General features: G+C 45.9%; 52 protein-coding genes (2 of these 52 cut by a window edge). 8 read left to right on the top strand and 44 right to left on the bottom strand.

All coding sequences use genetic code 11. From position 1 onward, the window contains the following. Together ACED41_RS04515 and pfaD are read left to right on the top strand one after the other, a co-directional pair. Nucleotides 1-3,296, top strand: partial view of a beta-ketoacyl synthase N-terminal-like domain-containing protein gene (locus ACED41_RS04515; RefSeq protein WP_371724546.1) — the 3' portion only. It extends 2,623 nt beyond the left edge of the window; the window shows 3,296 of its 5,919 coding nt (coding positions 2,624-5,919); its start codon lies off the left edge, out of view; it ends in the stop codon at nt 3,294-3,296. 30 nt (nt 3,297-3,326) lie between these two features. Then, the gene (gene pfaD / locus ACED41_RS04510) at nt 3,327-4,964 is read left to right on the top strand and encodes an eicosapentaenoate synthase subunit PfaD (protein WP_136974228.1); all 1,638 of its coding nucleotides are present in this window, start codon (nt 3,327-3,329) and stop codon (nt 4,962-4,964) included. 113 nt (nt 4,965-5,077) lie between these two features. Here pfaD and hflX read toward each other — a convergent pair whose 3' ends face one another. The 10 genes from hflX to prmB form a co-directional block, all read right to left on the bottom strand. Continuing rightward, on the bottom strand, nt 5,078-6,445 hold the full coding sequence (gene hflX / locus ACED41_RS04505; protein ID WP_017071725.1) for a GTPase HflX: 1,368 nt from the start codon (nt 6,443-6,445) through the stop codon (nt 5,078-5,080). Nucleotides 6,446-6,715: 270 nt separating this feature from the next. Continuing rightward, on the bottom strand, nt 6,716-7,828 hold the full coding sequence (locus ACED41_RS04500) for an ABC transporter ATP-binding protein (RefSeq protein ID WP_017066148.1): 1,113 nt from the start codon (nt 7,826-7,828) through the stop codon (nt 6,716-6,718). Nucleotides 7,829-7,834: 6 nt separating this feature from the next. Beyond that, complete coding sequence (locus tag ACED41_RS04495; protein ID WP_009848502.1) at nt 7,835-8,692, bottom strand: carbohydrate ABC transporter permease; 858 nt, start codon at nt 8,690-8,692, stop codon at nt 7,835-7,837. After that, nucleotides 8,689-9,627: a carbohydrate ABC transporter permease gene (locus ACED41_RS04490; protein ID WP_017071726.1), complete on the bottom strand. Its 939-nt coding sequence runs from the start codon at nt 9,625-9,627 to the stop codon at nt 8,689-8,691. The genes ACED41_RS04495 and ACED41_RS04490 overlap by 4 nt, the downstream gene beginning before the upstream one ends. A gap of 181 nt (nt 9,628-9,808) precedes the next feature. Further along, a complete protein-coding gene (locus ACED41_RS04485; protein WP_017066147.1) occupies nt 9,809-11,056 on the bottom strand; it encodes an ABC transporter substrate-binding protein in 1,248 nt (415 codons plus the stop codon). A gap of 111 nt (nt 11,057-11,167) precedes the next feature. Then, entirely contained in the window at nt 11,168-12,613 is a 1,446-nt protein-coding gene (locus ACED41_RS04480; RefSeq protein ID WP_371724545.1) for an ATP-binding protein, read from the bottom strand. 45 nt (nt 12,614-12,658) lie between these two features. Continuing rightward, nucleotides 12,659-13,387: a response regulator gene (locus ACED41_RS04475; RefSeq protein ID WP_017060637.1), complete on the bottom strand. Its 729-nt coding sequence runs from the start codon at nt 13,385-13,387 to the stop codon at nt 12,659-12,661. A gap of 159 nt (nt 13,388-13,546) precedes the next feature. Next, nucleotides 13,547-15,004 (bottom strand): protein adenylyltransferase SelO, encoded by a 1,458-nt coding sequence (locus tag ACED41_RS04470; protein WP_371724544.1) that lies wholly within the window; start codon nt 15,002-15,004, stop codon nt 13,547-13,549. 535 nt (nt 15,005-15,539) lie between these two features. Continuing rightward, on the bottom strand, nt 15,540-16,181 hold the full coding sequence (locus ACED41_RS04465) for a LysE family translocator (RefSeq protein WP_371724543.1): 642 nt from the start codon (nt 16,179-16,181) through the stop codon (nt 15,540-15,542). Nucleotides 16,182-16,434: 253 nt separating this feature from the next. Beyond that, a complete protein-coding gene (prmB, locus tag ACED41_RS04460) occupies nt 16,435-17,367 on the bottom strand; it encodes a 50S ribosomal protein L3 N(5)-glutamine methyltransferase (protein ID WP_017060640.1) in 933 nt (310 codons plus the stop codon). A gap of 62 nt (nt 17,368-17,429) precedes the next feature. On the opposite strand from prmB, the gene smrB reads away from it, so the two are divergent. Further along, nucleotides 17,430-17,960, top strand: coding sequence for an endonuclease SmrB (smrB, locus tag ACED41_RS04455; protein ID WP_017064096.1), 531 nt, complete (start codon nt 17,430-17,432; stop codon nt 17,958-17,960). A 111-nt stretch (nt 17,961-18,071) separates the two neighbouring features. On the opposite strand, the gene sixA is transcribed toward smrB, so the two are convergent. Continuing rightward, entirely contained in the window at nt 18,072-18,536 is a 465-nt protein-coding gene (gene sixA, locus ACED41_RS04450; protein WP_017064097.1) for a phosphohistidine phosphatase SixA, read from the bottom strand. A gap of 305 nt (nt 18,537-18,841) precedes the next feature. Here sixA and ACED41_RS04445 point away from each other — a divergent pair, with 305 nt between their 5' ends. Further along, nucleotides 18,842-21,619, top strand: a complete 2,778-nt coding sequence (locus ACED41_RS04445; protein ID WP_371724542.1) for an insulinase family protein — start codon at nt 18,842-18,844, stop codon at nt 21,617-21,619. A 303-nt stretch (nt 21,620-21,922) separates the two neighbouring features. Here the strand turns inward: ACED41_RS04445 and fadJ are convergent, their stop codons facing one another. Together fadJ and fadI are read right to left on the bottom strand one after the other, a co-directional pair. Beyond that, entirely contained in the window at nt 21,923-24,139 is a 2,217-nt protein-coding gene (gene fadJ / locus ACED41_RS04440) for a fatty acid oxidation complex subunit alpha FadJ (protein ID WP_102332825.1), read from the bottom strand. After that, on the bottom strand, nt 24,139-25,446 hold the full coding sequence (fadI, locus tag ACED41_RS04435; protein ID WP_017060645.1) for an acetyl-CoA C-acyltransferase FadI: 1,308 nt from the start codon (nt 25,444-25,446) through the stop codon (nt 24,139-24,141). Before fadI ends, fadJ begins: the two co-directional genes overlap by 1 nt. A 552-nt stretch (nt 25,447-25,998) precedes the next feature. On the opposite strand from fadI, the gene ACED41_RS04430 reads away from it, so the two are divergent. The 4 genes from ACED41_RS04430 to ACED41_RS04415 all read left to right on the top strand — a co-directional run bounded on the left by ACED41_RS04430 (nt 25,999) and on the right by ACED41_RS04415 (nt 30,429). Continuing rightward, nucleotides 25,999-26,547, top strand: coding sequence for a sigma-70 family RNA polymerase sigma factor (locus ACED41_RS04430; RefSeq protein WP_017060646.1), 549 nt, complete (start codon nt 25,999-26,001; stop codon nt 26,545-26,547). After that, nucleotides 26,540-27,268, top strand: a complete 729-nt coding sequence (locus ACED41_RS04425) for a DUF3379 domain-containing protein (RefSeq protein WP_017060647.1) — start codon at nt 26,540-26,542, stop codon at nt 27,266-27,268. The genes ACED41_RS04430 and ACED41_RS04425 overlap by 8 nt, the downstream gene beginning before the upstream one ends. Nucleotides 27,269-27,565: 297 nt before the next feature. Further along, the gene (locus ACED41_RS04420) at nt 27,566-28,828 is read left to right on the top strand and encodes an outer membrane protein transport protein (protein WP_102320197.1); all 1,263 of its coding nucleotides are present in this window, start codon (nt 27,566-27,568) and stop codon (nt 28,826-28,828) included. A 296-nt stretch (nt 28,829-29,124) separates the two neighbouring features. After that, complete coding sequence (locus ACED41_RS04415; RefSeq protein WP_371724541.1) at nt 29,125-30,429, top strand: outer membrane protein transport protein; 1,305 nt, start codon at nt 29,125-29,127, stop codon at nt 30,427-30,429. Nucleotides 30,430-30,518: 89 nt separating this feature from the next. Here ACED41_RS04415 and ACED41_RS04410 read toward each other — a convergent pair whose 3' ends face one another. From ACED41_RS04410 to ACED41_RS04260, 31 genes are all read right to left on the bottom strand, one after another. Continuing rightward, nucleotides 30,519-31,304: a VacJ family lipoprotein gene (locus ACED41_RS04410; protein WP_017071951.1), complete on the bottom strand. Its 786-nt coding sequence runs from the start codon at nt 31,302-31,304 to the stop codon at nt 30,519-30,521. 124 nt (nt 31,305-31,428) lie between these two features. Next, nucleotides 31,429-32,649: a c-type cytochrome biogenesis protein CcmI gene (gene ccmI / locus ACED41_RS04405; protein ID WP_017071950.1), complete on the bottom strand. Its 1,221-nt coding sequence runs from the start codon at nt 32,647-32,649 to the stop codon at nt 31,429-31,431. Then, a complete protein-coding gene (locus ACED41_RS04400; RefSeq protein WP_017066364.1) occupies nt 32,649-33,140 on the bottom strand; it encodes a cytochrome c-type biogenesis protein in 492 nt (163 codons plus the stop codon). The genes ccmI and ACED41_RS04400 overlap by 1 nt, the downstream gene beginning before the upstream one ends. Then, nucleotides 33,137-33,688, bottom strand: coding sequence for a DsbE family thiol:disulfide interchange protein (locus tag ACED41_RS04395; RefSeq protein WP_017060653.1), 552 nt, complete (start codon nt 33,686-33,688; stop codon nt 33,137-33,139). Before ACED41_RS04395 ends, ACED41_RS04400 begins: the two co-directional genes overlap by 4 nt. Nucleotides 33,689-33,693: 5 nt before the next feature. Further along, nucleotides 33,694-35,664, bottom strand: coding sequence for a heme lyase CcmF/NrfE family subunit (locus ACED41_RS04390; RefSeq protein ID WP_371724540.1), 1,971 nt, complete (start codon nt 35,662-35,664; stop codon nt 33,694-33,696). Beyond that, the gene (ccmE, locus tag ACED41_RS04385) at nt 35,661-36,143 is read right to left on the bottom strand and encodes a cytochrome c maturation protein CcmE (protein WP_017064106.1); all 483 of its coding nucleotides are present in this window, start codon (nt 36,141-36,143) and stop codon (nt 35,661-35,663) included. The genes ACED41_RS04390 and ccmE overlap by 4 nt, the downstream gene beginning before the upstream one ends. Further along, the gene (gene ccmD, locus ACED41_RS04380; protein WP_009848525.1) at nt 36,140-36,346 is read right to left on the bottom strand and encodes a heme exporter protein CcmD; all 207 of its coding nucleotides are present in this window, start codon (nt 36,344-36,346) and stop codon (nt 36,140-36,142) included. Before ccmD ends, ccmE begins: the two co-directional genes overlap by 4 nt. Before the next feature lie 14 nt (nt 36,347-36,360). Next, entirely contained in the window at nt 36,361-37,101 is a 741-nt protein-coding gene (locus ACED41_RS04375) for a heme ABC transporter permease (protein WP_017064107.1), read from the bottom strand. A gap of 148 nt (nt 37,102-37,249) precedes the next feature. Further along, nucleotides 37,250-37,918: a heme exporter protein CcmB gene (gene ccmB / locus ACED41_RS04370; RefSeq protein WP_017060658.1), complete on the bottom strand. Its 669-nt coding sequence runs from the start codon at nt 37,916-37,918 to the stop codon at nt 37,250-37,252. A 1-nt stretch (nt 37,919) separates the two neighbouring features. Then, a complete protein-coding gene (ccmA, locus tag ACED41_RS04365) occupies nt 37,920-38,537 on the bottom strand; it encodes a cytochrome c biogenesis heme-transporting ATPase CcmA (protein ID WP_017060659.1) in 618 nt (205 codons plus the stop codon). 278 nt (nt 38,538-38,815) lie between these two features. Beyond that, nucleotides 38,816-39,328 (bottom strand): DUF2802 domain-containing protein, encoded by a 513-nt coding sequence (locus tag ACED41_RS04360; RefSeq protein ID WP_017071208.1) that lies wholly within the window; start codon nt 39,326-39,328, stop codon nt 38,816-38,818. After that, entirely contained in the window at nt 39,328-39,822 is a 495-nt protein-coding gene (locus ACED41_RS04355) for a chemotaxis protein CheW (RefSeq protein WP_017064109.1), read from the bottom strand. The genes ACED41_RS04360 and ACED41_RS04355 overlap by 1 nt, the downstream gene beginning before the upstream one ends. A 72-nt stretch (nt 39,823-39,894) precedes the next feature. Further along, nucleotides 39,895-41,037, bottom strand: a complete 1,143-nt coding sequence (locus tag ACED41_RS04350) for a chemotaxis protein CheW (RefSeq protein ID WP_371724538.1) — start codon at nt 41,035-41,037, stop codon at nt 39,895-39,897. After that, the gene (locus ACED41_RS04345) at nt 41,024-41,806 is read right to left on the bottom strand and encodes a ParA family protein (RefSeq protein WP_017071206.1); all 783 of its coding nucleotides are present in this window, start codon (nt 41,804-41,806) and stop codon (nt 41,024-41,026) included. The genes ACED41_RS04350 and ACED41_RS04345 overlap by 14 nt, the downstream gene beginning before the upstream one ends. A gap of 10 nt (nt 41,807-41,816) precedes the next feature. Then, on the bottom strand, nt 41,817-42,941 hold the full coding sequence (locus tag ACED41_RS04340; protein WP_371724537.1) for a chemotaxis response regulator protein-glutamate methylesterase: 1,125 nt from the start codon (nt 42,939-42,941) through the stop codon (nt 41,817-41,819). Nucleotides 42,942-42,954: 13 nt separating this feature from the next. Next, the gene (locus ACED41_RS04335; protein ID WP_371724536.1) at nt 42,955-45,147 is read right to left on the bottom strand and encodes a chemotaxis protein CheA; all 2,193 of its coding nucleotides are present in this window, start codon (nt 45,145-45,147) and stop codon (nt 42,955-42,957) included. A gap of 9 nt (nt 45,148-45,156) precedes the next feature. Then, nucleotides 45,157-45,888: a protein phosphatase CheZ gene (locus tag ACED41_RS04330; RefSeq protein ID WP_017064113.1), complete on the bottom strand. Its 732-nt coding sequence runs from the start codon at nt 45,886-45,888 to the stop codon at nt 45,157-45,159. 105 nt (nt 45,889-45,993) lie between these two features. Next, nucleotides 45,994-46,362, bottom strand: a complete 369-nt coding sequence (cheY, locus tag ACED41_RS04325; RefSeq protein WP_016767062.1) for a chemotaxis response regulator CheY — start codon at nt 46,360-46,362, stop codon at nt 45,994-45,996. Between the two features lie 42 nt (nt 46,363-46,404). Further along, nucleotides 46,405-47,139 carry an RNA polymerase sigma factor FliA gene (locus ACED41_RS04320; protein WP_017060667.1) on the bottom strand — a complete coding sequence of 245 codons (735 nt, stop codon included), beginning with the start codon at nt 47,137-47,139 and terminating at the stop codon, nt 46,405-46,407. After that, entirely contained in the window at nt 47,132-48,019 is an 888-nt protein-coding gene (locus ACED41_RS04315; RefSeq protein ID WP_017060668.1) for a MinD/ParA family protein, read from the bottom strand. The genes ACED41_RS04320 and ACED41_RS04315 overlap by 8 nt, the downstream gene beginning before the upstream one ends. Before the next feature lie 13 nt (nt 48,020-48,032). Continuing rightward, on the bottom strand, nt 48,033-49,595 hold the full coding sequence (flhF, locus tag ACED41_RS04310) for a flagellar biosynthesis protein FlhF (RefSeq protein WP_029235190.1): 1,563 nt from the start codon (nt 49,593-49,595) through the stop codon (nt 48,033-48,035). A gap of 27 nt (nt 49,596-49,622) precedes the next feature. Further along, entirely contained in the window at nt 49,623-51,722 is a 2,100-nt protein-coding gene (gene flhA / locus ACED41_RS04305) for a flagellar biosynthesis protein FlhA (protein WP_371724535.1), read from the bottom strand. 210 nt (nt 51,723-51,932) lie between these two features. After that, a complete protein-coding gene (flhB, locus tag ACED41_RS04300; protein WP_017064116.1) occupies nt 51,933-53,063 on the bottom strand; it encodes a flagellar biosynthesis protein FlhB in 1,131 nt (376 codons plus the stop codon). Between the two features lie 9 nt (nt 53,064-53,072). After that, on the bottom strand, nt 53,073-53,855 hold the full coding sequence (gene fliR / locus ACED41_RS04295) for a flagellar biosynthetic protein FliR (protein WP_017060672.1): 783 nt from the start codon (nt 53,853-53,855) through the stop codon (nt 53,073-53,075). A gap of 6 nt (nt 53,856-53,861) precedes the next feature. Continuing rightward, complete coding sequence (fliQ, locus tag ACED41_RS04290) at nt 53,862-54,131, bottom strand: flagellar biosynthesis protein FliQ (protein ID WP_029235191.1); 270 nt, start codon at nt 54,129-54,131, stop codon at nt 53,862-53,864. Nucleotides 54,132-54,142: 11 nt separating this feature from the next. Further along, nucleotides 54,143-55,072, bottom strand: coding sequence for a flagellar type III secretion system pore protein FliP (gene fliP, locus ACED41_RS04285; protein ID WP_371724534.1), 930 nt, complete (start codon nt 55,070-55,072; stop codon nt 54,143-54,145). Next, nucleotides 55,059-55,499, bottom strand: a complete 441-nt coding sequence (gene fliO, locus ACED41_RS04280; protein ID WP_017060675.1) for a flagellar biosynthetic protein FliO — start codon at nt 55,497-55,499, stop codon at nt 55,059-55,061. The genes fliP and fliO overlap by 14 nt, the downstream gene beginning before the upstream one ends. Further along, nucleotides 55,499-55,909, bottom strand: coding sequence for a flagellar motor switch protein FliN (gene fliN, locus ACED41_RS04275; protein WP_004739851.1), 411 nt, complete (start codon nt 55,907-55,909; stop codon nt 55,499-55,501). Before fliN ends, fliO begins: the two co-directional genes overlap by 1 nt. Before the next feature lie 29 nt (nt 55,910-55,938). After that, on the bottom strand, nt 55,939-56,985 hold the full coding sequence (gene fliM / locus ACED41_RS04270) for a flagellar motor switch protein FliM (RefSeq protein WP_017060676.1): 1,047 nt from the start codon (nt 56,983-56,985) through the stop codon (nt 55,939-55,941). Between the two features lie 7 nt (nt 56,986-56,992). Further along, entirely contained in the window at nt 56,993-57,481 is a 489-nt protein-coding gene (fliL, locus tag ACED41_RS04265) for a flagellar basal body-associated protein FliL (protein WP_017060677.1), read from the bottom strand. A gap of 90 nt (nt 57,482-57,571) precedes the next feature. Continuing rightward, nucleotides 57,572-57,671: the final stretch of a flagellar hook-length control protein FliK gene (locus tag ACED41_RS04260; protein ID WP_371724533.1), read on the bottom strand. The gene runs 2,018 nt beyond the window's last position; the window shows 100 of its 2,118 coding nt (coding positions 2,019-2,118); its start codon lies beyond the right edge, outside the window; the stop codon is at nt 57,572-57,574.

Genomic DNA, 57,671 nt, shown 5'->3' with positions numbered 1-57,671 from the left:
CGATTGTTGCCAACATCAGCGAAGGACAATGTTCACAGCTGCTACTAAGCCAGTCGAGTGTTGAATCTCAGTCACTTTCCGTTCGTTTAAGCAATGAACTGGCGAGCGATGCTAAACGTCAATTGGTTAAGCAAGTGACTCTTGGTGGTCGCGATATCTATCAACATATTGCCCAAACCCCAGTGACTAACTTGGCAACGATTCAGCAGAAAGCTTCTGGCAAACAAGCAGCAAAAGTGGCGTCGATTCCAACGACAGCAAACATCAAAGCAGCCCTTGCGCAAAAAGAGTTAGAGAAGAAGGCATTAGCGCAGAACGCGGTAGAGCCAGTCATCGAAACTCCTACATCAGTATCCCCTACTCTGGCGCCAACTCGCCACAGTCAGCTAACAGGTAACCACAGCAATATGACTCATGTCCTATCCGCTAAAAATGGCGTATCAAATGTCGACGCTAATACGGATGCAGCATCACAGCCGTCTGTAACACCACACAACCAAGCTTTTGCTCAAAATCAGCAAGCAGCTCAACAGGTACACAAAGCATTCCTGCACACTCGAGCCCAAGGCATGCAGATGGCTGATGCGCTATTAAAAGCACAGTTAAACGCAATTACGTCTGGTTTAGATAGCTCAGCCGAAACATCAACTCAGCCTGTGCAAGCTCAACCAGCTCAGGTTCAGTCAGCGCCAGTAAACGCACTTGCGACACCAGCACCAGTAAAACCTATCCGTAAACCATGTATCTGGGATTACGATGACCTGGTTGAATACGCTGAAGGCGACATCGCCAATGTATTTGGCCCTGACTACGCGATCATCGATAGCTACTCGCGCCGCGTTCGCCTACCAACCACAGACTACCTATTGGTATCTCGTGTAACCAAGCTCAACGCGACAGTGAACGAATACAAGCCAAGCACCATGACCACAGAGTACGACATCCCAGTTGATGCACCGTATCTTGTTGATGGTCAAATCCCTTGGGCTGTTGCAGTTGAATCAGGTCAGTGCGACCTAATGCTGATCAGCTACTTAGGTATCGATTTTGAAAACAAAGGCGAGCGTGTTTATCGCTTACTTGACTGTACGCTGACCTTCCTTGGCGACTTGCCTCGTGGTGGCGATACGCTGCGTTACGACATCTCAATCAACAGCTTTGCTCGCAATGGCGACACGCTACTGTTCTTCTTCTCGTACGAATGTTTCGTTGGCGACAAGATGATCCTGAAAATGGATAACGGTTGTGCAGGCTTCTTCACTGACGAAGAGCTAGCAGACGGCAAAGGTGTTATTCACACTGAAGATGAAATCAAGGCTCGTAAGCTGGCAACTAAGCAACGCTTCGACCCTATGTTGCACTGCCCTAAAACCCAGTTTAACCACCAAGAACTGCGCCACCTGCTGACTGCCAACATCGCAGAGTGTTTTGGCCCGACTCACCAATCTGATCGCCACCAGCCTTCTTTGTGCTTCAGCTCAGAGAAGTTCATGATGATCGAAAAGGTTAGCCGTGTTGAACCGCAAGGCGGCACATGGGGACTTGGTCTGATTGAAGGTCACAAACAGCTAGAGCCTGAGCACTGGTACTTCCCTTGTCACTTCAAAGATGACTCAGTAATGGCTGGCTCTTTGATGGCAGAAGGTTGTGGTCAACTGCTGCAATTCTTCATGATGCACCTTGGCATGCACACGCTTGTTCAAAATGGTCGTTTCCAACCGCTTGAAAATGCCCCTCAACAAGTACGCTGTCGTGGTCAAGTTCTACCACAATCGGCAGAACTGACTTACCGCATGGAAGTGACCGAGATTGGTCTAAGCCCTCGCCCATACGCGAAAGCTAACATCGATATTTTGCTGAATGGCAAAGTGATTGTTGATTTCCAAAACTTGGGTGTGATGATCAAAGAAGACGATGAATGTACTCGTTACCTACCTTCTTTAGAAACAGCTGTCGCGACTCCTGTTATCGAAAGCTTGGACCATAAAAGCTTGGGCCATACACCAGCAGTGAATCAACAAGCTTCAGCAAATGCGCCACTTATGGCTCAAATTGAAGACCTAGAAACGGCGCCAAACAAGGGTGTCGTTCCTCTTCAACACGTTGAAGCGCCGGTGACTCCAGCTTACCCAAATCGCACACCCGATACGGTTCCGTTCACGCCTTACCACATGTTCGAATTCGCAACCGGCGACATCGAAAAATGTTTCGGCCCTGATTTCTCTATCTACCGTGGGATGATTCCACCACGTACTCCGTGTGGCGACTTGCAGTTAACCACTCGTGTCGTTGAGATCGACGGCAAGCGTGGCGACTTCAAGAAACCTTCATCGTGTATCGCTGAATACGAAGTGCCAGAAAATGCATGGTACTTTGATGAAAACAGCCACCATACCTTGATGCCTTACTCGGTGTTGATGGAGATTTCACTGCAGCCAAACGGCTTCATCTCTGGCTACATGGGCACCACACTAGGCTTCCCAGGTGAAGAACTGTTTTTCCGTAACCTAGACGGCAGCGGCAAAATGCTGCGTAACGTCGACTTGCGTGGCAAAACGATCACCAACGATTCTCGCCTGCTTTCAACCGTAATGATGGGTACAAACATCGTACAGAGCTTTAGCTTCGAACTGAGCACTGACGGCGTGCCATTCTACGAAGGTACAGCGGTATTTGGTTACTTCAAAGGCGCAGCACTGAAAGACCAACTGGGTTTGGACAACGGTAAGGTGACTCATCCTTGGCACGTTGATAACAACCGCACGCCGGATGTAAACATCAACCTGCTAGACAAAACGACGCGTTACTTCAATGCACCTGTCTCGTCTACTGGTGAAGTACAAGAGCACTACAAATTGGCCGGCGGTCGTTTGAACTTTATCGATACCGTGCAGATCACTAGCGATGGTGGTAAAGACGGTCTTGGTTACCTATACGCTGAGCGTACGATTGACCCAAGTGATTGGTTCTTCCAATTCCACTTCCATCAAGATCCTGTAATGCCAGGTTCTCTAGGTGTCGAAGCGATCATCGAGCTGATGCAAACCTATGCGCTAAACAAAGATCTTGGCGCTGACTTCCGCAATCCAAAGTTCGGTCAAATCCAATCTGAAGTGAAATGGAAATACCGTGGTCAGATTAACCCTCTGAACAAACAGATGTCTCTCGATGTACATATCACAGCGGTTAAAGACGAAGACGGCAAACGCACCATCGTTGGTGACGCAAACCTGAGCAAAGATGGTCTGCGTATTTACGAAGTGAAAGACATCGCCATTTGTATCGAAGAAGCATAAGCCTGACACGGAACTAGGAAAGAAATAATTATGACAACTCAAACTACTATCAATAACGAAAAGCTATCTCCGTGGCCTTGGCAGATTGAAGAGAACACAACTCATTTTGATAGCGCGGCAATGTCGACCATCTTAAAAGACTTAAGCCTTGCTTGTTACGTAGTGAGCCACCCAGAAAAAGGCTTAGGCGTCAGCCAACAAGCTGAAATTACATCGGGTGATTCAGCAAGTGCAGCGAACAGCCAACCTGTTAGCGCATTTGCTCCTGCACTCGGTACACAAAGCTTGGGCGACGAAGAGTTTCGTCGCTGTCATGGCGTAAAATACGCGTACTACGCAGGCGCAATGGCCAACGGCATCTCATCTGAAGAGCTTGTAATTGCGCTTGGTCAGGCAGGCATTCTTTGTTCATTTGGCGCGGCAGGCTTAATCCCGTCTCGCGTTGAGCAAGCGATCAACCGTATTCAAGCAGCGCTACCAAACGGCCCTTACGCGTTTAACCTGATTCACAGCCCAAGTGAACCTGCACTAGAGCGCGGCAGTGTAGAGCTGTTTTTGAAGCACAAAGTGAAAACGGTTGAGGCTTCAGCCTTCTTAGGTTTAACACCGCAAATTGTTCACTATCGTGCTGCTGGTCTAAGCCGTGATGCAAAAGGCGAAATCCAGATTGGCAACAAAGTCATCGCAAAAGTGAGCCGTACTGAAGTCGCAAGCAAGTTCATGCAGCCTGCTCCTGTGAAAATGCTGCAAGCTTTGGTTGATGAAGGTCGAATCACAGCAGAACAGATGGAGCTAGCACAGTTGGTTCCAATGGCGGATGACATTACTGCAGAAGCGGATTCTGGTGGTCACACCGATAACCGCCCTCTAGTTACCCTGTTACCAACGATTCTTGCGTTGAAAGAACAGATCCAAGCTCAGTACCAATTCAAAACACCGCTGCGTGTTGGTTGTGGTGGTGGCGTCGGCACGCCTGACGCAGCTCTAGCAACGTTTAACATGGGCGCGGCATACATTGTTACTGGTTCTATTAACCAAGCCTGTGTTGAAGCTGGCGCGAGCGAACACACACGTAAGCTGCTTTCGACAACTGAAATGGCTGACGTGACTATGGCTCCGGCAGCAGACATGTTCGAAATGGGCGTGAAGCTGCAAGTGGTTAAGCGCGGTACCTTGTTCCCAATGCGTGCAAACAAGCTTTACGAGATCTACACACGCTACGACTCCATTGAAGCGATTCCAGTTGAAGAACGTCAAAAGCTAGAGAAGCAGGTATTCCGTTCAACATTGGATGACATCTGGGCAGGTACTGTTGCTCACTTTAACGAGCGCGACCCTAAACAGATCGAACGCGCTGAAGGCAACCCGAAGCGTAAAATGGCGTTGATTTTCCGCTGGTACTTGGGGCTTTCTAGCCGCTGGTCAAACACGGGCGAACAAGGTCGTGAAATGGATTATCAAGTATGGGCTGGCCCTGCACTTGGCGCATTCAACGCGTGGGCAAAAGACAGCTACCTAGATGATTACCAGCAGCGTAATGCGGTCGACCTTGCTAAGCACCTGATGCACGGTGCGGCTTACTTAGCACGTGTTAACCTGCTGACTTCGCAAGGCATCAAGCTTGATCCAGAACTAGCACGATGGAAGCCAACTCAAAGAATGGCGTAAATGACCTAAATGGACTGGTTGACGAGTAACTAATTACTCAGCGACAGGAAACAAAAAAGCGACCTTATCGGGTCGCTTTTCTTTTGGTTGTTCTTGCCAGGCTCGCTACAAAATTAAGACTTCTGCATACGCTTTTTCAAGCGCGCTAAATCAATTGCACTTGAGCGTACAGTAAGCTTGATGCATTCGTAGTCGTATTCTTCCTTCACCACACTCATGTTTGAGCGAATCTCACCGATAATGCCTTGTCCAGAATAAGGAATCGTGATCTCTTCTTCGATCATGCCTTGTTCAGCCACACCCACAATGTACTTGTGTAGTTTGGTGATATCGAGCGGGTCACGAGTCGAGGTCAGCATTGCATCTGGGAATTCTTCAATCAGCTCTAACTGTTCTTCTTCGCTCAATCTATCGCACTTGTTCAGTACCAATAGTTTTTCGCTGCCTTCAACGCCCACTTGCGCTAATACTTCGTGTACCACATCAAGCTGTGCGCGGAATGAAACATCAGAAGCATCAACCACATAAAGCAGCAATGAAGCATCATGCGCTTCTGCTAGTGTTGAGTGGAATGAAGCAACCAGATCGTGTGGCAGTTTCTTGATGAAACCCACCGTATCTGACACTAAGATACGCGGCTGAGTGATCGGCTGAAGTGCACGAACCGTGGTATCTAAGGTCGCGAATAGCTTGTCTTCACCACTCACTTCTGTTGCGGTCATTGCACGCATCATCGAAGATTTACCCGCGTTGGTGTAACCAACTAGAGCAACAGTGAAAAGCTCCGAACGCTGAGTGCGTCGGTTCTTCATTTCGTCTTGTACGCTAACCAGCTCACGCTTAAGTGCAGCAATTTGGTCACGTACTTTACGGCGGTCTAGCTCTAGTGAAGTTTCACCTGCACCCTGACCCATTTGACGCTCTTTATCACCGTCGGCCGTCTCACGCAGTCGAGGCACTAGGTAGTTTAGTCGAGCGATTTCAACTTGCAGACGTGCGGTACGAGTACGAGCATGACGGCTGAAGATCTCAATGATGATACCAGTACGGTCAAACACCTCGACACCCAAGTGAGCTTCTACATTACGCAGTTGAGATGGGCTCAAATCACAGTCGAATACCACTACGTCAGCAGTACCAAACTCCACGTCTTCAGATGGAAGATCATCAAAATCTAACTCATCGATACCAGCACGAAAATCAAAAGACTCATCGATAAAATCTTCATCTTCGGCTTCTTCAATCGAACCTTGGTAACCGGTTAAGTGTGCAATTTCTGCAAGCTTACCTGCGCCCAACACGTTTTGTCGTTGTGTTGAACTGTGGTGCTGTGATTGTGTACCGACCACTTTAAACCCTAGGGTTGTTACTAAGCGAGCAAGTTCGGCAAGAGACTCTTTTGCTTCGTCACCTTTGAAGTCCGGTGTCGTAATAGAAATAAGTAAAGCGTTACTAGCTGAGGGTTTTGCTGTTAGTTTCATGTATTCTTCTGTTTATGCACTAATGTGCAACCTAGTATTTGGTCTAAAGTAGCGCGATCCTACGCTGTTCTCGGTCAGCTTTATAGAGCTAACGGAGGCTATTTGGCGATATTATTGCAGTTAATCCATTTATCTCGTTTATCCCTCTGTTTTCGTGAGGAAATAAAACAGGCTAAAACAACAAAAAAGACAGCATCACGTTACTTATTAGTAATTAGTGATACTGCCTTTGCTTAAGCTTAGACTCTCATTGAGCTACTGTCTCAAAAACTAAAAATCAATTCTCGCTTCAGTCTGAGCATCAAAGAATACCGCCTTTGATAAGTCAAAATGCAGCGGCGCCATTTGCCCAACTGACACTTCAAATTCTGGCGACAAGCGACATGCCACTTCTTGGTCGTTCACTTTCACCATCGCAATCGTATCTGGCCCTGTTGGTTCTAGCACTTCTAACTGCAAGTCTAGCTTGGTCGTTGCCGACACATCTTCACTTTCCTGCTCGGTAATATGTTCAGGGCGCAGGCCAATCACCACTTCTTTGCCATCTTGCTCACGCATGCTTTGTGGTAATCGAATGTGGTGCTCTTGCTCAGCTGTACCCGTTACTTTGATGATCGGATTCTGCTCATCATCCAAATCCACCATGGTCTTAATGAAGTTCATAGATGGTGAACCCATAAAGCCCGCGACAAACATATTGTTTGGCTTGGTGTAGATCTCTTGCGGCGTACCGAGTTGCTGCAGTTCACCATCTTTCATCACCGCAATACGATCCGCCAAGGTCATCGCCTCTATTTGGTCATGGGTGACGTAAACAATGGTGGTGTTAAGCTTTTGGTGAAGGCGTTTAATCTGATGACGCATTTCAACACGCAGCTTGGCATCCAAGTTAGAAAGCGGTTCATCGAACAGGTACAACTTAGGACGACGCGCTAGTGCACGTCCCATCGCGACACGTTGACGCTGACCACCAGATAGCTGCGATGGTTTACGATCAAGCAGTTGTTCGATTTGTAGCATTTCAGCGACGCGATTCACTTCTGCGTCGATTTCGTCTTGTGGCATCTTGCGGATCTTCAAGCCGAAGGCGATATTGCCGCGTACCGTCATGTTTGGGTAAAGTGCGTACGACTGGAATACCATCGCGATGTCGCGGTCTTTAGGTTCAACCTGGGCCACGTCAACACCATCAATCACGATTTCACCCGAGCTAATATTTTCTAGCCCAGCAATGGTGTTCATTAGGGTGGATTTTCCACACCCCGAAGGGCCGACAAGTATCAAGAACTCCCCCGAATCGATACTGATGTCGATGCCCTTTAACGTTTCGTTGTCCGCGTTGCGATAGGTTTTACGGATCTGTTTTAAATCTAATGTTGCCATGGGTAATTATCCTTTTACTGATCCTGCCGTTAGGCCACGAACAAAATATTTTCCTGCGAAGACATACACCAACAGCGTTGGCAGCGCGGCGATGATCGCGGCAGCCATATCAACGTTGTATTCTTTAACGCCCGTGCTGGTGTTGACTAAGTTATTTAATGCTACGGTGATTGGCTGAGTCTCTGAGCCGGAATACACCACCCCGAACAAGAAATCGTTCCAGATTGCGGTGAACTGCCAGATCACCGTCACCATGATGATAGGCGTAGAGATCGGTAATAAGATCTTGAAGAAAATCGTAAAGAAGCCTGCACCATCCAGTTTTGCTGCTTTGATCAATTCATCCGGAATCGAGATGTAGAAGTTACGGAAAAACAGAGTTGTAAACGCCATGCCGTAGATAACGTGCACAATCACCAAGCCGATGGTTGTGTTCGCTAGCCCCATCTTGCCGAGCATGGTTGCCATTGGTAGTAGCACCACTTGGAACGGAATGAAGCAACCAAACAACAGTAAGCTGAAGAACAGATTCGAGCCTCGGAATTGCCATTTCGTCACTACATAACCATTGAATGCACCGAGCAATGTTGAAATCGCAACCGCAGGAATCACCATTTGGAACGAGTTCCAGAAGTAGCCTTTGATGCCTTCACATTTCACGCCCGTACAGGCGGTGTCCCACGCTTTATACCAAGCATCAAACACCCACTCTTTCGGTAAGCTCATCAAGTTACCTGCCTTGATGTCTGGCAGAGTTTTGAATGAGGTCAGCGCCATGACAAACAATGGCATTAGATACACCAAGCAGAAGAAAAGCAGTGCTGAATAAATAAAGATTCGAGCAAAATTGATGTTATTCATCATGACTTTTTCTCCCTAAGTTCAGAGTAAAGATAAGGCACGAGAATCGCTAAGATACCAGCAAGCATCATCATGGCACTGGCAGCACCAAGGCCAATTTGTCCGCGAGTAAAGGAGTGTGCGTACATAAATAGCGCAGGAAGATCCGATGAATAACCTGGGCCACCTGCCGTCATTGCCGTCACAAGGTCGAAACTCTTAATCGCAATGTGTGACGTGATGATCACCGCACTGAAAACCACAGGACGCAAGCAAGGTAAAATGATTTTGAGATAGATAGTGGGTAAGCTTGCCCCATCGATTTGAGCCGCTTTGATGATTGAAGAATCGATGCCACGCAGACCGGCTAAGAACATCGCCATCACAAACCCTGAAGACTGCCAAAGTGCCGCGATAACCAAGGTATACACCGACATTTCAGAGTCGACTAGCCAATCAAATTTGAAGTCACTGAATCCCCAATCTTGCATCAGCTTTTCAATACCAAGACCTGGATTAAGAATCCATTTCCAAGCGGTACCCGTCACGATGAATGACAACGCCATTGGGTAGAGATAGATAGTACGAATCGCTCCTTCTTGACGGATGTTCTGGTCAAGCAATACCGCTAAACCAACACCAAGCAAGATAGCTATCGCCATGAATAGAAAGCCAAACACACCGAGGTTAGTGATTGAGGTGATCCAACGATCGTTATCCATCAGCTTTTCATATTGGGTTAAACCAACGAAATTAAAGCTCGGCAGAAATCGAGAGTTGGTGAACGACAGCGCTGCCGTCCAAAAAATGTAGCCGTAGATACACACCACGGTCACTAACGCGGTCGGCGCCAGTACAATTTTAGGTAACCAATGTTGTAACCTGTCAGCAAAACTCGGTTTCGGTGCAGGCTGGCTCCTTGTGGGTTTTGGAGTCGACTCAGTCAAAACATGCTCCATAACTTATCCTTGTTGCACAATCGAGCCAATGGCTTACCTTTCGGCACCACATCAGCATCACGCATATCAGAATTGGGAGTGAAGAGTAGATAGGCTCCCTACGAGCCTACCCACCCTGGGGGTTTGGTAAAGCAACACAACCCGTCACTCACGTGCGTTGTGTGTCGCTTATCAAGTTATATTAGATAGCCGCTTTCACAGCTTTCGCTAACTTAGCCGCCGCTTGTTTTGGATCGGCATCTTTTTCGTTGAAGAAGTTGGTTACCACGTCGTAAATCGCGCCTTGAGCGTAGCTTGTTGTCGCTAGGCCGTGAGCCATACTCGGAACAAGATCGCCAGATTTCGCACTCGCTTTGAAGGTTGCCATTGAATCCAACGCACATTGGTCGAACTTAGACATGTCCATATCTAGACGTACAGGGATAGAACCCTTGTTAAGGTTGAAGACTTCTTGGAAATCTTTGGTAAGAATGGTTTTCGCTAGGTCTTGCTGCGCTTTTTGGTTCTCTTTGTCACTCAGCTCAAAGAACGCAAAGCTATCGATGTTGAAAGTGAATTGGCCATCAGTGCCCGGTGCTGGTGCACAGATGTAATCTTTACCCGGTACTTTGCCTGCCGCAGTAAATTCACCTTTCGCCCAGTCACCCATGATCTGCATTGCCGCTTCGCCATTGATAACCATCGAAGTTGCTACGTTCCAATCACGACCCGGAGAGTTGCTGTCGATGTAATCACGCATCTTTTTGAACTTGGTGAACACTTCCACCATTTTGTCGCCAGATAACACGTCCATATCCAGATCAACGAACGCTTTGTTGTAATCTTCACTGCCTAGTACATCAAGTGCTACAGCTTCGAATACCGTAGCGTCTTGCCAAGGTTGACCACCGTGAGCCAGTGGAATGAAGCCAGCCGCTTTAATCTTGTCTGCGGCAACAAAGAACTCATCTAACGTAGTTGGAACCGTCACGCCTGATTTTTCTAAAACAACAGGGTTAGCCCAAAGCCAGTTAACACGGTGAACGTTGACAGGAACTGCGACATATTCGCCATCCCACTTCATCACTTTAGTGACCACTTCTGGCAGTAGCTCATCCCATTTTTCTTGTTTCGCCGTTGCATCGAGAGACGTTAGAAAACCTAAACCACCCCACTCTTGAATATCATGACCTTTAATCTGCGCCGCAGATGGAGGATTGCCCGACACTGCTCGAGTTTTCAAAACAGTCATCGCACTTTCACCGCCGCCACCAGCAACAGCGAAATCTTTCCAAGTATGGCCTTGTTCTTCAATCATCTCTTTCAGTACAGCTGCGGATTTCGCTTCGCCACCGGCAGTCCACCAGTGAAGCACTTCCACTTCACCAGCTTGAGAAAATGTTGAGGCAGCAAGAAGAGATAGAGTAAGTAGGGTTTTATTGATTTTCATTATTATCTTCCATGTTTTAGCGGACTCGACGTCCGGTTCAATACAGAGTCTACTTATTCTGATTTGTAAGATTGAAACAAAAGGTAAGCTCAATGTAACACAATTGTTACATTAAACTTCTAGGCCGCGTGGAATATAGACTTTAGCTTCTAAGCCGCCTTGAGGGGAGTTGCGAATAATGAGATCTCCGCCGTGTCCATGCAGGATATTTCGGCAGATCCCGAGGCCAAGACCGTGTCCTTGATCATCAGTTGCTAACCTAAAGTAAGGTTCAAAAACTAACTCTAGCTTGTCTTCTGGAATACCGAGACCACGGTCTTGAATGGTCACGACCACCCAAAGATCATCACCGCTGATTTCAACAACTGCTGAGGAACCATACTTAACCGCGTTGTCGATTAAGTTGGTGAGTACACGCTTTATCGCCAGTGGTTTAGCGACCAATGGCTCAATGACGACCGGCTCGAACTCAACCTTTGTCTGATACTGGTTATGAGATTCAATCACTGAAAGTACCATTTCGTTGAGGTCAATAATGGCATTATTCTCGTGTAGATCGGTGTCTCTTACCGCTTGCAAAGCACCTTTAACCATCATCTCAAGCTCATCGAGATCTTTGTTGAATTTGTCTTTCTTTACTTCACTCTCCAACAACTCTGCACGCAATCTAAGCCGTGTTATTGGTGTCTTTAAATCATGTGAGATTGCAGAGAAAAGGTGCTCACGGTCGGCAACATAGCGACGAATCCGTTGTTGCATTCGATTAAACGCTCGGGTCGCCGTCACCAGCTCAGTAGCCCCCTCTTCGTTAAGTGGCGGCTGCTGAATATCCATACTCATCTCATTGGCCGCTCTTGCTAATTTTTTAAGAGGGCGTACTTGCCGACGAATCATCAAGTAAGTCAAAACCAAAAGAATGAGGGTCGAGGAAACTAAGAAGATCACCTGTTCTCTGCCGAGAATCGTATCGTCGAGTTTGACGTAAGGCGCAGGCAACAACGCGGCGATATACACCCATTCATGACTGGCTAATTCTATCTGAACAACCAGAATAGGAGGGTTAAGAGGTTCTAAGGTTAAAGTATGATGTGCCCACGATCGTGGGAGATCGCTCAAGTAGATGTCATTTTTAAGCAAACGAAGATGTTCAGGGCGAGAGAAATCAACCCGCACTGATTCGACTTTATTGAGCTTGCTACTCAAAACACTTTCTATCGCTTCAATCGAGGCGGTTTTTAAACGGGTATCAGGGATCGGTTCGACAATCAACGCCTCTTTATTGAAAGAAACGAAGAAGCGCGTACCGCCCATATTGCGGATTTGATCCAACACGATATGGCGATATTTAACGGGCAGAGACTGGAAGAAAGTCACCGTCGAGGCAAACATATTGGCCATGCTTGAAGAGGCAGAACGAATCCCCTCCAGTTCTTTGTGTTTGGATTCGCTATACCAAATAGACGTTGCGATACCTTGAGCTATCACCACAGCTAACAAGGTCAGTAACAATGTTCTGGCAACCAAAGAGTTTGGCTTTAACCGACTCAACCCGTTCATAGGAAATACTTCATTGCCGAGGTGCTCATTAACATCACTTGATTATCAGTGTTCATACTGAACAGGCACAGCGAGGATATAGCCATTACCGCGCATGGTTTTGATGTAGTGAGGATACTTGCCACTGTCGCCCAATCGGCTTCTCAGACGACTAAGCTGCACATCAATGCCTCGCTCAAAAGGCAACGCTTCACGGCCTCTGGTCGCGAATGAGATAGTGTCACGGTCGAGAACTTCGTTAGGGCGAGTTAAGAACAACATCAACAGAGAAAAATCACTGCCCGACAAATCCATCTCTTCCGAGTTTTCATTGTGGGAAATTCGATGCGCTAACGTATCAAGCGTCCAATCACCAAAAACAATCTGTTTTGGCAATGCATCACTTGTCTTGTCATCCACCACTTGAACGCGGCGCAACAACGCTTTGATACGCGCCATTAACTGACGAGGGCTAAACGGCTTGGCAATGTAATCATCAGCACCAATTTCTAAGCCGATAATTTGGTCGGTTTCATCCGATACGGCAGTCAGCATGATGATAGGCACATTCGATTGCTTACGGACGCGTTGACACAAGGTAAAACCATCGTCACCGGGTAGCATCACATCAAGCAGAATCAGATCTGGATAACCTTGGTTTTGCAGATGAGCTTCTAGTTCAACACCATCTCCCACAGAAGAAACATCGAAACCAGATTTTGTGAGGTACTCTTCCAGCAGCTCGCGGATTTCTTGATCATCATCCACCACGAGAATTCGAGTATTTGTTGGCATCGCCCAAACCTATTAAATTTACAACTTATTCACATAGTGTATAGGCTGGCCGATTGTTTGATTATTGACATGTTTGTAAAGTTAGAAGAACAAACAGATAAAGATCACAACTTAGTGACCTCTATCTGAATCTTTAGGGCTTAATCCGCTATTGGTTGGTTATGAAGAGCAGCTGATCTGCATGGCTTTACCCCACTCAGGAGGTAGAGCCGCAAGGTATTCATAATCCGGGTGTTCCGCATAAGGGTCTGCCAGTACCACCATCAAAGCGTCAATATCGCTGCTATCACCGCGCTCTGCTTTGTCTATCGCTAGCTGAGCTAGGTAGTTTCTGAGGATGTATTTCGGGTTTACCTGTCTCATATTTTCGCAGCGCTCGACCACTGAGCTATCTTCCAATTCGCAGCGTTGTAAGTAGTTATCTACCCACAGTTTTGCTGCCTCTCGATCAATTATCAGATCAATCACTTCTTGTGGCGACAAGGTGTCTAGGTTCGATAGCGTTCTAAAGAACCTTGGGTAGTCGACTTTGTTTTGCGACATCAGCTCGAACATAGATTCAAACAAACGACTGTCGCCTTCTTGTTTCGAAAGTAGCCCCAACTTACGACGCATCATCTGACTAAAGTAACCGTTCATTTGCGGTTCGTACTGCTCTAAAGCCGCCTCTAAGTCGGCCTTATCCACCAGCGGAGAAAGTGAGTGAGCCAGTGCCGACAGGTTCCAAAGCCCTATTCTTGGCTGCTGGTTAAAAGCATAACGACCTTGGTAATCCGAGTGATTACAGATCAATCTTGGGTCATATTCATCAAGAAACGCGAACGGGCCATAATCGAAAGTTTGCCCGATGATCGACATGTTATCGGTGTTCATCACGCCATGAGCAAAACCATTCGCTTGCCACAACGCAATCATCTCCGCGGTACGGTCAACAATCTGATTAAACATAGCAGCGTAGGGTTTCTCTTCATCGAGACACTCAGGGAAGTGCCATTCAATGACTTTATCGGCCAGCAACTTATGCTCAGCCAACTGATTGGTATAAAACAGATGTTCAAAGTGACCGAAACGGATGTGTGATTCGGCAGCACGCACCAACAATGCGCCCCACTCTTGCTTCTCTCGATATACCGGTGTGTCGCTGGTCATCATAGCCAACGCGCGAGTGGTTGGGATATTGAGCCCTGCCATCGCTTCGCTACATAAGTACTCACGAACGGTTGATCGAATAACAGCGCGTCCATCGCCCATACGTGAATAGGGCGTTTTACCGGCACCTTTAAGGTGTAAATCGAACGTTTCGCCACTTTTCGCGACAATTTGAGCTAATAACAGCCCTCTTCCATCACCTAAATCCGGGTTATAAGAACCAAACTGGTGGCCTGCGTATTTCATTGCTACAGGCGAAAACTGCTCAGGTTCAACATTGCCAGATAACGTTTCAAGCAATTCCTCGGAAGCATCATCAAATGACAAAAAACCGAGTTCATCCGCAAGCTTATGATTCCATGCGAGCCATTGGACATTGCTGAGCGGTGTAGGTTGAATTGGGGTATAGAACAGTCGAGGTAATGCAGTAAATCGATTGTTAAATGAAATAGAATCCCAGACAGACATGAGAGATACACTGTAGATAAAAGATAACTTAAGATTATCACAGTTTCGTAACAACTTCAGAAGTGCGATGGCGCTTGTTTATAGAGGTAAGGTGATAAACCATTCCACAAGAAGAAAGTGGTGACTAGGAGTAAATTACTGGGGGATGCTTGCTAGAAGAAGATGACTAAGAAAAAGTTAAGTGGCTAGCCTGATGAGAAAAGCCACATTTATAAGAGAAAGAGTTCTGACTTTGAAGACTTTTTAACAAGTGATTTCATAATAAAAACTAAAACTATAGAGCCATGAAGCTGACTACATTAGAGCAAGAATACCCACTAGAGAAAGGGTAGAGAAAATCCAAGTACGACTGATTACGCCAAAGTTACTGTGTTGAATCATTTCTTGATGCTGCATATGTCTCTCCTTGAGAACGTGATGGTGTAACTACAATATATCGGCTTTTCGCCAAAAGCAGCAAGCACATTAATATTAACCTTTTATGACAGCATCAAGAATATTCTGTAATCATTCACCTCTCTGATAAAACAGAAAGTTATGCTCGACTGGTCGTCGAAAGCAGTGCGCCAGCCCCAATAAAGACACCTCCAGTGACACGATTAAAGACCTTGGCTCGACCTTTCGCAAACAACCAATTTGACGACTTCGCCCCCAAGTAGGCATACACCAATAACCAAGACAATTCCATCACTGCGAAGGTAAAAGCAAACACGGTAAACTGTGGTAATAGCGCAATTGAGGGATCAATAAACTGTGGGAAAAGTGCAGTAAAAAACAAGATAGCTTTGGGGTTACTCCCGCCAACAATAAAGCCACTTAAGTAATGCTGCGCAGCGCTTTCTTTGACAGATTGAGCACCGCCTTGTTGATCCGATAACTTGTCATAATCTTGTTGGCTAGAGCGCAGAGACTTCCAACCGAGGAAGATCAGATAAGCTGCACCAGTCCATTTTATGACATTAAATACCACTTCAGACGAAGCAATAATTACCCCTAGCCCGGTAAACGATAAAGTTAAAATACCAGTAATCGCAGTTAAGCTCCCCAAGGCAGTAAATATCGATAATTTAAAGCCAGATTGCACACCTTTGGTCATGCACAATAAAGAACTTGGGCCTGGTGATGCCGTTAAAATTAGCACCGCTAATAAATAATAAATCCATGTATCAAAGCTCATCGTGAATCCTCCTTAACTCACTAAAACGACTAAATATTAAACACCAATATGTAATAAGCCCTCATATTAATCAACTAAATATTGCGCTTAACGTCTTCGATATAAATGCAAACATCTTTAATCTAGGCAATAAAAAACGCCATGCATTGCTGCATGGCGTTTAAATAAAAACGTTTCAAATCGAACGTCTTACTAGATGTCAGGTTCTAAGCTTACAGCCCTAAGATAGGGGCACTAACCTAATAATTGAAACCTAGTCTTTGTAGATAGAGAACTCATCAGCGCAAGCAACAAGCTGCTCACGAGTGATCATGAATACGCCATGACCACCGTTAGAGAATTCAATCCAAGTGAATGGAATCTCTGGGTACTGATCCATCATATGAACCATTGAGTTACCAACTTCACAGATAAGAATACCGTCGTCAGTTAGGTAGTCTGGTGCATTAGCTAAGATGCGACGAACCAATTTCAGACCGTCTGTACCCGCTGCTAGGCCAAGTTCTGGCTCGTGAGTAAACTCATCTGGCAGGCTGTTCATATCTTCTTCGTCCACGTAAGGTGGGTTAGATACGATCAGGTTGTATTTCTCTTTTGGCAAATCACGGAAAAGATCTGAACGGATTGGGAACACTTGCTGCTCCATGCCGTGATCTTGAACGTTCTGCTCTGCAACTTGCAATGCGTCAGTAGAGATATCAATCGCATCTACTTCAGCGTCTGGGAATGCGTGAGCACAAGCAATAGCGATACAACCACTACCCGTACACATATCCATGATGCGAGTTGGCTCTTCAGTTAACCAAGGTTGGAATTGAGCTTCGATCAGCTCACCAATTGGAGAACGAGGCACAAGAACGCGCTCATCAACGAAGAACTCAAGACCACAGAACCAAGCTTTGTTGGTTAGGTAAGCCGTTGGTGTACGATCATTAATACGCTTGATTACGCGCTCAACAATACGTAGACGTTCGCTGCTCGTTAGACGAGAGTTCATCACATGCGAAGGAACATCAATCGGCAGATAAAGAGTAGGTAAGATAAGTTGTACTGCCTCATCCCACGCGTTATCAGTGCCGTGACCATAAAATAGGCCCGCTGCGTTAAAGCGGCTAACAGTCCAACGAATCACATCTTGAAGCGTGTGTAGTTCTGATACCGCTTCTTCTACAAAAATCTTATCCAAAATTGTCTCCGAAAAGCGCTACAATACTGCTAATTACGTTTCTAATTAGAATTCATAACCTGATGAGCAAAAAAGACACCGACTTCGATGACGATTTCGCCCTGTTCAACGATGCAGTAAAGGGCGTTAAAAAGTTGCAACAGGATACCATAGTCCAGCAGCCAAAAAGAAATGCCAAGCAAAAAGAAATTACTCGAACGGCAAGACAAGCCAGTGATAGCGAGTTTTATTTCTCGGATGAGTTCATTCCGCATCTTAGCGAAGACGGTCCGACGCGTTATGCGCGTGATGATGTCTCTAAATATGAGGTCAAGCGCCTCCGTCGTGGTGTCTACGTGCCTGACGTGTATCTCGATATGCATGGTATGACTCAACAAGAAGCCAAACGTGAGCTTGGCGCGATGATTGCGCACTGCGTGAAAGAGAGCGTGGCGTGTGCCTGTGTTCAACACGGTATCGGTAAACACATCCTTAAACAGAAGGTGCCTTTGTGGTTAGCACAGCACCCAGACGTGATGGCTTTCCACCAAGCACCGTTAGAGTTTGGCGGCAATGGCGCGCTGTTAGTCTTGCTTTCGGTTCCTGAGAAGTAATTCTGGTTAACAAACTCTCTCTCACCAAAAAACAACAAAGGGCATCCCAATCATATTGAGATGCCCTTTCTAATTGTCTGCAACTTTGTCATCAAACAGAGCTCAACGAGCTTATGGATTGATGTTCCAAAGCAACTCACCTTTTTGTGTCTCAAGGTTGAAGTCGATACACGCTAGGCCCGAAGTGGGAAACATAGGCGGCGCCATGCCTGTTGCAAACTCTGCAGTTAGGTAGCCAACTAGAGGTAAATGAGAAACAAATAAAATGGTCTCTAGTTTTTCTACTTCAGCCATTGCTAAGGTCAAATCAAACACATCGTCGGACATTCCATAAGGCGTAATATCATCACAGGTTTCTACTTTCTTTCCAGAAAACGCCTGAGAGATCTCTAACCACGTTTCTTGTGCCCTTAAATATGGGCTCACCAGCACTTTATCGAATTGACTAATCCCCTGCTCATTTGCAGCTTGTGCCACGGCAAGAGAAGCCATTTTCCCGCGCTTGGTCAACGCTCTTTCTGCATCCGAGTTGGCAAAATGTTCTGCTTCACCGTGGCGCATAATGAATATTTTCATGTTCAATCCTGTCTTCGTAACATGTCGAAAGTCGATATATCCCATATATCAGCGAAACGCTACTTAGGTTTGGCTCTCAATCCAGAGAAACCGCAGTCAATATAAATAATTATATCAAGTCACTTGCCAAAGAGTTCGACTTTCTTAACAATCTTGTTAAAAGAAAATAAATTACTGATAAAAATCGATAAAAGTGATTTAGAAATCGCCAAAAAGCACTTCATATCCCAAAATATGATCACAAGGTTTGCACGCCGAATCATCGGGTACATAATTTAAAAACCACCTTCTCTGGAGATGCTCCTGTGCACTTAAGCCCAAATGATGAACATCAATACCGCTACATAACCTTAAATAACGGGTTACGTGTACTGTTAGTTCAGGATCAAAATGCTCAAAAAGCAGCAGCCGCATTAGCCGTCAATGTGGGGCATTTTGATGACCCTACAGACCGAGAGGGTTTAGCTCACTACTTAGAGCATATGCTATTTTTGGGAACTGAAAAGTATCCAAAGGTCGGAGAGTTCCAAAGTTTTATCAGCCAGCATGGCGGTAGCAACAACGCTTGGACAGGAACAGAGCACACCTGCTTCTTTTTTGATGTTGAATTGAATGCCTTTGAAACCGCACTCGATCGCTTCAGCCAATTTTTTACCGCTCCCCTTTTCAACGAAGAAGCGTTAGACAAAGAACGCCAAGCCGTTGACTCCGAATACAAGATGAAACTCAACGACGACTCACGACGCTTGTACCAAGTTACCAAAGAACTGGTGAATCACAATCACCCATTCTCGAAGTTTTCTGTCGGTAATATCGATACGTTGGGTGACAGAAACGGCGAGACGATTCGACAAGAGATCTTGGCTTTCCACCAGCAACAATACTCTGCTGACTTGATGACACTGACACTGTCTGGCAATCAGTCGTTAGATGAGATGCAAAGCTGGGTTGAGGATCGCTTTAGCTCAATCACCAATCACAACCTACAAGGCAAAAAGGTTGAAGTTCCGATTGTCGGCGAGTTAAGTACGGGTGTACAAGTCCGCGTTGAGCCGATTAAAGAAGTGCGCAAACTGATCTTAACCTTCCCGATGCCAAGCATGGACGAACACTACGGCGTTAAGCCTTTGTCGTTCTTTGCCCACCTTTTAGGTTACGAAGGTGAAGGCAGTTTGATGATGCAACTCAAAGAGAAAGGCTGGATAACATCTCTCTCTGCAGGTGGTGGCGCGAGTGGCAGTAACTACCGTGATTTCACAGTCAGTTGCTCATTGACCATAGAAGGTTTAACCAAAACCGATAACATCATCCAAGCGATATTTCAGTACATCAAGTTAGTCGAACAACAAGGCATAGAAGAGTGGCGCTACCTAGAAAAACGCGCCGTTTTAGAGTCTGCTTTCCGCTTTCAAGAGCCAGCAAGACCGCTTGATGTCGTCAGCCACCTCGTCATCAACATGCAGCACTACCAAGAGCAAGATGTGGTGTATGGCGATTACAAAATGTCGCATTTCGATGACGAATTACAGCGTGCTTTGCTGCCTTACTTAACCGTCGACAACATGCGGGCAACCATTGTTGCTCAGGGATTCGAGTATGACAGGGAAGCGAAGTGGTACTTTACGCCCTACTCGGTCACACCTTTTAGCGCTGAACAAGTTCAATGCTTTACGTGCATTAACCCCGGTTGGCAGTTTGAACTCCCAAGCAAAAACCCGTTTATTTGCTACGATCTAGACCCGACTGAACTCGAAGGTGACGCTAAGTTCCCACAACTGTTAGAAGAGCTCGATGGCTTTAAGCTATGGCATCTGCAAGACCATCAATTCCGGGTGCCAAAAGGTGTGGTGTATGTTGCTATCGATAGCCCGCACTCAGTTGCTAGCCCAAGAAATATCGTTAAAACACGCTTGTGCGTAGAGATGTTCTTAGACTCACTCGAAAAAGATACGTATCAGGCTGAAATCGCCGGAATGGGCTACAACATGTACACCCATCAGGGCGGTGTAACGCTCACTCTGTCCGGGTTTAGCGAGAAACAGCCACAACTGCTCAATATGATTCTTGAACGTTTCCAAGCACGCGACTTTAGTCCAACACGCTTCGAAACCATCAAGCATCAATTGCTCAGAAACTGGAACAACGCGTCGCAAGATCGCCCTATTTCGCAGTTGTTTAATGCAATGACTGGGATACTTCAACCAAATAACCCGCCTTATTCCGTGTTAATTGAAGCCCTAGAAACGATAGAGGTCGATGAGCTCTCCTCTTTTGTTCAAGCAATCTTGGCGGAACTTCATGTTGAGATGTTTGTGTATGGCGACTGGAAAAAAGCCGATGCACACAAGATGGCTGAAACGCTAAAAGATGCACTGCGTGTTCAAGATCAGGCTTACGAAGAATCACTGCGTCCGCTCATCATGCTCGGTGAAAACGGCAGCTTCCAACGTGAAGTGGTGTGTAACCAAGATGATTCAGCAATTGTGGTTTATTACCAATGCCCTGATATTTCACCTAAAAATATCGCGCTGTATTCATTGGCAAACCATTTGATGTCGGCCACTTTCTTCCATGAGATACGAACCAAGCAGCAGCTAGGTTACATGGTCGGTACTGGCAATATGCCGCTCAACCGACACCCTGGTATTGTGTTGTATGTGCAATCACCGAATGCCGCCCCTGCTGACTTGTTAGCTTCAATAGATGAGTTCCTCAATGCCTTTTACATGGTGCTGTTGGAGCTTAACGACTATCAATGGCACAGCAGTAAGCGCGGTCTCTGGAATCAGATTTCGGCACCAGATACGACTTTGCGAGGGCGAGCTCAGCGCTTATGGGTTGCGATAGGCAATAAGGATGTTAAGTTCAACCAGAGAGAGCGCGTATTAGAAGACCTTAAGGGGTTAACTCGCTCAGACATGATGCGTTTTGTGGTTAGCCAGCTAAAACCACGCACGGCAAATCGCCTGATTATGCATGCTCACGGTAATGCTCATAATGAGGAAGAGAAGCTGTCAGCAGGTGTTGAAATTGGCTCTATTGATGAGTTTCAGTTACGCCCGAAAGATACTGAGCTAGGCTGATAAAGCTGGAATGAAAATCATAAGGTTGATGTGAAAGCATCAACCTTTTTTATTGGATGCAGTCCAAAAGCAGATCTCCTATTACGCTCCTTCGTCGCTTTAGGAGATGACGGTAGTTTTGATTGACGTGTGTTTGACCACCTTTCTAATCAACGCAATAACTTACTTTTTATCTCTCAATCATCATTCCCGAGAAGGAGGAACGACTGAGTCGGGAATCTCATTCCTTTCACACTCGTTCATAAAACAGAAAAGCCCGCATCAATTGCTTGATACGGGCTTCTTAATCAATGAGTTAGAGAGTTACTTGTAGAAAGACTCACCCAATCCAGCACGTGTCAGTAGGCCATCACATGGCGCGAAACGATCACCGTACTTCTTAGCGAAATCGTTCATCATCTCAACCAGTGACTTAATGCCGATTTGATCCATATAACGGAACGGACCACCTAGGAATGGCGGGAAACCGATACCGAAAATCGCACCGATATCACCATCACGAGGGCTGCGGATAATGCCGTCGTCTAGACAACGAACCGCTTCGTTTAGCATAGGTAACACACAGCGCATCGCGATATCGTTATCGCTCAACTTAGGATCTGGTTGCAGCTTAAGCAGCTTGTAAACTGACTTATCCACTTCCTTCTTCTTGCCTTTGTAAGTGTAGAAACCTTTACCACTCTTGCGGCCTTTACGATTGTCATTCAAAAGAATATCGAACACATCAGGACCTTGGAAACGATCGCCAAGCTCATTCACTAAAATCGGAATGATCTTCGCACCGATATCAACACCCACCTCATCTAATAAAGTGATAGGACCAACCGGAAAACCGAAGTCCAATAACGTGCTGTCGAGCTTTTCAATCGGCTCGTTCGCTAGCAGTAAATGCGCTGCTTCGTTCATGTACGGAGCAAGAATACGGTTCACATAAAAACCAGCCGTGTCTTTCACAACAATCGGCGTTTTACCTTGCTTCTTCGCTAATGCAACAACCGTAGAAATCGTCTCTTCTGACGTAGTTTCATGAGGGATAACTTCTACTAGCGGCATTTTTTCGGCTGGGCTGAAGTAGTGAAGACCGACCACGTTTTCTGGTCGCTGCGCCTTCTCCGCAATCTTATGGATCGGCAATGAAGACGTATTCGTCGCGAAAATAGTCTCTGGCTTGGCATTGGCTTCGATGTCCGCAACCATTGACTGCTTAAGGTCGAGGTCTTCAAATACCGCTTCAATCACCACATCGGTGTGATTAAAGCTCGTAAAGTCGATACCACCAGACAGTTGAAGCATCTTACTTTCAAGGCCCGCTCGGCTCAGAATGCGACGCTTACGCTGCTTATCGAACAACTTGAAGTTGTAGTTAAGCGCGTTCAGTACACCTTCATTTGATACGTCTTTAATGCGTACAGGCACTTTCGCCTTAGCAACACTGACATGGCTGATGCCTGCGCCCATAAGACCACCGCCTAGCACACCAACACGCTTAACCGCTTTGGGTTCTGCGTCTGCGCCGTGTTCTTTTTTCATTTCCGTTGTTGCAAAGAAAATCGAACGAAGGGCTTTAGACTCTGAAGTCATAACCAGTTCTGAGAAACGCTTCGCTTCATACTGAAGACCTTTATCAAAGCCGTTCTCAAGGCCATAACGAATCACGTCTAAAATCGCATCCGCTGCTGGGTAATTGCCGCGTGTTTTCTGATTGGTCTTCTTAGAAGCTTGTTCAAAAATCACTTTACGACCAAGGCCGTTACGTGAAATCAGCTTTTCTTTGGTCGACGCTTGGCTTTTCGACGCAAGGCGCTTACCTTTTTTACTGCCCGTATTCTTTTCAACAAAGCTTTTAGCGACTTCAAGCAGGATAGTTTCAGGCACACAAGCATCGACAACACCGAGCGATTTCGCTTTCTTAGCGCGCAGTTGCTTACCCGTAAGGATTAGGTCAAGAGATGGCAACAAACCAATAAGGCGAGGTAGACGCTGTGTACCGCCAGAGCCTGGTAACAGACCTAACTGTACTTCTGGCAGACCAACGCGAGTCTTATCTGAATCGGTACATACACGGTAATCACACGCCAGTGCAAGCTCTAAACCACCACCTAAACATGGGCCGTGAATCGCTGCGACTACTGGGTACGGTAGTTCAGAAAGCGTTTGGAACATCTCCTGCCCTTGGCGAGCCAGAGACTGTGCTTCGTCAGCCGTTTTACACGCATCAAGCATTCTTACATCAGCACCAGCGATAAAGTTATCTGGCTTAAGAGAATGAACGATTAGGCCCTTAACTCGGCTTTGCTTTTCTTTGAGTTGCTCGAAGATGGCTTTCATTTCTTCAGCAAAAGCCGCTTGCAGCGTGTTCATTTTCTCGTTTGGTACATCAATCGCTAACCAAGCAATATCTTGCTCATCGATATTGAGAGTAAATGCTGTCGCTTTCTTTTTGGTTGATTCAGTCGCAGAGGTTGAATCTGGTTGAGCGACTGTTTCTTTTTCTGTTGTTGCATCAAGAGTCGTAGACATTATTCTACCTCCAAGATCATTGCTGCACCTAAACCACCAGCCGCACACGCTGTGTTCAGTGCCAAGCCGCCACCGCGACGTTTCAGTTCACGTAATGTTTGAGTCATCATGCGTGCGCCAGTCGCTGCAAACGGATGTCCGTAAGCAATCGAGCTACCCAGCACGTTGAACTTCTCCATATCAATCTCACCGATCGCTTTATCGCGGCCAAGATTCTTCTGTGCAAACTCATCGCTTGCGAACATTTTCACGTTAGCCAAAACTTGGGCAGCGAATGCTTCGTGCATTTCGATCAGTGTTAGGTCTGACAACTCTAAACCGGTGTTCTTTAATACTTGTGAGGTCGCGTAAGTCGGGCCCATCAGCATATCTGTTTCAACACCAATCGCTGAGAACGCATAACCACGAATATAACCAAGCACTTCTAAGCCTAGTTCTTTCGCTTTACCTTCGCGCATCAACATCACTGCTGCACCGCCATCGGTAAGAGGCGTAGCATTGGCTGCCGTTACACTGCCGTACTTTCTATCAAAAGCAGGACGTAGCTTGGCGTATCCTTCAACCGTTGAGTCGTGGCGAATGTTGTTGTCTTCCGCTAGATACTTTTTGTAAGGTGCCGGGAATGCCGTCATCACTTCGTCTTTAATCTTGCCTTCTTTCCATGCCTGAGAAGCCAAAGAGTGAGAACGGTGAGCAAGTGCATCTTGAGCTTCGCGAGTAATACCATGCGTCTTAGCCATTTGCTCAGCCGTTTGTCCCATGGATAAACCGGTCGAGTATTCAGCAACTGCAGGTGGTACTGGCATCAAATCTTTTACGGAAAGTGTTTTAAGAATCTTCAGCTTTTGACCCATAGTTTTCGTTTTACTCAGCGCTAATAGATTTGCCGCTAACTTTTTCGAAACACCGATAGGCAATACAGAAGAAGAGTCCGCACCGCCCGCAATACCGATATCAATCGTGCCAGCCATAATGCTTTCGGTCACGTTAACTGCCGCTTGGAAGCTGGTCGCACATGCTCGTGTGACACTGTAGGCATCGGTATTGATGTTCATGCCTGTGCCCAACACGATTTCACGCGCAATGTTCGGCGCTTCTGGCATTTGCACTACTTGGCCGAACACAACTTGTTCGATAAGCGCAGGATCGACATCCGTTCTTGCAAGCATTTCACTCACAACCATTTTGCCTAAGTCGACCGCAGGCACTTGGCTAAATTCTGTGCTCTGACGAGCGAATGGGGTTCGTAATCCAGCGACAACGGCAACACGTTCTCCAGAACGCGTTTTGACTTCCTGTTTGCCCATGGTTTCTCCTTAAAGTTAAGAGGTCTGACCTGAAGCATTGTAAAGAAGTTGTTAATTAAATCAAACGAGCGTTTAAATAAACGTGATACGAGTATCTCACTGTTTGAAAATATAACTGCGCATTCAGGCGAACCTTTTTGGGGGAAAGGTTGCCGTAAGAGACTAAACTATTGTAAGCAAAGACTGTTATCGCTGTGTAGGGAATGGTTTTCTTGAGGCAAAAAAAAACCACACAAAGCTGTGTGGTCGGAATGTATATAAAGCAATTAACTTAGCGCCAATTGAAATAATCAGTTTCCTGATTAGGAGAAAGTAAAGTCAGCCTTCAAAAGGAAGTGTCGTCTTGCTCAACATGCTAGCCACGAATGACTAACTAGACGACAAGGTGTACTATAACGGGTTCGAGGCCTTAGATTTTGAAGTAGATCAATTTTAATGTGATTTTACGATTTCCTGCCGATCGTTAGCTCTAAAAATATAAAAACGAAGCACAACGTATAGAGGACAGCTATACGCAGAGCAATTATGGAGGCTCGTGTGTCAATAATAAAAATGTTTGGAAAGAAAACAGCCAAGCGTCCGGTCAACTCTGATATGGACAAACAAAGAAAATACGAAGCACTTGTGCGCGCCTATCATCGTGACCTCTTTCGCTACGCCTATTGGTTATGCAAAGACAAAAGCATTGCCGAAGACTTAGTTCAAGAAACTTGCCTTCGTGCATGGAAGTCACTCGATAGCCTTCAAGATGAAAAAGCCGCCAAATCTTGGCTGATTACCATCTTGAGACGCGAGAACGCTCGACGTTTTGAACGCAAACAGTTTGATCTGGTTGATATCGACGATCACGGTAACGATGCTAGTGTCAGTGATGACCCGCACCATCAGCATCAGTGGTTGCAAGCCCAGATCATGAAACTTGAAATTGATTACCGTGAACCTCTCTTCTTGCAAGTGATTGGTGGTTTTAGTGGTGATGAGATTGCCGATATTCTCGATCTCAACAAAAACACGGTGATGACACGTTTATTCAGAGCTCGAAATCAGTTGAAAGAGCTGTTGGATACAGAAGAGGCAGAGAGGGGGCAACATAATGGATGATTTGGAATTTCGTCGTCGTGTATTGTCGGAACCTAAACAACGTACACAAGATATTGTTGATGCGACCGCGAATAGCGAAGCCAATAGTAACTTCTTAGACGATGTACTAGCGCTTGATAAACAGATCCACTCTGCGATGAATGTGGATGTGCCAGACGATCTTGCTGATCGTATTCTATTCAATCAGACCTCAAGCGAAGAAAGCAAAGTAGTAAGGCCAACGTTTGCGAGACGAGCAATGGCAATGGCCGCCTCAGTAGCATTCGTTGCAGGTTTATTAGTTGGCCAAGTGAATTGGGGAAATGCATTCGTTTCACCTGCGCAAGCTAGTTTAGTTGATACAGCGATGAAGCATGTTGTTGATGAGAAGAGCTTTGTTAGTAGCATCGATGAACAGGTTACATCGCAGCAGATCAACGCAAAAATGAACCCATTTGCTTTTCAGTTTGATGACGCTTTCCCTTACCATGTTTATTACCTAAACCACTGTGGCTTTGGTAAATCCAACGCAGTACATATGGTCTTCCAAGGCGCAAAAGGCAAAGTAACACTGTTTTTAACCGGTATTCCAACAGACAAACCTATCGATTTTGATGAAAAAGGCATGTCCGGCTCGGTAACACCCGTAGATGGCAGCAGCTTAATCCTTGTGGGTGAAAATGGTGAGGATGTTTCCAAAATCGCCGAAAAGCTGACAAAAATGATCAAACCAATGAGCTGATTCGCTCTTAAAGCCCCGTCACAAAAGGCCCAGCAATTATATTACTGATATTGCTGGGCTTTATTTATAAATAAACCACAAAACCATTCACACCACCAATACCTCTAGAGTTAAAACTCTAAAAAACAGCATTTCACACCATTTTCGTGCCAGATAGGCGTCATTTCCATAATTTTCCACTCAAAATTCCCAATGGTCGGATTTGTATATCGTATACTTGCGAATAGGATCAGCCACCATTGAGCAATTGCTCAAATTAATCGCCCTGTAGAGGCGGATATATAAAGGAATAAATGAATGACTACCAACAACACGCGTCTGTTTAAAAAGTCTCTTTTAGCAGTAACAATTACACTGGCGTCTTCGCAAGCGATGGCAGCAGGTTTCCAACTTAACGCACAATCAGCTACCGGTATCGGCCGTGCTTTCGCTGGTGATGCAGTAATCGCAGATAACGCGTCAGTAATGGCACGTAACCCTGCGGCAATGGCACTGTTTGACAAAACTGAACTATCTCTTGGTTTTGAAAGCATCACTTCTATGATTGAAGTCAAGGATGCTACTTACACAGGCTTCATGGGCGGTAATTCTAGCAATGCTGACTATGACGATGCTGGCGATACTTCGATTGCACCAAACATTCATCTAATCGTTCCAGTAAATGATAAATTTGCATGGGGTGTAAATGCTTATTCTAACTTCGGTACAAAAACTGAATTCAGCGATAGCTATGTGGGTGGTGAATACGGCGGCCTAACAGATGTAAAAAGTGTTAACTTTGGTTTAGCTGGTTCATACCGTCTAAACAAACAGTGGAGCTTTGGTGCAGGCCTTGACCTTATTTACGGTAAAGGCGAACTGAAACGAACAATGAGCTCGGAAGTTAATACTCCGCCAATCCCAGGCTTGCCACAAGCAGGTCAAACAGTTCTTGATGCTGAAGCGGATGGTTGGGCTGTGGGCTTTAACCTTGGTACTGTTTTCGAGTTAAATGAAAATAACCGTTTTGGTTTGGCTTACCACTACTCTCCGAAACTTGAAGCTGAAGGCGATATCAGCTACCAAGGCACTGAATATAAAGATGATACCCTTCATATGCCTCTACCTGATATGGTTGAGTTCTCTGGTTTCCACAAGATTGAAGATACTAAATTCGCAGTTCATTACTCAGTGCAATGGATTGGTTGGAGCTCATTTGACAAGCTAGAAGCAGACAAAGCAGGTGTTCTAAACAATTACGAATGGCAGAATGGTATGCACTACTCTCTAGGTGGTACATATTACATGAATCGCGATTGGACACTTCGTGCCGGCTACATGTATGACACAAGTGCACAAGATGAAGTCACTTCAGTTTCAGTTCCAGATTCAGATCGCCAATGGTTCTCAGCTGGTTTCACATACCACATCAACGAAGCGTCAAACGTAGACTTTGGTTTCACATACTTAATGGGCGACGATGTTAAAGTTAATGAATCAACTTCTGTTGTTTCGTCAATTTCAGCAACAACTCGTGCAGATGCAATCCTAATGGGTCTACAGTACAGCCGTAGCTTCTAATAAAAGCTAGGTTATAAACCTCAAAGGGTCGCATAATGCGACCCTTTTTTATTGCCTAAACCACTGACCTACATCAATTTAAGCTTACAACTGTAGCCTGCAAGGTCAATATATGACTACAAGTGTACGCTCAAACTTCGCAACACAGCAGAAACATTTAGATTATTTCTCTAATAATTAAACACATTTACTCATTAAATCCCTAAAACACTGTTTTATTCGAATTTCATTTTTAAAGTAATGACTCTAAACGTAGAATCACGCCACTAAATACTTATGATTCAGCGAACATAATAATGAAAATGAATAAGACTCTTCTATCTGCTGCAGTGGCAGTTGGACTACTTTCGACTTCTACCGTCACTCACGCGGCAGGTTTTCAACTAGCAGAATACTCAGCAACAGGCCTTGGCCGCGCATACGCTGGTGAAGCTGCAATGGCTGACGGCGCAGACGCACAATGGCGTAACCCTGCCATGCTGACTTACCTAGAAGGTACTCAGGTTTCTGTTGGTGCTATCTATGTTGACCCTAACATCGATATCGAGGGTACTTCTACGTCCATGATGGGACAATCTACTTCGTCAAATTCTAGCGATTTTGCGCACAGTGCAGTAATCCCAAACTTTTATGTTTCTCATAAGTACAACGACAAGTTCGCATTAGGCTTTGCTGCTGGCACTAACTACGGTATGGAAACAGACCTAGGTAAAGACTTTGGTGGCGCAAACCACGGTAACGAAGCAAGTGTTACTACGATGGAGCTAAACCTAAACGCGGCTTACCAAGTACTTGAAAGCGTATCTATTGGTGGTGGTATTCGTTACATCATGGCTGAAGGTAGCTTTGGAGCGGTATCTACAGTTAACTCTCTAGTTCCTATGCCTCAAGGTACAGCTTTAAAATACATGGAAGGTGATGACACAGCGTGGGGCTGGCAAGTTGGTACCGCTTGGCAGATCAATGAAAACAACCGCCTTGGTTTTACCTACAAGTCAGAAGTAGACCTAACGCTTGAGGGCCACGCAAATGGTGTCGCTTTTGATGCTGTTGCTGGCGCTTTAGGTACTCCTGTGAAGTCAAAATATAACGGCTCAATGCAACTTGCATTGCCAGCAACCGCCGAGCTTGCAAGCTTCCATCAACTATCAGATAAAGTCGCTGTACATGTGAGCGTTAACTGGACTAATTGGAGTAGCTTTGAAGAACTAGTAGCTGACATCCCTGAATTCGGTCCTGCTCGAACTCAAGATATCAAGCAAGAGAACTGGGAAGACAACTACCGCTTTGCGATCGGTACAACTTACCAAATGACACCTAAGTTAGCTCTGCGCTCTGGTATTGCGTACGACACTTCAGCGGTAAGCGATGAACACCGTACTGCGACGATTCCGGAAACAGACCGCACTTGGTTAAGTATTGGTGCTGGCTACCAATGGTCTGAGCAACTAACACTAGACGCTGGTTTCACTTACATCCTAGCGAAAGACGCAAAAATGGTTGAAGATGACGCAAGTTCTGCGCCATTTGGTGGTGACTTCGAAGGTGAAGTGACTGGTAGCATCTGGTTAGTGGGCATCCAAGCGAACTACCGCTTCTAATCTACCGCCCTAAAAGTAGAAAATATTAAAAAGGCTCGATGTTGCATCAACATCGAGCCTGTCTTTTATCGGTTTTCTAAATCGTGTTTCTAGTAATCTTCTAGATAACCATCGATGAAATCTTCTTCTTCAAGGTCGACCTCTTCAGGTTCAATCTCGGCTTTGAAATCACGACGTTGAATGTAAACATCACGCGTTAATGCATATGGATCAGGAGAGCTATCCAACAGCGCTTCTTGTGATACTAACTGAGCACGTGTTTCCATGCCTTCAAATGCCCACTTGCCTAAGCTAGCCCAGAAATTCAAGAACGACAGAGGCACATACATACCATCGACGGTTTCAGTCACTTCTCGAGTTGTTAGTGGACCATAACCCGGCACCATGAAGTACGGACCATTTCCTACCCCGTAATGACCAATCGCATCAGAGAACGACTTATCATCGTACTTGGTGATCCCAGCTTCGCTAGCAATATCGATTAAGCCTAACAAACCAATCGTTGAGTTAATCCAAAAACGATTGAAATGGTCGAGTGCTTTTTCACCATTGCCCATAATAAGGTTATTCACCATGCTTGATGGTTCGTCTAAGTTGGCTAGGAAATTGGAGATACCAGAACGCACTGGCACAGGGGTGTAGTCAACATAAGCGAGGGAAACAGGGCGAACTAAGTAAGGATCTAGATATTCGTAGTTGATATCCCACATCGCTCGGTTGAAACCTTCAAAAGGATCATTGGAGTGGGACTCTTCGACGTATTCAGAGGTTTCGAGGTTATCATCGTCAACACTTTCGTCCGGCGCGCTTGAACACCCAACCGTTAAGCTTGCGATAAAAAGTAAACTCGAGAGTCTTAAAACACTGACAGACATATCACCTTTTCCATAAGGAATTCAAATAATAAAAAAGGCCAGCAATCGCTGGCCTCAATTGTTTGGCTAAGTCTATACCGTTTATCTGCAAATCGGAATAGATAACACCTATGCAAAGTGATGATTAATATTGCTTATTGATATCAATGGTAACTGGAGCGCCCAATTCAACCACTTCACTTTCACCGTACCAATCACCTTCGCGAGTTGAAACGTTGCCGTCTGTATCAAGCCTAGCTCTAACCATCAGTGTTTCAAGGCTAGACAGCTCTTGCCCTTCCAGCATGCTGTTGCCGTCATCTAGCACAACCGTACGAGGGAAAGTCCCTAGTGGGTAGCGTGCCGCTGCGATAGGCATTGGAGAACCATCAGCTCTGTGTACTGACACAATTAACACTGAGTTAGGGTCAGCATTCACGTCTGCAGATAGATCGAGCGTTACAGCAACAGTCTTACCTTGGTCGACACCCATAGTGTCGCCCATTTTCTTCTGAGCACTTTCAATACTGCGCGAAAGCATTTCATAGCGACTGTCTTGTGGACCAATCATCTGTTGCATGATGCTCCAGTACTTCACAGCACCCGGGTAGTCTTGACGCTCAAATGCATCGAACGCTAGCAGTGAGAACACACGAAGGTCGACGTAATCGTTTTGAATCAAACGGCTCAAAATCAAACGAGCTTGGTTTTGATCCGCTTCATCAGGTGAAAGCATCAGTGCTTGTGCGAAACCTAACTGAACATCTTCATTCTTAGGTTCAAGCTTGTAAGCTCGTTCCATAGAATCTTTTGCTGTTTCAGCGTCGCGGTTAGCCAGTGCAATACGACCGAGTAGCAACCAACCTGTTGAATCTTTTGGTTGGTAATGCAGACGAGTACGAAGCGCTAGAGTCAAATCTTCCAACTCATCATCCGTTAGTGCACCACCTTCCGATGACATTAGCTTTTTAGACAATTCAGGAAGGTTCGAGCTCACTTCTTGCCAGTGTTGAACTTTGTCCAACGCACCGAACTTAAAGTACATACCATAAGTCACAGCCACGACAAGAATGATCGACGGTACAACCACACCAAGCGTAGAGATTTGAGTTTTCTTCATCTCTTCTTGTGCAGGAACATCATCAAGCAGAGACTGTTTCAAATCAGCGATCAGTTCTTGTTGGTTATCAACAAGACCTTCCTCTGCTTCTACTTCTAACTCGACAAGACGGTCTTTATAGAACGCTTTATTCAACTCGTCGCGAAGCATCTCGTCATTGTTTGCCTTCTTGTTAATGAAAGGCAGAACAATTAAGAAAATTGCCGCTAGCGAAAGGATAATGGTAGAAATCCAAAATAGAGTCATTACTTCTTATCTCCGTCGTTCTCTTCATCGAGTAACGCTTTTAAGCGAGCTTCTTTGTCTGCATCCCAGTCTTTATCTGACTCTACTGCTGCTTTTGATTTTGACTTTCTGCTTCGTAAAATGATCAAACCAAATCCAAACACAACAACCGCAAACGGACCAATCCAAAGGATCGATGTAGCTAGTGTCAGTGGTGGATTGTAAGTCACAAAGTTACCGTAGCGAGCAATCATGTAATCAATGATATCTTGCTTCGACTTGCCGTCTTTTGTCATCTCATACACTTTTTGGCGTAAGTCGACCGCTAGCTCAGCGTTCGAATCACCAATCGTGTTGTTCTGACATTTAGGGCAACGTAGCGTATTACTCAACTCTTTGAACTGCTGTTCTTGATCTACGGTATCAAATTCATGGAACTCGATAGGCGCAGCAGAAACAGTCGCTGAAATTGCGAACGTAGCGAATAGAGTAATCAGTGCCTTTCTAATCATTTCGATTCCTCCAACAACTCTTGATACATCGGCTCAAGCGTCGATGCCCAGTTGGTTGGGTTCACGTCACCAACATGGCGGTAGCGAACTACGCCGTTAGCATCGATTAGGAAAGTTTCAGGCGCGCCATACACGCCAAGGTCAAGACCTAGCATGCCATTACCATCAAACAGGCTAATTAGGTACGGGTTACCCAACTCTTTTAGCCAACCAACCGCTTTGTTGCGATCATCTTTGTAGTTAAGACCAATGATCTTAACGCCTTGATCCGCAAGCTTGTTCAGGTAAGAGTGCTCTGCATAACAAGTAGGACACCAAGTCGCCCACACGTTAAGAAGCAGTGGCTCGCCTTTAAAGATCGCTTGATCATGAAACTTACCTGGTTGTTCTAAGTCTTCTAGACCAAACTCAGGAACAGGCTTACCAATCAATACGGATTCTAGCTTAGTTGGGTCATCGCCCGACTGGTTGCGCATTAATTGCGTTGCAAAGATTCCAGCTAGAACCATGAACGCAATCAATGGAATGAATAAAATCTTCTTGTTCATTCGAATTAAGCCTCCTGCTCTTCAGCCGACTTTTTGATTGGCTTACGGAAACGGTAACGACGGTCACTGATAGCAATAGCGCCACCAATCGACATAATCAAAGAACCTGCCCAGATCCAACGTACAAATGGTTTGTAGTAGATACGTACAGCCCAAGATTTGTTGTCGTCTAAACGTTCACCCATTGCAATGTAAAGGTCGCGCGTTACGCCACGGTCAATCGCTGCTTCTGTCATCATAGACTTAGCTGTGGTGTAGAAACGTTTTTCAGCGTGAAGCGTGTTGATGTATTTGCCTTCTTTAGTAATTTCAAAGTCAGCAATGTAACCATCGTAGTTAGGACCATCTTTGTCACGAACCCCTGTAAACAGGAAGCTGTATTCTTCAAGCTGGTAGCTTTCACCTGGCGCCAGACGTACATCACGTTCGATGCTGTAGTTTTGCACCATCGCGATACCAATCACTGTCACGGCTAAACCTATGTGACCACACATCATTGCCCAGTGGCTACGAGGTAGCTTAGTTAGACCTTTCAAGAATGTATGACGGTGAGTCGCACGCTCATGCAGCTCAAAGCCGTGCATGAAGATAATCCAGAACGCCATTACCCAACCAGCAAACGCAGTACCACTGAAGCGGTCGGCCAATAGAGCAACCATTAGCGCACTCAAGCCAAGTGAGAATGCACCTGAAATCAGCATTGGTTTAACAAGCTTAGATAGGTTGTCACGTTTCCAGCGGATCAGAGGACCGATACCAAGCAGGAACGAGAACGGGATCATTAACCAAAAGAACAACATGTCAAAGAATGGTGCACCGATAGATACCGAGCCCAAGCCTAACTGTTTGTGAACTAATGGCAGTAGCGTACCGACTAATACAACGACAAGCGCTGCAATCAATAAGATGTTGTTACCAAGCAGTGCGTTTTCACGAGAAACCAAATCGAAGTTACCGCGAACACGAACCGATGCGCCTTTAACCGCGAACAACAGCAGTGAACCACCAATAACAAAGACTAGGAAACCTAGAATAAACATACCACGAGCAGGATCCGACGCGAATGCGTGAACAGATACCAAGATGCCCGAACGAACTAAGAATGTACCTAGTAAGCTTAGCGAGAATGCAGAGATAGCCAGCAATACTGTCCAAGCTTTAAATGTGCCACGCTTTTCAGTTACCGCTAGTGAGTGCATTAGAGCAGTACCAGCCAACCAAGGCATGAATGAAGCGTTTTCTACTGGATCCCAGAACCACCAGCCACCCCAGCCAAGTTCGTAGTAAGCCCACCATGAACCTAGTGCGATACCTACCGTTAGGAATAACCAAGCTGCGATTGTCCAAGGACGCGACCAACGAGCCCATGCCGTATCAAGACGACCACTCATTAGAGAAGCGATTGCGAAAGAGAACGCAACAGAGAAACCTACATAACCCATGTAAAGCATTGGCGGGTGAATAATCAAACCCGGGTCTTGCAGTAGTGGGTTCAAGTCACGGCCATCTACAGGGAAGAAAGGCAATGTACGTAGGAACGGGTTAGACGTTACGATAATGAACAGCAAGAAGCCGACAGTAATCAAACCCATGATAGCCAGTACGCGAGCCACAGACTCTTGAGGCATACCACGACTAAACGTCGCTACAGCAACCGTCCAACCCGCTTGGATAAGAACCCAAAGCAGTAATGAACCTTCGTGAGCGCCCCAAACCGCCGTAATTCGGTAGTACCAAGGCAGTTGGCTATTCGAGTTACTTGCTACGTATTGAATCGTAAAATCATTTGTGTAGAACGCGTAACACAGGATAAAGAACGAAATCGCTAAGAATCCGAACATACCCCACGACAACGGTCGTGCGCTGTTCATCAATAATGTGTTATTTCGAGCGGCTCCATACAGTGGGAGCACGCTTAGCAGCAATGCAAGTCCCAAGGACAGGATCATCGCAAAATGGCCGATCTCGGCTATCATTGAGCATTTCCTTCTTTTTGTTCAGTCGTGTATTGCAAAGGCTCATGGGTTTTCTTCATTGCTTCCGCAACTTCAGAAGGCATGTACTCTTCATCGTGCTTTGCCAACACCTCAAACGCTTCGATTGTCGTTGCATTTTTAAGAACACCCTGAGCAACAATACCTTGGCCTTCACGGAAAAGATCAGGAAGGATGCCATCGTATAGAATTGTTACTTTAGGGCCTACATCTTGCAAATCAAAGCTTACACGTAGTGATTCATTGTCACGGCTTACAGAGCCGACTACGACCATGCCACCAATACGTAGGCGTTGACCAACTTCAGGTTTCTTACCATCTTTGCCGTTGACCAGCTCAGTTGGTGTGTAGAACAGATCCATGTTCTGGTTAAGTGCGTAAACCATCAATCCAACAGTCGCACTGATACCAAAAAAGATCGCTAAGACAATGCCCAGCCTCTTTTTACGTCTTGGGTTCATAGAGTGTTCTCCATATTTTTTGCTGCATCGATACGAGCTTGACGATCAATCTTAGCTTGTACTTCATTTAGTAATTGCTTACCACGACGAACGCTTACGACCAGTAAAATGATCATCGCGAGAAATGTGATTCCAAATGCACTCCATACATAGGAGGCATAGCCTCCCATGGCAAAGAAATCACTCAAAGATTCAAAATACATAATTACCTACCCTACTACGCTTTTTCAGCCGCAAGCTTGCGAACCCATGGACGGTGACTTTCTTTACTGATGATTTCGTTACGGAAACGAACCATAGTCACAGCACCAAAGAAAAAGGCGAAGCCGAAGATGTTAAGAAGAAGCGGCCATAACATGTCACTTGAAATAGAAGGCTTGTCGAACTTAGTGATCGTCGCGCCTTGGTGAAGTGTGTTCCACCACTCTACTGAAAAGTGAATGATAGGTAGGTTGATGACACCAACGATAGCCAAAATGCCTGCCGCTTTTGCTGCTGTTTTTTGGTCGTCAAAAGCGTGGTGTAGTGCAATCACACCCAAGTATAGGAATAGAAGAATCAGCTCTGAGGTTAAACGCGCATCCCAAACCCACCAGGCGCCCCACATTGGTTTACCCCAAACAGCGCCGGTTAGTAACGCAATGAAGGTAAACACAGCACCAATCGGTGCCATCGCCAGTGCGGCCATGTCTGATAGCCTTACCTGCCATACCAAACCGATAAAGGCAGCAATCGCCATCGACATGTAAACGCCCATAGACCAGATTGCAGACGGTACATGGATGTAGATGATACGGAAGCTATCGCCTTGTTGGTAATCAGAAGGCGCAAATGCAAGCCCCCACACGGTACCGACGGATAGACACAATAGCGCTAGGATCGAAAACCATGGCAAAAGTTTACCAGCAAGCTGATAAGAGGTTTCTGCTTTGGCATAGGGATGGAGCCATTTCCACATGTTGTAATCTCACTCTTACTTCATATTGCTTACAGCTATTAAAGCTATAATTATAATAATTTTATTTGTCTTGCTTTCAGTTTTATTGACTCTATGAGTCCAATCGTCACATTTGGTTCACATTGGCTATACGATAACGGAACCCCAATCAGTTCACACTCACTCTAAGTGCGGCACTGATCGCAAAAGGCGTCATAGTCATCGCACCCATTAACATTGCCCCAAGCACCGCCAATTGGCCGTTGTACGCAACGCCCAAAGCCGCAGCGTCAATCGCTGACGTCGCGAAAATCAAAATGGGGATGTAAAGCGGCAAGATTAACAGGCTTAACAGGACTCCGCCCTTCTGTAACCCAACGGTTAACGCAACACCAATCGCACCAATAAAACTCAATGCGGGTGTTCCTACCAGCAAGGTCAACACAACTGAGAGCCATGTATCAAAATCTAAAGACAACAAAACAGCCAATAATGGGCTGATTAAAATCAATGGTAACCCGGTCAACAACCAGTGTGCTATGACCTTGGACAATACTACCAACTGCAACGGGATTGGCATCAGCATCATCTGTTCAAGGGCGCCATCTTGAAAATCATCACGGAAAAGACGCTCTAAAGAGAGCAATGCAGAGAGCAAAGCGGCCACCCAAACAATACCCGCAGCAATACGCGCAAGTAGGTTTGGCTCTGGGCCAATACTCAAAGGGAAAAGCGTGATAACAATGATGAAGAACCACAAAGGGTTAAAGATATCCGCTTGACGTCGAAACGCGATAAGCAGTTCGCGTCGGATAATCGTGGTCATTGAAGAGATCATATTACTCACCCAACTTTATTTTTCTTAGTTTCGGGCTATCAGCAAACATATCTTGGTGTGTGGTTAACAACACAATGCCACCGTTGTCTGCATGCTGAGAAAAAAGAGATTCGAGAACTTTCACGCCCTGCTTATCGATGGCAGTCAGCGGCTCATCGAGAATCCACAACATTTGCTTGCTCAACCACAGGCGAGCCAACGCTACTCGGCGCTGTTGGCCTGCTGAGAGTTGCCCCGCAGGTACGTCTTCTCTGCCCGCAAGCCCCACTTGAGCCAGCGCGTGATAAAGCTCTTCTTTGCTGGTACCGCCACTGTGAATAGACTGATAAAAGCTCAGATTCTCATAAGCACTAAGTTCGCGCTTTACACCTGTTTGGTGACCAAGAAAAAGTAAATTTTGATGATAAACATCTCGACTCGATTCAATAGACTCACCATCCCAAGAGATAGTGCCGTCATCGCGATCGCCTAAGCCAGTAATAATCCTAAGGAGTGTCGTTTTCCCGGTACCGTTACGACCTTCAACTTGAACCAGCTCACCTGGTTTCAATTGAAAAGACAACGATTCAAACAGAATCCTGTCGTCACGAATAGCAGTTAAATTTGAGACTTCTAGCATAGGTAAATTTAGTCGAGTAATGAGAGCGCTATAGTAGCACACCAACATGGTGACAAAACAGGACTAGGCGTTTTCGATAGAACAAAGTCGGTAAGAAACTGTTACCACCTCATCACAATTTACACATTTTCATCAACAAACAAGATATTGTCGTAGATACAAGCACTTATAAACATCGTTCTATATAGACCGGGCAGGCATAAAAAAAGAAGCCGAAGCTTCTTTTAAGAGGAATACGTAATAAACATCAATTGCTCAATACGAATTAAGCGCTCAATTTAACGACGTCGAGGCGGGTCTCTGCGATCGCGAGAGGCATCGGGTTGATCATCGTACGATGAAGGGTCACTTCTCAACGAAGGGATTTTTTCCTTACCCGCGAGCTTATTCTGTAGAGACATCATTAGCTCAGCTTCCGCTTTAGGTAATTCACACTCTTCGATCAGTTCGTTAATCCCGGCACCAAGCTGAACCATTTTCGTTGCACGTGTGTACAAGCGTCCATCGGTGTCAGCATGTTCCAACTCAACAATACGTTCATTCAAGTGCTTTATCAGATCTTGCTGTTCCGTCACTTTCTGGCCAAGGCCAACCACAACAGAGCGAACCTCAAGTAATTGCTTACTCGATTTTTGAAGCTCTTTGTCCAAGTTACGAACTTGCAGGCGTGACTGATCGAGCTGCTTTTGAATCGCACGTTTTACTTTGCTAATCAAAATCAGGATAAATAACGTAAAAACCCCAACGCCTGATATCAGAGCGACAGGGCTTAAAGGAAGCGCTTCAAACATTACAGGTGAGCCATCTCATCCCATTCGTCTTCGCTTAGTAGTTTGTTTAGATCTACTAAGATAAGTAGCTTGCCATCTCGGTTACTTACACCTTGGATGAACTTAGCACTTTCATCAGTACCAACACTTGGCGTTGTGTCGATTTCAGAAGAACGCAGGTAAACCACTTCAGCAACGCTATCTACTAGAATGCCAATTACTTGACGCTCAGATTCAATAACGATGATACGAGTGTTGTCTGTGATTTCACCTTGCATCAAACCAAAGCGAGAACGAGTGTCGATAACAGTAACAACGTTACCACGTAGGTTAATAATACCTAGAACGTAATCTGGAGCACCCGGTACTGGAGCAATTTCGCTGTAACGTAGTACTTCACGTACTTGCATTACGTTGATGCCGTAAGTTTCTTCTTCTAGCTGGAAAGTCACCCATTGAAGTACTTCATCATTCGTTTGCTCTTTTCTTACTTCAACTTCACTCATATGAGACATAGATAATCCTCTTGCCGTCGTTACCGACCACTATTATTAACTTGATGCTTATTGTTAGCCCAATGCTTATTACTAGCTTAATGCTTTTACATCTAGCCCTGCGTTTAGCATGGCGATTAATGCTTCAACATGAATCAAAGCACACATTTTTTCTTTTACCATACCAGCGAGCCATGGGCGTTTCCCTGCCATTTCTCGCCAACGTACTTTGTCTGTATTAAGTAGCTCGGTGCCTTTGAGCTCTGTGCCCGCAAGGCCCCACAAGCTTTCTCCAAGCATCACTATATATTGATAGTTTTCTTTGTATTCGTCACCTGATAGTTTCTCAGACATCACCCATTTTGCGGTGTCGACCACATCTAGCTGACTATCACGGTTGGTTTGTAAACCTAAATACCAAGCTGGCTTACCAATGATATGACTTAACTCTTCAAGGCGATGGATGCCGCCAAGCTCATCAAGTGGCACCGCAAAGGTCACGCCGTTTACATCAAAATACAAGACTTGAAAGTCTTCTTTGCGAACCGTACTTTCCCAAGAGGTAAACTGGTCAATACCGCCAGATTGAGCTTCAAGCTCAACCTCGGGCTCACTGACAGATTCAATTTCTGACTCTTCAGTGTGAGTTTCGTCTTGCAGAGCTTCAACGTGCGACTCTTCAGCTGTTGGTGATTCTTCAGCTATTGGAGACTCGGCTTGCTGCTCAATTGGTCGTTCAACAGGTCGATCAACAACCATTGATAAATCGGGTTCTGGAAGATTCCAATCCTGAATCTCTGGCTCTTCAAACACTTGAACAGACTCAACCGCAGCATCAAACATTTGCATGTCAGCTTGCTGGGCGATTTTCCGGGTGTTCTGATCCATCAACTCATCAAGGTTCAGTTCATCAACAACATTGGTCGCCTCTAAACGACTCAGTAGTTTCTGAACATCCTCAAGGTTAGGAACCTCAAACTCAGCCGCGCGTATTTCTGCGTAGCTTGAGTGGTGACTCGAAAATTGGCGCTCTGGCTCTGGCTCTGGCTCTGGCTCTGGCTCTGGCTCTGGCTCTGGCTCTGGCTCTTCAGATTGTGATTCGTCGCTCGACTCGTCAACAAAAAAATCGTCAGATTCAAAGCTTTCATCGCCTAACAGCGCAGTAAAGTAATCATCCAGTGCTTGTTCACTAGAGAGACTTGGCTGCGCCATTGTTGATTCTTTATTCGCGCTCATTTATCGCCAACCTTTCGAGATAAATAAGCAACTGTTTATAAGCAAATACACCACGGCTACCCGATGCAAAATGAGATGCTGGTAAGCGTTTTAGGCTCGCGTCTCGAAACTTGGTATCAATCGGCACAGCAGACGTCCAAACTTGGTTTGGGTAATCATCTTTGAGCTGCGTTAATGTTTGCAGTGAGGCTTTGGTTCGCTTGTCGTACATCGTCGGGACAATCGTCACCTTAAACGGTGTTTTGCGCGACTTCTGCATAATGGTCAAAGTGCGAATCATGCGCTCTAAGCCCTTCATCGCCAAAAATTCCGTCTGTACCGGAATCAATATACGATCGCTTGCAGCCAATGCATTGACCATCATCACACCAAGAATTGGCGGGCAATCGATCAACACATAGTCGTAGTCATCTTTTAAAGCGGCCAAAGCACGCTTCAAGATCAACCCCATGCCGCTTCGATTTCCCATTACACGGTCTAATGTCGCCAAAGACATGTGCGCAGGGATAATATCGATACCTTCGACTTCTGTTTGTAAAAGCAAAGGTCTTACCGTCTGCACGTTAAACTCACGCAACTGGAACAGATCAAACAGGCTCGATTCCACCGTATCTGAATCGTAACCCAGATAGGTGGTCAGTGATGCATGTGGGTCAGTATCAACCAACAGAACACGGTGCCCCTTCAACGCAAGTAAACCTGCTAGAGTCACGGTCGTGGTCGTTTTACCAACACCACCTTTTTGGTTTGCAACACTCCAAACAATCATTTCGATTTACCTAAGCTAACCCAACTTCAACCAAGATCCTTTCCGCGATGCGGTCTAGAGGGAGGTCTTCAGTAGAAATGCCAGCTTTTGCTACAGCTTGAGGCATACCATATACAACACAACTATCTTCGTCTTGTGCCCAAATCGTCGAGCCCGCAGTTTTCAACATACGCGAACCTTCTCGACCATCTGCGCCCATACCGGTCAGTATCATAGACAAAACTTTGTCGCCGTAGATCTTCGCTGCAGAGCCAAATGTGACATCCACACAAGGCTTGTAGTTCATGCGGTCGCCGCCATCGATAATTCGTAGACGTGCAGACCCTGCGCGGCCATCCACCATCATCTGTTTACCACCCGGAGCAAGATACGCCACGCCAGATTTTAACACATCACCGTCTTGCGCTTCGCGAACTTCAATCTTACACAAGGTGTTCAATCGGCTCGCAAAAGCAGCAGTGAATGTTGCTGGCATATGCTGAACTAACACAATTGGGTGTGGATAGTTAGCAGGGATGCGAGTCAAAATCTTCTGTAGAGCAACAGGGCCGCCAGTCGACGTACCAATTGCTGTTAATTGATACTTCTTACCTGACGCTCTGAATTTCGCCGTTGATGCAACCGCAGGCTTCGCTGTCGAAGTCGAAGCTGCTGTTGAAATCGGTTGGCGCAATGGCGTAGATGTTGCAGTCGTCGCAGTCGCTCTCGGCGCAATAGGAGCACGGCGCATAAACGCACGCTTCGCTGCAATCTGAATCACACGCTGTTGAAGCAATGCAACTGCATCGTCGCGGTTACGTGCAATGTCTTCAAACTTCTTAGGAAGGAAGTCGAGAGCACCTGCATCTAACGCATCTAACGTTGCTCTCGCTCCATCATGCGTTAACGATGAAAACATCAAAATAGGCGTTGGAGACGCGGCCATGATTTCACGAACGGCAGTGATACCGTCCATGACAGGCATTTCAATGTCCATAGTGATTACGTCAGGTCTTAGCTGTTTCGCTTTCTCAACGGCTTCTTTACCGTTTACTGCAACATCAATGACTTCTAGGCGAGCCTCTGAGTTGATGATCTCGCTAACGCGACGACGAAAAAAACTCGAATCATCAACGACTAATACTTTAATCGCCATATTTATCCTTAAATTAAATTCTTGACGCTGCTGCGTACTGCTTCAACAAGTCCGGCACATCTAGAATCAATGCAATGTGTCCGTCACTTGTAATTGTCGCGCCTGCCATTCCTGGCGTGCCTTGCAGAAGCTTATCAAGCGGCTTGATCACGACTTCTTCTTGACCGATAAGCGTATCGACAACAAAACCAACACGTTGGCTACCAAGTTGTACGATAACAACATGGCCGTGCCCTTTACGCAGCTCAACAATACCCGCTTTAGGAGCAAGCCAGTTTTGCAAGTAGAACAACGGAATAGACTTATCGCGAACGATAATCGTCAGCTGGCCATCAACCACGTTTGTGCGGCTTAAATCTAGGTGGAAGATCTCGTTTACAGAAGCCAATGGCAATGCAAATGGATGACCGGCAACACCGACCATCAAGGTTGGTAGAATCGCTAGGGTTAGTGGAACCTTGATGGTGATCTTGGTGCCCTGTCCCATTTCTGAATCAATATCAATAGAGCCGTTCAGTGTGTTGATCGCTGTTTTCACAACGTCCATGCCCACACCACGACCAGAGATATCCGAGATCTGCTCTTTGCTTGAGAAGCCAGGAGCAAAAATCAGGTTGAAACACTCTTTATTTGATAAGCGAGACGCTGCATCTTCATCCATCAGGCCACGTTTAACCGCGATAGCACGAAGCTTATCAGGGTCCATACCGCCACCGTCATCAACGATAGCCAGTTCAATGTGGTCACCTTCTTGAGAGGCAGACAGAATCACTTTACCCGTTTGTGATTTACCCGCAGCAACACGGTCGTTTGGCATTTCAATACCATGATCGACAGAGTTTCTCACCAAGTGAATCAGGGGATCAGCAAGTGCTTCTACTAAGTTTTTATCAAGGTCCGTTTCTTCGCCACGCATTTCAAGAACGATGTCTTTCTTCAAGCTACGAGCAAGGTCACGGACAACTCGTGGGAAGCGACCAAATACTTTCTTGATCGGCTGCATACGAGTCTTCATTACCGCACCTTGAAGGTCTGCAGTAACAACATCTAAGTTAGAGACAGCTTTCGACATTTCTTCGTCGTTGCTGTTGAGGCCTAGGCTGACTAGTCGGTTACGCACCAATACCAGTTCACCCACCATGTTCATGATGGTGTCCAGTGTTGATGTATCAACACGAACTGTCGCTTCAGCTTGTTGCTTCTTAGCCGGCACTTTAACTTCAGCTTTTGCTGGAGCACTCGGTTTTGGCTCAGCTTTAACGGGAACTGGCGCAGCAGGTTTAGGCGCAGCTTGAGGTGCTACTGCCTTAACTTCTGCTGGCTTAGTCGCGGCATCCAATTCTTCAATCGAAGGTCCATTACCTGAGCCATGTAGTTGGTCAAGTAACTTCTCGAACTCTTCGTCAGTCATCAGATCATCGCCTTCAGACATCGCCGAAACAGGTGCTGCTGGCGGCGTTGGCGGTGGAGGAGGCGTTGAACTTGCCGCTGTCGGGCTCTTACCCGCACCGTGCAATTCATCTAATAACTTTTCAAATTCGTCATCAGTAATATCACCACTGTCAGCAACAGACTGAGGTGCAGCGGGTGCTGGCGGCGGTGTTGGTGCAGAAGGCGCTGTTGGTGAACCACCTTTACCGTGAAGCTCATCAAGCAAGCGTTCAAACTCATCTTCAGAGATATCATCGACTGAAGATGCATTGATGTTTGAGCTTTCAGCAGTAGGTTCCGGAGCAATAACAGGCTCAGGCGCTGCAACAACAGGTTCAGGGATAATAGGTGCAGGCGCTTCTACTGGTGCCACTTCATCCGCAGACTCTGGTTTACAGAGACGGTGAAGTTCATCCAATAAAGATTGGTCGGCTGGCACTAAAGGTTCCTGATCTTGCACGGCGCGAAACTGTACATTGACTGTATCTAGCGCCTGCAGCATGGTATCCATCAAACCTGATGTTACGCTGCGTTGGCCGTTTCGCAGAATGTCGAACACATTCTCAGCACCATGACAAGTATCCACCAGCTCAGTTAATGCTAGGAAACCAGCACCACCTTTTACTGTATGGAAACCACGGAAAATAGCATTTAATAGGTCTTTGTCGTCAGGGTTATTCTCAAGCTCTACCAGTTGTTCTGATAGGAGTTCAAGGATCTCTCCTGCTTCGACTAAAAAGTCCTGAAGAATATCTTCGTCTAAATCGTAGCTCATACGTTACCTTTAAAATCCAAGACTGGATAACAAATCGTCGACTTCATCTTGAGATGCGACAGCGTCTTCGCGCTCTTCTGGGTTCATAATTGGACCTTCAGGCGCAATCGATGCTTTCTTCTCTGACTCTGGAGTTGGCTCTTTTTGATTCGCACCGAATACCGTGAGAATCTCGACCAAACGTCCTTCCACCTCATTCACCAAGGTAATAACTTTGCTGATTATCTGCCCAGTTAAATCTTGGAAATCCTGAGCCATCAAGATTTCAGTCAATTGTCCGCGTAGTTCAGTACTGTCGCCTTCTACTTGGACAAGCAATCCATCAATGCGGTGACATAAAGCTTTAAATTGTGCCAGCTCAATGCGGCCATGCATCAGTTCATTCCATTGAGGCCTTACTTGAAGTAAACACTCGTGTAGGTTGTCTGCGATTGGCATACAGCGATCGACAGCGTCCATCGTCTTATTTGCCGCAACTTCCGTTTTATCAATGACATACTGAAGGCGATCCCTTGCATCAGGGATTTCGTCATTTGCGATAACGCTGATGCGTTCATCGAAATTGAATTGAGTCAAAGAGTCGTGGAGGTCGCGTGTCAGACTTCCTATTTCTTGAAGCATTGGATTATCTTGAAGACTAAAGTTATCTTCATAAATGCTTCTCACAAGAGAATCAGCATTTTGCTGCTCATCGTTCTCAAGCAGCTCTACTAATTTTTTTGCTTGTTCTAATGAAATCATCCTGAATTCGGCCTTACTCCGCATACTTTGTGCGCTTAGGCTATCGAGATAAACAGATAACTTATCAGTCAGTGTTTACCTAGAAGTGCCTAAATTTATTGATGCTTATAAGCGATCAAAAATCTTATCAAGTTTCTCTTTCAGCGTTGCAGCAGTGAAAGGCTTCACAATGTAACCATTAACACCCGCTTGCGCAGCTTCGATGATCTGCTCACGCTTCGCTTCAGCTGTGATCATAAGCACTGGAAGGTGCTTAAGTTCTGCGTCTGCGCGAATGTGTTTAAGCAGGTCAATCCCTTGCATGCCTGGCATGTTCCAGTCAGTTACCACGAAATCAAATTCGCCTTTTTTCAGCATAGGTAACGCGGTCAAGCCATCATCTGCTTCTTGAGTGTTGTTGAAACCTAAATCGCGAAGTAGGTTTTTAACAATTCGGCGCATCGTTGAAAAATCATCAACAATGAGAATTTTCATGTTTTTGTTCAAATTAGCCTCCACTGAATAGGATCAGTGTTGTTAGTCGTTCTGTGTCCAAGCACTTAACTTAGTGCGTAAACGCTGCATAGATTGGCTCAGTATTTGGCTGACACGAGATTCGCTGACACCTAACACTTCCCCAATCTCTTTTAAATTGAGTTCTTCGTCGTAATAAAGCGAAAGCACAAGGCCTTCCCTTTCCGGAAGTTGTTTTATCGAATCGATCAAAGCTTGGCGGAATGACTCATCAGCAACCCCTTGAAAAGGCGTATTATCTTGAGAGTCTTCATTCGGAGATATTACATCATCTGAGACGCCTAAATCTTCAATTCCAACCAGTCTTGAGCAATTAATGTCAGTTAAAGCACTGTGATACTGCTCTAAACTGAGCCCCATGTGTTTTGCCACTTCGGCATCACTCGGGTCGCGGTTGAGGATACCCTCTAATTCCGCAATTGCACTGCTGATTTCTCGATTGTTCTTATGAACCGATCTCGGCACCCAGTCCCCACGGCGAATGTCATCCAACATTGCCCCGCGAATCCGAATACCAGCATACGTCTCAAAGCTTGCGCCTTTGGTACCATCATAGTTTTGTTGCGCTTCAATCAAGCCGATCATGCCAGCTTGAATTAAGTCATCAACCAATACATTAGGCGGTAATCGCCCCAACAAGTGATGAGCGATACGTTTAACCAACACAGAGTACTTCTCAAAAAAAGCCTGTTGGCTATTGTGATTAGCGTGTTGGTCGTAAGTAAGCGCTTTATTCACCAAATGGTTCCTCTATAAATTCAGTACGATTCAGCAGCCTTTCAACAAAGAACTCCAAGTGTCCGCTCGGTGTTTTTGGTATTGGCCAGGTCAAGGCTTTGTTAGCCAAAGAGCTGATTGCCAATGCAGCTGGAGAGCGAGGAAACGCATCGACTACGATTTTCTGTCTCTTGACTGATTGACGTACTTTATCATCTAAAGGAATACATGCTACGAGTTCGAGGCTCACATTCAAGAAGCGCTCTGTGACCAAAGTCAACTTTGCAAATAATTCTCGGCCTTCGCGGTAGCTTCTGACCATATTTGCAACAACTTTGAATCGCTGAACTTGGTGTTCTCTGCTTAAAAGCTTAATCAAAGCATATGCATCCGTGATCGAGGTAGGTTCATCACATACCACGACAACCACGTCTTGCGCCGCTCTTGAGAAGCTGATCACCATGTCCGAAATACCGGCTGCGGTATCAACCAACAAGATATCCATCTCGTCTTCAAGCGAACCGAATGCGCGAATCAAACCAGCATGCTGTGCGTGTGAAAGTTCAGTCATGCTTTGAGTGCCCGATGTCGCTGGAATAATTTTAATTCCGTGCGGCCCTTCGACAATCGCATCCTTAAGTTCACATTCGCCAGCCAACACATGCCCAAGGTTTCGTTTAGAACGAATACCTAGCATGATATCGACGTTCGCTAGTCCTAAATCGGCATCTAGCACCATGACTTTTTTGCCTTGGCGCGCCATGCAAATAGCCATACCTAACGTCACATTAGATTTACCAACGCCTCCCTTACCACCGGTTACAGCGATAACTTTTGTGAGTGAAGGCTTGGTTAAGCGACGGAGGCCGCTAGCTTGGTCATGTATCATATTTTCATTCATATTTATCCGCCGCCTAGAGCCCTTCAGAATCGCTATTCCAGTAATGAGGTTCATTCTCTGTAGATTTTTCTAATAGCTCATTAGCCTTAGCAATCATGTACTTTGGCTGAGCTATAACGATATCTTCAGGAACTCGTTGACCATTTGCTATGTAAGCAACTGGTAATGCATTTTGTATTACGACACTGATGAATTCACCTAGACTTAGGGATTCATCCAGCTTAGTCATGATGCATCCCGACAACGGGATTCTTCTAAAGTGTTCAATTGTTTCTTGCAGCACTTTGCGTTGCGCGGTTGCAGGCAACACAAGGTAGCTATTGATAACGGAACCACTCTCTTGCATCAATGTGTCTAACTGCTCAGATAGGCGAACATCTCGTTGTCCCATGCCTGCAGTATCGACCAGAATCAGGCGACGATTACGTAACTGATATATTACATCGGCCAGTTCGCTAGAATCTTTAGCAACTCTTACAGGACAACCCATAATTCGGCCGTAGATCGATAACTGCTCATGTGCACCTATACGATATGTGTCAGTTGTCACTAGTGCGACGTTATCAGCGCCATATTCCATGGCAGCACGTGCAGCTAGCTTTGCAACAGTCGTTGTTTTACCCACGCCGGTTGGGCCAAGTAGAGCCACAATACCGCCGCGTTTTAAAATATCTTTTTGTGTAACGGAGATTTGGTCAGCAACCAGAGCTAACAGAGCCTTCCATGCACGTGCAGGTTTAGTATCTTCAGGAATGTAGCAAGCCATTTGATCGGCAAGCTCTGCAGATACACCCATACGTTCAAGGCGCTTAATAAGCATGGCTCTCAGTGGTTCACGGCGCTCAACTTCTTGCCACATCAACCCAGAAACTTGATGCTCTAACAGACGACGAATTGAGGTCATCTCTTCGCGCATCGTTTCCATTTCAGTATCAGAACCTTTGGACTGAGTGTTCTCTCGACCACGATCATAACGGGTAGGATCCAAGCGAGGTGTCGGGCGCTCTACTCTGCGGTCTTCAGCAATCAACTTAGACAAACCCGTTTCACGAGCAAATGCAGAATCAAGATTTCCGTGAGACTGTTGGTTACCGTGAGATTGCTGATGGCCATGAGACTGCAAATTGCTTTGAGTCTGATGACTATGAGGCTTATGGCCCGTGCTTGATTGGCGATTGAGCAATGCTGACAATGAATCTTCATTTTCTGCACGATGCTGTGGCTCATCATCGGCGCCATGACTGTATTGCTTAAGCATATTCGCAAAGCGCTTAGTCATTGAGCGTCCACCTTCAACATTCGACTGTAGGCTAACCTTGTCATCGTCTAGTTGACGTCGCCCAGCAGGAGCTGCGGGCGCGGCCATTTGCGTATATTGGCTTTGTGCAGGCTGCTGAGGTTTATTTAATCTCTGGCTCGCTGTCGACGGGCTGGATTCGCCATCAATAGCGGCAACAATTTCCACGCCACCTGCGACCTTTTTGTTAGACATGATCACCGCTTCTGAACCAAGTTCTTCTTTAACTTGGAGCAGAGCCGTTCGCATATCTTTTGCAAAAAATCGTTTAATTTTCAATTCGATTGTCCGTTCTAATTAGGCGGCTTAATTACCAACAGCTTGTACTATACGTATCTGCTTTTCGTCCGGTATTTCTTGGTAAGACAAGACTCGCAAGCTTGGGATCGTGTTCTTCACGAACTTAGCCAGAGTCGAACGCAACACGCCAGAGGTCAATAGTACCGCGGGCTCACCTTTCAGCTCTTGCTCTTGTGTAGCGTGGCTGAGAGAGGTCTGTAAACGTTCGGCTAAACCAGGTTCAATACCAGCAGATTCTCCGCCGGATGCCTGCATGGTTTGATGCAAGATTTGTTCCAGCTCAGGAATCAAGGTTATCACTGGTAACTCGGGCTCTATACCATTGATTTCCTGAACAATTAATCGTTTCAATGAGATGCGAACCGCCGCAGTAAGTATGTCAGGTTCTTGACTCTTACCTGAATACTCCGACAAAGTTTGGACTATGGTTCGAATGTCACGAATTGGAATCGCTTCATTCAGCAGGTTCTGTAGCACTTTCACAACCACACCCAACTGCAATTGATCCGGTACAAAACCTTCCACCAGCTTAGGTGTTGAGCGGCTGAGCATCTCAAGTAAGTTCTGAACTTCTTCGTGGCCAATGAGCTGCGATGCGTTGTTGGTTAGCAGCTGACTAAGGTGTGTCGCCAGTACTGTAGAAGAATCTACAACGGTATAACCTAGAGCTTGTGCGTGTTCACGCTGCTCTTCACGAATCCAAACCGCTTCAAGGCCAAAGGCAGGGTCAATCGTCGGCTCGCCATCGATCATGCCATAGACTTGGCCCGGGTTAATCGCGAGCTCCATGTCTGGCTTAATCTCAGCTTCACCCACAGCAACACCCATCAGGGTAATACGGTAGCTGTTTGGTGTCAGTTCTAGGTTATCGCGAATGTGTACCGCTGGGATCAAGAAACCAAAGTCTTGAGACAGCTTTTTACGCACACCTTTAACGCGTTCAAGCAATTCACCACCTTGGTCTCTATCAACCAAAGGAATTAAACGGTAACCCACTTCTAAACCAATAATATCGACAGGTTGAACATCATCCCAAGAGAGCTCCTTCTGAGAGCCTACTTCTCCATTCGCTTCAACTGTCGCCGGAAGGTTAGGCTCTTCCGCCTTCTTCTTGTTCTTTTTATCGATGTAATACGCCCCCGCGCCTGCAACGATGGCAAGGCTCAAGAACGATAAATGTGGCATACCCGGAACAATACCCATGATGCCAAGGATGGCGGCGGTGATCATCAAGGCTTTTGGATTGTCGAACATCTGGAAGACAAGTTGCTCACCCATATCTTCATCAGTATTTTGGCGCGTTACCATCATCGCAGCTGCAATAGACAGTAATAGAGATGGAATTTGTGCAACCAGACCATCACCGATAGTCAGTAGCGTGTAGATTTCGATTGCTTCACCAAAACCAAGATCAAACTGAGCCATACCAATGCTCAAGCCACCAATGATGTTGATGAATAAGATTAAGATACCAGCGATCGCATCGCCTTTAACAAACTTAGAAGCACCGTCCATCGAACCGTAGAAGTCAGCTTCTTTGGTGACTTCAAAACGTCTCAGACGCGCTTGGTCTTGGTCGATCAAACCTGCGTTCAAGTCGGCATCGATTGCCATCTGTTTACCCGGTAAGGCGTCTAACGTGAAACGCGCGCTTACTTCCGAGATACGACCCGCACCTTTGGTTACAACCATGAAGTTGATGATCATAAGAATCAAGAACACCACTAAACCAACCGCGTAGTTACCACCGATAACCACGTTACCGAAGGCTTCAATCACGTTACCTGCCGCGTCGCCACCTTCGTGACCATGGAGCAATACCACACGTGTCGAAGCAACGTTCAAGGCCAATCGAAGTAGAGTCGCAATCAGCAGGACGGTCGGGAATGCAGCGAAATCTAAAGGCCTGCGGGTATAAACCGATACCAATAGCACAACCATAGACAGTGCAATATTGAAGGTGAAGAACATATCCAACAAGAAAGCTGGAATGGGCAACACCACCATAGCAAGCGTTGCAAGTACCATAACAGGTGCACCAATCGCAGGCATGGCACGGTTAGGGATTTTAGGTAGCTTGTCCACAAAAGGCAGGGAGAATTTCATAAATCTAGACAGTTTCGCTATGTTGTAGCTCTCTGAACAAGTGGATTAGGTCTTAGTCAGGGCTGTTTGCTATGGGCTTATAATGTTCAGGCTACTACAGCAAACACTGTACCAACATCTCACGTCAAATTATCGCCATCACCTCTATAAAAGGAAGATTAGCTAGCTCGCTATTATCAGGGTTCATCACGCAGAGCTCAAGCAATTGATCTAATGACGTAAATCAGGTGGGATCGGCATATTAGAATCTTGCAGCTTTGGTCGCTCACCACCTCGTTTTCGGTACTGTTTAAGCTGGAAAACATATGCAAGCACTTGTGCAACTGCTGTAAACAGACCGTCAGGAATTTGTTGTTCTAGCTCAGTGGTATGATAAAGCGCCCTCGCCAATGGCGGCGCTGGAACGATATAGATGTCATTTTCACGCGCAATCTCTCGGATCTTCATCGCCATGTGGTCGACACCTTTAGCAACCACAATTGGTGCTTTGTCTTGATTCTGCTTGTAGCGCAGCGCCACTGAGAAGTGCTCTGGGTTGGTGACTATCACGTCCGCTTGCGGCACATCGGCCATCATACGACGCTGAGCCGCCTCCCTTTGCAACATGCGAATTCGACCTTTCACCTCAGGCTTACCCTCGGTGTCTTTGAATTCGTCTTTCACCTCTTGCTTAGTCATCTTCAGCTGATCAGCGTGTTGCCAAATCTGGAATGGGATATCAATCGCCACAACAATCAACAAAGAACAACTGATCAACAGAATAAAGTTGAGCAAGATATCCAAGGCATGAAAGATGTTTTGTGGATAGACGTCCATGCTCAGCTGCATTAAATCATGCTGAGAGGCTTGAATCAGATAAATCGCCATCCCCGATACGAGCGCTACTTTAAGAATAGACTTGAGCAGTTCAACCCAACTTTGCAGGCCAAACATACGCTTGATACCACTGAGTGGGTTGAGCTTAGACGCCTTTGGCATCGCCGCTTGCATTGAGAAGTTAATCCCACCGACACCCGCAGCGCCGATGACGGCAGCAACAAACAAAGTTATCAGTATCAAAAACAGCGGGAACAGCAGGTTCACCAGTGCACCACCAGCGATTTCTAGGAGTTTGTTAGTGTCAAAGATCTCGTCGCGACTCAAAGAGAACAGGCGTTGCATCGCCTCGAACAAAGCCTTCGCCATCGATTCGCCAAACCACATTAAAGCAATCGCACCGACAATTAATACCGACGCTGACGCTAGCTCTTTTGACCTTGCAACCTGCCCTTTCTCTTTGGCCTGTTGCAAGCGTTTGGGCGTGGCGTCTTCTGTGCGTTCTTGACCGTCTGACTCTGCCATTTCAGTCTCCTAGCAATCTAACCGGATTAGACGACATATCTGTTGTTCGCCCTGCATCCAAAATAGCTCATAGTGACTATATAAGCCGCCAAGGATGTACCAACAAAGCAACAGACCCACGAGTAGCGCAAATGCAAAACCCAAAGAAAAGATGTTTAACTGAGGTGCCGCACGCGTCATTACACCAAAAGAGAGGTTAATCGTTAGCAGCGCGATAATGCCCGACAAGGACATCGCCAATGCCGTTTTGAACATGATACCGAGCCACAATGCGAGCTCTCGAAAATCCACAGAGGTTAGAGAGCCACTGCCAATCGGCAAGGTCTTAAAACTAAACACCACCAGCTGCAGCATTTTCAAGTGACCATCGGTCGCCAAAAAAAACATGGTCGCTAGCAGCATGAACAGCTGACCAAGTACCGGCGTGTTTTGCCCGTTAGCCGGGTCGACCATTGATGCAAAACCCAAGCTCGATTGCATACCGAGGATCTGACCCAGCATAACAAAGGTTTGAATCATGAACTGGGTAACAAAACCCATGGCCACGCCAATCACAATTTGCTCGAAGACAGTCAGGAAGCCTTGAAAGGACAGAAGTTCAATCTCTTTGGGAACGGCCGGAATCGCAGGCATCACCGCAAAAGTGATCGCCAAGCCTAAATACAGACGAATACGCGGCGACACGAAGCGTGCCCCTGTTACCGTCATCACCATCAGCATCGCTGAGATGCGAGTGTATGGCCAAAAATAATTGGCTAACCACTCTAGTACAAGGCTCGTTGGGTATTCCATATCGGTTTAATACAGAACTTGCGGCAAGCGTTCGATGAGCTCAAAAAAGAACTCCATCATCATCTGGGTCATCCAGTGTGCGAATAGCATCAACGCCAACAAAGTTACGATCAAACGCGGCAGGAAACTCAGGGTTTGTTCGTTGATTGAGGTCGCAGCTTGGAAAACAGCCACAACCAAACCGATCAGCAGGCTAGGAATAATGATGGCGCAAACCATGATTAATACCATCCAAAGGGCATCTCGGAACAACTCTACGAATATTTCAGGATTCATTATTCCCCCAGCTACAAGGCAAAACTGCCGGCGAGTGTGGAGAGTATCAAGTTCCAGCCATCAACAAGAACAAACAGCATCAACTTAAACGGCAGCGATACAATCATCGGTGACAACATCATCATACCCATAGCCATCAATACCGATGCCACCACCAAGTCGATGATTAGGAAAGGCAAGAACAGCATAAATCCGATTTGGAAAGCCGTTTTTAATTCCGATGTGATAAATGCTGGAATCAGAACCGCCATCGAAACATCTTCAGGGTTAGTCACTTCCGCACCAGAAATCTCAACAAAGGTTTCAAGATCTTTGATTCGAGTCTGTTTAAGCATGAAGGATTTAATCGGTTCTTGGGCAACATCAAATGCCTGTCGTGCCGAGATCTGTTCATTAAGATATGGCTGAACTGCTTGTTCGTTCACTTGGTTAATCACTGGCGACATGATGAAGAAGGTCAAGAATATCGCAATACCAATAATGACTTGGTTAGACGGTGTTTGTTGTAGACCCATCGCCTGACGCAAGATAGACATCACTACCACAATACGAGTGAACGATGTCATCAAAATCACCATCGCCGGCAAGAAGCCAAGTATGGTCATTAACGCGAGAATTTGCAGGTTAATCGAGTAGTCTTCACCGCCATTGGCATTGGTTGTCATGGTAAAGGCAGGTATGCCGCCACCATTGCCAGTTAAGCTGCCCGTGGTCATGGTTGTCGATTTGGCTTGGTCTTGTTCCATCGTGCTGATAGTGACCGATTCCGAGCCAGCGGTATTCGCAGGAATGACGGTGCCGTCTTCAGCTTGTGCAAATACCGACACACTGAATACGATTGAGCATAGGAGAATAAGCTGAACCAACCACACTTTCACCGCTCGGAAAGCTCCGGCTTGGTGAAAGTAAGAGGAGTTCAAAAGTCCGTTACTTGTTTGCATCTTTTTTTATTAGCTGGGAAAGCTGACTTGAAAATGTACTTTTTTCCAGCATCTCCTGAGTAAGAGGTTTATCGAGCTTAGAGATCAGCTGAATCGATTGTGTGGTAATCCCTACCAAGAACTGTTCATCACCCGCTTGCACAATAGCGATACGCTCTTTAGTACCAACAGGGATTTGCCTAACAATCGCCAAACCTTGTTGATTCGACATCGCAGGTACTTGCATTCGCTTGAGTAGCCAAGCAATAAATAAAATGAAGGCTATAACGAAAATTAGCGACCCAAAGGTGGTCGCTAAATCGAGAGAAGGCGGTGTTGCTGCAAAGGCAATGGAAGGAGCTGTTAATAGCCCTACTCCCAAGATTCCTCGTAACAAACCTGTCATTCCGAGAAAAGAGCCCGCAAGTCTTTGAGACAAAAAGCTCATTAACGCAGCTTCTTAATTCGTTCTGTTTGGCTAATAACGTCAGTCAAACGAATACCAAACTTGTCGTTCACCACAACCACTTCACCATGAGCAATCAAGGTACCGTTTACCATCACATCCAGTGACTCACCAGCAATTCTATCTAGCTCAACAACCGAACCTTGGTTCAACTGAAGTAAATTACGGATACTGATCTGAGAGCGACCAACTTCCATCGAAATAGTCACTGGAATATCCATAATGGTATCCAGCTTACGACGCTCATCTTCAGAAATCGGAGATGATGAATCGGTTAGCTCATCAAGTGGTGCCGCAAGCACATCATCAACATCAATTGACGGCGCTGAAGGATCTTCACCAAGTGCTGCAGCCCATTCGTCTGCTAGCTTTTGATCTTCACTAGGTTCCATTACCAATTCCTATACTTTTATCTATTTTACTATTCGTCGTCATCATCACTGTTTTCGAGCTCAGACAATAAGTCTTTACCTAGAAAAGCGAGATCAGTTTTAACCACATGTGGTCTTTGAATTTTTTCCGAAATCTGTACTGCAAGCTTCTCACCAGAACGGCCCATTTTCACACGATAAGTCGGCAGTTCTTCGACAAACATGGTTGCGTGCTCAGGCATGTTCATTGGGATAACATCACCAGGGCGCAGCTCCATCAGATCACGAAGGGAAATATCTTGCTCTAGCAAATTCACGCGGAAATTGACGGGCACATCCATGATCTCATCACGCAGTGCGGTACTCCAACGAACATCGGTTTCCATCTTGTCTGATTGAACACCCGCATCAAGCAGTTCACGGATCGGCTCAACCATGGAGTAAGGCATGACAACGTGGAAGTCACCACCACCGCCATCCACTTCAATGTGGAACGAACTCACAACAATCACTTCGGTTGGGCTCACAATGTTCGCCATACTTGGGTTCACTTCGGAATCCAAGTATTCAAACTCAACCCCCATCACTGGCGACCAAGCTTCTTTGTAATCTTCAAAAACAATTTTCAGCAGTAACTGAATGATTCGTCTTTCAGTAGGCGTGAATTCACGACCTTCAATCTTGGCGTGGAAACGACCATCACCGCCAAAAAAGTTCTCTACGAGAATGAAAACCAGACGAGCTTCCATGGTGATGAGTGCCGTACCTTTCAATGGACGGAAACGAACCATGTTTAAACTGGTGGGTACATACAATGTGTTTTGGTACTCACCAAACTTCATCATCTGTACGCCGTTGATCGACACTTCAGCCGTTTTACGTAACATATTAAACAAGCTGATACGCATATGACGTGCGAAGCGCTCGTTAATAAGTTCAAGGGTCGGCATTCGACCACGGACGATTCGATCTTGAGATGAGAAGTCGAAATTGACCGCATTGTCATTTTCGGTTTCTAAGACATCTTCAACTTCTTCAACATCATCAACGCCATGTAACAGCGCATCAATTTCGTCTTGGCTTAATAAATCGGTCACAAATTACCTATTGAATTACGAAGTCAGTGAATAACACTTTTTCAATCACAGGCTGGCCAACAGCTTGAGCCAGGCTTGCTTTAATATCTTCTGTTGCCTTATTACGCAGTTCCACGCGGCCTGTTGGTGAGCGCAATTGATCAACCGTTGCCGAAGCGAACGTGGCCAGTAGCGTACTTTCTACAAGTGGAGAGTGGTAACGAGCCAGGTCTTCATTCTTACTGCCACGTACCATGAGCTGTGCTTTTATCTGAACTAGGCGATCTTTTTTGTCACCTGTCACATTAAACAAGAAGGGCTGAGGAATATTAACATACATAACCGGCTCTGCAGCGACCACAGCCGTTGCTGGCTGAGACTGAGATTCAGAGGCGCTATCGTCAGAACCTAAGAAAAAGTACAGCGCACCACCTATACCAAGCAGTAACACAACTACGGCAATAATAATTATAAGGAGCTTGCTCTTCCCTTTAGGTGCATCTTGTTCTTCGGCCATATCTTACTCTAACTTCCTGTTCTTGCGATTAACTGATGGTTCTTTTTATTAACTGTTTTTTTCTATTAACCAAGCGTTCTTAGCCTGATATTAGGCATAATAACTAATTCCATCACGCTTTGATGCGACATTCAATTCAAGATTGCTGCCACTATCAAGGTTTTCATCACCTTGCGTATCATTTGTGCGG

This window comes from Vibrio sp. 1F255, assembly GCF_041439145.1.
Lineage (GTDB): Bacteria > Pseudomonadota > Gammaproteobacteria > Enterobacterales > Vibrionaceae > Vibrio > Vibrio crassostreae_C.
The sequence above is the reverse complement of the archived record's forward strand: the minus strand, read 5'-3'. Positions and strand labels throughout refer to the sequence as shown.

Bases quoted from the DNA above. Each gene is read 5' to 3' on its own strand.
- cheY (WP_016767062.1), bottom strand. From the start codon at position 46,362: ATGAAAATTCTCATTGTTGATGATTTTTCAACGATGCGCCGAATTGTT.
- ACED41_RS04375 (WP_017064107.1), bottom strand. From the start codon at position 37,101: ATGTGGAAATGGCTCCATCCCTATGCCAAAGCAGAAACCTCTTATCAG.
- ACED41_RS04345 (WP_017071206.1), bottom strand. From the start codon at position 41,806: ATGATTGTTTGGAGTGTTGCAAACCAAAAAGGTGGTGTTGGTAAAACG.
- ACED41_RS04410 (WP_017071951.1), bottom strand. From the start codon at position 31,304: ATGTCTGTCAGTGTTTTAAGACTCTCGAGTTTACTTTTTATCGCAAGC.
- ACED41_RS04490 (WP_017071726.1), bottom strand. From the start codon at position 9,627: ATGGAGCATGTTTTGACTGAGTCGACTCCAAAACCCACAAGGAGCCAG.
- hflX (WP_017071725.1), bottom strand. From the start codon at position 6,445: ATGAAACTAACAGCAAAACCCTCAGCTAGTAACGCTTTACTTATTTCT.
- ACED41_RS04415 (WP_371724541.1), top strand. From the start codon at position 29,125: ATGAAAATGAATAAGACTCTTCTATCTGCTGCAGTGGCAGTTGGACTA.
- ccmA (WP_017060659.1), bottom strand. From the start codon at position 38,537: ATGCTAGAAGTCTCAAATTTAACTGCTATTCGTGACGACAGGATTCTG.
- ACED41_RS04390 (WP_371724540.1), bottom strand. From the start codon at position 35,664: ATGATAGCCGAGATCGGCCATTTTGCGATGATCCTGTCCTTGGGACTT.
- ACED41_RS04425 (WP_017060647.1), top strand. From the start codon at position 26,540: ATGGATGATTTGGAATTTCGTCGTCGTGTATTGTCGGAACCTAAACAA.
- ACED41_RS04330 (WP_017064113.1), bottom strand. From the start codon at position 45,888: ATGATTTCATTAGAACAAGCAAAAAAATTAGTAGAGCTGCTTGAGAAC.
- fliL (WP_017060677.1), bottom strand. From the start codon at position 57,481: ATGGCCGAAGAACAAGATGCACCTAAAGGGAAGAGCAAGCTCCTTATA.
- flhB (WP_017064116.1), bottom strand. From the start codon at position 53,063: ATGGCAGAGTCAGACGGTCAAGAACGCACAGAAGACGCCACGCCCAAA.
- fliO (WP_017060675.1), bottom strand. From the start codon at position 55,499: ATGAGCTTTTTGTCTCAAAGACTTGCGGGCTCTTTTCTCGGAATGACA.
- fliP (WP_371724534.1), bottom strand. From the start codon at position 55,072: ATGCAAACAAGTAACGGACTTTTGAACTCCTCTTACTTTCACCAAGCC.
- pfaD (WP_136974228.1), top strand. From the start codon at position 3,327: ATGACAACTCAAACTACTATCAATAACGAAAAGCTATCTCCGTGGCCT.
- ACED41_RS04495 (WP_009848502.1), bottom strand. From the start codon at position 8,692: ATGATGAATAACATCAATTTTGCTCGAATCTTTATTTATTCAGCACTG.
- ACED41_RS04470 (WP_371724544.1), bottom strand. From the start codon at position 15,004: ATGTCTGTCTGGGATTCTATTTCATTTAACAATCGATTTACTGCATTA.
- smrB (WP_017064096.1), top strand. From the start codon at position 17,430: ATGAGCAAAAAAGACACCGACTTCGATGACGATTTCGCCCTGTTCAAC.
- ACED41_RS04335 (WP_371724536.1), bottom strand. From the start codon at position 45,147: ATGAGCTACGATTTAGACGAAGATATTCTTCAGGACTTTTTAGTCGAA.
- ACED41_RS04500 (WP_017066148.1), bottom strand. From the start codon at position 7,828: ATGGCAACATTAGATTTAAAACAGATCCGTAAAACCTATCGCAACGCG.
- ACED41_RS04485 (WP_017066147.1), bottom strand. From the start codon at position 11,056: ATGAAAATCAATAAAACCCTACTTACTCTATCTCTTCTTGCTGCCTCA.
- ACED41_RS04315 (WP_017060668.1), bottom strand. From the start codon at position 48,019: ATGAATGAAAATATGATACATGACCAAGCTAGCGGCCTCCGTCGCTTA.
- fadJ (WP_102332825.1), bottom strand. From the start codon at position 24,139: ATGTCTACGACTCTTGATGCAACAACAGAAAAAGAAACAGTCGCTCAA.
- ACED41_RS04350 (WP_371724538.1), bottom strand. From the start codon at position 41,037: ATGAGCGCGAATAAAGAATCAACAATGGCGCAGCCAAGTCTCTCTAGT.
- ACED41_RS04475 (WP_017060637.1), bottom strand. From the start codon at position 13,387: ATGCCAACAAATACTCGAATTCTCGTGGTGGATGATGATCAAGAAATC.
- fliR (WP_017060672.1), bottom strand. From the start codon at position 53,855: ATGGAATACCCAACGAGCCTTGTACTAGAGTGGTTAGCCAATTATTTT.
- ACED41_RS04400 (WP_017066364.1), bottom strand. From the start codon at position 33,140: ATGATTAGAAAGGCACTGATTACTCTATTCGCTACGTTCGCAATTTCA.
- sixA (WP_017064097.1), bottom strand. From the start codon at position 18,536: ATGAAAATATTCATTATGCGCCACGGTGAAGCAGAACATTTTGCCAAC.
- fliN (WP_004739851.1), bottom strand. From the start codon at position 55,909: ATGGAACCTAGTGAAGATCAAAAGCTAGCAGACGAATGGGCTGCAGCA.
- ccmE (WP_017064106.1), bottom strand. From the start codon at position 36,143: ATGAACCCAAGACGTAAAAAGAGGCTGGGCATTGTCTTAGCGATCTTT.
- ACED41_RS04480 (WP_371724545.1), bottom strand. From the start codon at position 12,613: ATGAACGGGTTGAGTCGGTTAAAGCCAAACTCTTTGGTTGCCAGAACA.
- ccmD (WP_009848525.1), bottom strand. From the start codon at position 36,346: ATGTATTTTGAATCTTTGAGTGATTTCTTTGCCATGGGAGGCTATGCC.
- flhA (WP_371724535.1), bottom strand. From the start codon at position 51,722: ATGAAATTCTCCCTGCCTTTTGTGGACAAGCTACCTAAAATCCCTAAC.
- ACED41_RS04465 (WP_371724543.1), bottom strand. From the start codon at position 16,181: ATGAGCTTTGATACATGGATTTATTATTTATTAGCGGTGCTAATTTTA.
- ACED41_RS04355 (WP_017064109.1), bottom strand. From the start codon at position 39,822: ATGTCTCATATGAGTGAAGTTGAAGTAAGAAAAGAGCAAACGAATGAT.
- ACED41_RS04420 (WP_102320197.1), top strand. From the start codon at position 27,566: ATGACTACCAACAACACGCGTCTGTTTAAAAAGTCTCTTTTAGCAGTA.
- ccmI (WP_017071950.1), bottom strand. From the start codon at position 32,649: ATGACTCTATTTTGGATTTCTACCATTATCCTTTCGCTAGCGGCAATT.
- fadI (WP_017060645.1), bottom strand. From the start codon at position 25,446: ATGGGCAAACAGGAAGTCAAAACGCGTTCTGGAGAACGTGTTGCCGTT.
- ACED41_RS04395 (WP_017060653.1), bottom strand. From the start codon at position 33,688: ATGAACAAGAAGATTTTATTCATTCCATTGATTGCGTTCATGGTTCTA.
- ACED41_RS04360 (WP_017071208.1), bottom strand. From the start codon at position 39,328: ATGTTTGAAGCGCTTCCTTTAAGCCCTGTCGCTCTGATATCAGGCGTT.
- ccmB (WP_017060658.1), bottom strand. From the start codon at position 37,918: ATGATCTCTTCAATGACCACGATTATCCGACGCGAACTGCTTATCGCG.
- ACED41_RS04430 (WP_017060646.1), top strand. From the start codon at position 25,999: ATGTTTGGAAAGAAAACAGCCAAGCGTCCGGTCAACTCTGATATGGAC.
- ACED41_RS04340 (WP_371724537.1), bottom strand. From the start codon at position 42,941: ATGGCGATTAAAGTATTAGTCGTTGATGATTCGAGTTTTTTTCGTCGT.
- fliQ (WP_029235191.1), bottom strand. From the start codon at position 54,131: ATGAATCCTGAAATATTCGTAGAGTTGTTCCGAGATGCCCTTTGGATG.